Source organism: Paenibacillus sp. Marseille-Q9583, assembly GCF_976954365.1.
Map to the genome: position 1 here is coordinate 1 of NZ_CDRJTB010000028.1, position 57,671 is coordinate 57,671.

General features: G+C 45.2%; 43 protein-coding genes and 1 riboswitch (1 of these 44 running past the window's edge). Of the genes, 32 read left to right on the forward strand and 11 right to left on the reverse strand.

Features of this window, described 5'->3' with window-relative positions; all coding sequences use genetic code 11:
• Nucleotides 1-437 precede the first annotated feature (437 nt).
• The 5 genes from ACWNM1_RS14525 (at nucleotide 438) to ACWNM1_RS14545 (ending at nucleotide 6,765) form a co-directional block, all read left to right on the forward strand.
• Nucleotides 438-1,673: an argininosuccinate synthase gene (locus ACWNM1_RS14525; protein ID WP_449601479.1), complete on the forward strand. Its 1,236-nt coding sequence runs from the start codon at nucleotides 438-440 to the stop codon at nucleotides 1,671-1,673.
• A gap of 93 nt (nucleotides 1,674-1,766) precedes the next feature.
• Complete coding sequence (gene argH, locus ACWNM1_RS14530; RefSeq protein WP_449601480.1) at nucleotides 1,767-3,182, forward strand: argininosuccinate lyase; 1,416 nt, start codon at nucleotides 1,767-1,769, stop codon at nucleotides 3,180-3,182.
• A gap of 146 nt (nucleotides 3,183-3,328) precedes the next feature.
• On the forward strand, nucleotides 3,329-4,528 hold the full coding sequence (locus tag ACWNM1_RS14535) for a phosphoenolpyruvate hydrolase family protein (protein WP_449601481.1): 1,200 nt from the start codon (nucleotides 3,329-3,331) through the stop codon (nucleotides 4,526-4,528).
• A 150-nt stretch (nucleotides 4,529-4,678) separates the two neighbouring features.
• Nucleotides 4,679-5,887 carry a Tm-1-like ATP-binding domain-containing protein gene (locus tag ACWNM1_RS14540; protein ID WP_076285686.1) on the forward strand — a complete coding sequence of 403 codons (1,209 nt, stop codon included), beginning with the start codon at nucleotides 4,679-4,681 and terminating at the stop codon, nucleotides 5,885-5,887.
• Nucleotides 5,888-5,928: 41 nt separating this feature from the next.
• Nucleotides 5,929-6,765 (forward strand): phosphoenolpyruvate hydrolase family protein, encoded by an 837-nt coding sequence (locus ACWNM1_RS14545; RefSeq protein WP_042192344.1) that lies wholly within the window; start codon nucleotides 5,929-5,931, stop codon nucleotides 6,763-6,765.
• 114 nt (nucleotides 6,766-6,879) lie between these two features.
• Here the strand turns inward: ACWNM1_RS14545 and ACWNM1_RS14550 are convergent, their stop codons facing one another.
• On the reverse strand, nucleotides 6,880-7,668 hold the full coding sequence (locus tag ACWNM1_RS14550; protein WP_449601482.1) for an alpha/beta hydrolase: 789 nt from the start codon (nucleotides 7,666-7,668) through the stop codon (nucleotides 6,880-6,882).
• 188 nt (nucleotides 7,669-7,856) lie between these two features.
• On the opposite strand from ACWNM1_RS14550, the gene ACWNM1_RS14555 reads away from it, so the two are divergent.
• The 3 genes from ACWNM1_RS14555 to ACWNM1_RS14565 are packed head-to-tail and all read left to right on the forward strand — an operon-like array spanning nucleotide 7,857 to nucleotide 10,733.
• Nucleotides 7,857-8,408, forward strand: a complete 552-nt coding sequence (locus ACWNM1_RS14555; protein ID WP_449601483.1) for a type IV pilus modification PilV family protein — start codon at nucleotides 7,857-7,859, stop codon at nucleotides 8,406-8,408.
• Nucleotides 8,392-8,937 (forward strand): type II secretion system protein, encoded by a 546-nt coding sequence (locus ACWNM1_RS14560; protein ID WP_449601484.1) that lies wholly within the window; start codon nucleotides 8,392-8,394, stop codon nucleotides 8,935-8,937. Before ACWNM1_RS14555 ends, ACWNM1_RS14560 begins: the two co-directional genes overlap by 17 nt.
• A 14-nt stretch (nucleotides 8,938-8,951) precedes the next feature.
• The gene (locus ACWNM1_RS14565; protein ID WP_449601485.1) at nucleotides 8,952-10,733 is read left to right on the forward strand and encodes a hypothetical protein; all 1,782 of its coding nucleotides are present in this window, start codon (nucleotides 8,952-8,954) and stop codon (nucleotides 10,731-10,733) included.
• A 56-nt stretch (nucleotides 10,734-10,789) separates the two neighbouring features.
• On the opposite strand, the gene ACWNM1_RS14570 is transcribed toward ACWNM1_RS14565, so the two are convergent.
• Nucleotides 10,790-15,391: a DUF5057 domain-containing protein gene (locus ACWNM1_RS14570; protein WP_449601486.1), complete on the reverse strand. Its 4,602-nt coding sequence runs from the start codon at nucleotides 15,389-15,391 to the stop codon at nucleotides 10,790-10,792.
• A gap of 375 nt (nucleotides 15,392-15,766) precedes the next feature.
• Here ACWNM1_RS14570 and ACWNM1_RS14575 point away from each other — a divergent pair, with 375 nt between their 5' ends.
• The 8 genes from ACWNM1_RS14575 (at nucleotide 15,767) to ACWNM1_RS14610 (ending at nucleotide 24,286) form a co-directional block, all read left to right on the forward strand.
• A complete protein-coding gene (locus tag ACWNM1_RS14575) occupies nucleotides 15,767-17,431 on the forward strand; it encodes a GspE/PulE family protein (protein ID WP_449601487.1) in 1,665 nt (554 codons plus the stop codon).
• A gap of 43 nt (nucleotides 17,432-17,474) precedes the next feature.
• Nucleotides 17,475-18,524 carry a type IV pilus twitching motility protein PilT gene (locus tag ACWNM1_RS14580; RefSeq protein WP_449601488.1) on the forward strand — a complete coding sequence of 350 codons (1,050 nt, stop codon included), beginning with the start codon at nucleotides 17,475-17,477 and terminating at the stop codon, nucleotides 18,522-18,524.
• Entirely contained in the window at nucleotides 18,524-19,729 is a 1,206-nt protein-coding gene (locus ACWNM1_RS14585) for a type II secretion system F family protein (protein WP_449601489.1), read from the forward strand. The genes ACWNM1_RS14580 and ACWNM1_RS14585 overlap by 1 nt, the downstream gene beginning before the upstream one ends.
• A gap of 168 nt (nucleotides 19,730-19,897) precedes the next feature.
• Nucleotides 19,898-20,335 carry a type II secretion system protein gene (locus ACWNM1_RS14590; protein WP_449601490.1) on the forward strand — a complete coding sequence of 146 codons (438 nt, stop codon included), beginning with the start codon at nucleotides 19,898-19,900 and terminating at the stop codon, nucleotides 20,333-20,335.
• Between the two features lie 174 nt (nucleotides 20,336-20,509).
• Entirely contained in the window at nucleotides 20,510-21,259 is a 750-nt protein-coding gene (locus ACWNM1_RS14595; RefSeq protein WP_449601491.1) for a prepilin peptidase, read from the forward strand.
• A 14-nt stretch (nucleotides 21,260-21,273) separates the two neighbouring features.
• Nucleotides 21,274-22,899, forward strand: coding sequence for a pilus assembly protein PilM (pilM, locus tag ACWNM1_RS14600; protein ID WP_449601492.1), 1,626 nt, complete (start codon nucleotides 21,274-21,276; stop codon nucleotides 22,897-22,899).
• Complete coding sequence (gene pilO, locus ACWNM1_RS14605; RefSeq protein WP_449601493.1) at nucleotides 22,883-23,488, forward strand: type 4a pilus biogenesis protein PilO; 606 nt, start codon at nucleotides 22,883-22,885, stop codon at nucleotides 23,486-23,488. Before pilM ends, pilO begins: the two co-directional genes overlap by 17 nt.
• A 195-nt stretch (nucleotides 23,489-23,683) precedes the next feature.
• Complete coding sequence (locus ACWNM1_RS14610; protein ID WP_449601494.1) at nucleotides 23,684-24,286, forward strand: DL-endopeptidase inhibitor IseA family protein; 603 nt, start codon at nucleotides 23,684-23,686, stop codon at nucleotides 24,284-24,286.
• 44 nt (nucleotides 24,287-24,330) lie between these two features.
• Here ACWNM1_RS14610 and ACWNM1_RS14615 read toward each other — a convergent pair whose 3' ends face one another.
• Together ACWNM1_RS14615 and ACWNM1_RS14620 are read right to left on the reverse strand one after the other, a co-directional pair.
• A complete protein-coding gene (locus ACWNM1_RS14615) occupies nucleotides 24,331-24,732 on the reverse strand; it encodes a hypothetical protein (protein ID WP_449601495.1) in 402 nt (133 codons plus the stop codon).
• Between the two features lie 151 nt (nucleotides 24,733-24,883).
• Nucleotides 24,884-26,311, reverse strand: coding sequence for a VanW family protein (locus ACWNM1_RS14620; protein ID WP_449601496.1), 1,428 nt, complete (start codon nucleotides 26,309-26,311; stop codon nucleotides 24,884-24,886).
• 229 nt (nucleotides 26,312-26,540) lie between these two features.
• Between ACWNM1_RS14620 and ftsE the strand changes: the two genes are divergently transcribed.
• The 5 genes from ftsE to ACWNM1_RS14645 all read left to right on the forward strand — a co-directional run bounded on the left by ftsE (nucleotide 26,541) and on the right by ACWNM1_RS14645 (nucleotide 32,455).
• Entirely contained in the window at nucleotides 26,541-27,227 is a 687-nt protein-coding gene (ftsE, locus tag ACWNM1_RS14625) for a cell division ATP-binding protein FtsE (protein ID WP_042192319.1), read from the forward strand.
• Nucleotides 27,217-28,131 (forward strand): permease-like cell division protein FtsX, encoded by a 915-nt coding sequence (gene ftsX / locus ACWNM1_RS14630; RefSeq protein WP_341051459.1) that lies wholly within the window; start codon nucleotides 27,217-27,219, stop codon nucleotides 28,129-28,131. Before ftsE ends, ftsX begins: the two co-directional genes overlap by 11 nt.
• Before the next feature lie 30 nt (nucleotides 28,132-28,161).
• Nucleotides 28,162-29,469: a murein hydrolase activator EnvC family protein gene (locus ACWNM1_RS14635; protein ID WP_449601497.1), complete on the forward strand. Its 1,308-nt coding sequence runs from the start codon at nucleotides 28,162-28,164 to the stop codon at nucleotides 29,467-29,469.
• A gap of 125 nt (nucleotides 29,470-29,594) precedes the next feature.
• Entirely contained in the window at nucleotides 29,595-31,061 is a 1,467-nt protein-coding gene (locus ACWNM1_RS14640) for a S41 family peptidase (RefSeq protein WP_449601498.1), read from the forward strand.
• 83 nt (nucleotides 31,062-31,144) lie between these two features.
• The gene (locus ACWNM1_RS14645) at nucleotides 31,145-32,455 is read left to right on the forward strand and encodes a PDZ domain-containing protein (RefSeq protein WP_449601499.1); all 1,311 of its coding nucleotides are present in this window, start codon (nucleotides 31,145-31,147) and stop codon (nucleotides 32,453-32,455) included.
• Between the two features lie 53 nt (nucleotides 32,456-32,508).
• Here ACWNM1_RS14645 and ACWNM1_RS14650 read toward each other — a convergent pair whose 3' ends face one another.
• Nucleotides 32,509-33,162 carry a response regulator gene (locus tag ACWNM1_RS14650; RefSeq protein WP_449601500.1) on the reverse strand — a complete coding sequence of 218 codons (654 nt, stop codon included), beginning with the start codon at nucleotides 33,160-33,162 and terminating at the stop codon, nucleotides 32,509-32,511.
• A 57-nt stretch (nucleotides 33,163-33,219) separates the two neighbouring features.
• A complete protein-coding gene (locus ACWNM1_RS14655; RefSeq protein ID WP_042192307.1) occupies nucleotides 33,220-34,377 on the reverse strand; it encodes a sensor histidine kinase in 1,158 nt (385 codons plus the stop codon).
• A 166-nt stretch (nucleotides 34,378-34,543) separates the two neighbouring features.
• Here ACWNM1_RS14655 and ACWNM1_RS14660 point away from each other — a divergent pair, with 166 nt between their 5' ends.
• From ACWNM1_RS14660 to ACWNM1_RS14685, 6 genes are all read left to right on the forward strand, one after another.
• Complete coding sequence (locus tag ACWNM1_RS14660) at nucleotides 34,544-35,479, forward strand: ABC transporter ATP-binding protein (protein WP_449601501.1); 936 nt, start codon at nucleotides 34,544-34,546, stop codon at nucleotides 35,477-35,479.
• Between the two features lie 15 nt (nucleotides 35,480-35,494).
• A complete protein-coding gene (locus ACWNM1_RS14665) occupies nucleotides 35,495-36,667 on the forward strand; it encodes an ABC transporter permease (RefSeq protein ID WP_449601502.1) in 1,173 nt (390 codons plus the stop codon).
• Complete coding sequence (locus tag ACWNM1_RS14670) at nucleotides 36,660-37,820, forward strand: ABC transporter permease (RefSeq protein ID WP_449601503.1); 1,161 nt, start codon at nucleotides 36,660-36,662, stop codon at nucleotides 37,818-37,820. The genes ACWNM1_RS14665 and ACWNM1_RS14670 overlap by 8 nt, the downstream gene beginning before the upstream one ends.
• 117 nt (nucleotides 37,821-37,937) lie before the next feature.
• Complete coding sequence (locus ACWNM1_RS14675; protein ID WP_449601504.1) at nucleotides 37,938-38,261, forward strand: L-rhamnose mutarotase; 324 nt, start codon at nucleotides 37,938-37,940, stop codon at nucleotides 38,259-38,261.
• 222 nt (nucleotides 38,262-38,483) lie between these two features.
• A complete protein-coding gene (locus ACWNM1_RS14680; protein WP_449601505.1) occupies nucleotides 38,484-39,638 on the forward strand; it encodes a cation:proton antiporter in 1,155 nt (384 codons plus the stop codon).
• A gap of 249 nt (nucleotides 39,639-39,887) precedes the next feature.
• Nucleotides 39,888-42,902, forward strand: coding sequence for an efflux RND transporter permease subunit (locus ACWNM1_RS14685; protein WP_449601506.1), 3,015 nt, complete (start codon nucleotides 39,888-39,890; stop codon nucleotides 42,900-42,902).
• Between the two features lie 176 nt (nucleotides 42,903-43,078).
• Here ACWNM1_RS14685 and gcvPB read toward each other — a convergent pair whose 3' ends face one another.
• The 3 genes from gcvPB to gcvT all read right to left on the reverse strand — a co-directional run bounded on the left by gcvPB (nucleotide 43,079) and on the right by gcvT (nucleotide 47,099).
• On the reverse strand, nucleotides 43,079-44,539 hold the full coding sequence (gene gcvPB / locus ACWNM1_RS14690) for an aminomethyl-transferring glycine dehydrogenase subunit GcvPB (protein WP_449601507.1): 1,461 nt from the start codon (nucleotides 44,537-44,539) through the stop codon (nucleotides 43,079-43,081).
• Nucleotides 44,536-45,888, reverse strand: coding sequence for an aminomethyl-transferring glycine dehydrogenase subunit GcvPA (gcvPA, locus tag ACWNM1_RS14695; RefSeq protein ID WP_449601508.1), 1,353 nt, complete (start codon nucleotides 45,886-45,888; stop codon nucleotides 44,536-44,538). The genes gcvPB and gcvPA overlap by 4 nt, the downstream gene beginning before the upstream one ends.
• A gap of 98 nt (nucleotides 45,889-45,986) precedes the next feature.
• A complete protein-coding gene (gene gcvT / locus ACWNM1_RS14700) occupies nucleotides 45,987-47,099 on the reverse strand; it encodes a glycine cleavage system aminomethyltransferase GcvT (RefSeq protein ID WP_449601509.1) in 1,113 nt (370 codons plus the stop codon).
• Nucleotides 47,100-47,284: 185 nt separating this feature from the next.
• Nucleotides 47,285-47,383: riboswitch (glycine riboswitch) on the reverse strand.
• 278 nt (nucleotides 47,384-47,661) lie between these two features.
• Between gcvT and gcvH the strand changes: the two genes are divergently transcribed.
• Nucleotides 47,662-48,054 (forward strand): glycine cleavage system protein GcvH, encoded by a 393-nt coding sequence (gene gcvH, locus ACWNM1_RS14705; RefSeq protein WP_076286985.1) that lies wholly within the window; start codon nucleotides 47,662-47,664, stop codon nucleotides 48,052-48,054.
• Between the two features lie 404 nt (nucleotides 48,055-48,458).
• Here gcvH and ACWNM1_RS14710 read toward each other — a convergent pair whose 3' ends face one another.
• Both ACWNM1_RS14710 and ACWNM1_RS14715 read right to left on the reverse strand, forming a co-directional pair.
• A complete protein-coding gene (locus ACWNM1_RS14710) occupies nucleotides 48,459-49,295 on the reverse strand; it encodes a flagellar motor protein MotB (protein ID WP_449601510.1) in 837 nt (278 codons plus the stop codon).
• Nucleotides 49,292-50,074: a flagellar motor protein gene (locus ACWNM1_RS14715; RefSeq protein ID WP_449601511.1), complete on the reverse strand. Its 783-nt coding sequence runs from the start codon at nucleotides 50,072-50,074 to the stop codon at nucleotides 49,292-49,294. The genes ACWNM1_RS14710 and ACWNM1_RS14715 overlap by 4 nt, the downstream gene beginning before the upstream one ends.
• A gap of 277 nt (nucleotides 50,075-50,351) precedes the next feature.
• On the opposite strand from ACWNM1_RS14715, the gene uvrB reads away from it, so the two are divergent.
• The 4 genes from uvrB to ACWNM1_RS14735 form a co-directional block, all read left to right on the forward strand.
• On the forward strand, nucleotides 50,352-52,343 hold the full coding sequence (gene uvrB, locus ACWNM1_RS14720) for an excinuclease ABC subunit UvrB (RefSeq protein WP_449601512.1): 1,992 nt from the start codon (nucleotides 50,352-50,354) through the stop codon (nucleotides 52,341-52,343).
• 405 nt (nucleotides 52,344-52,748) lie between these two features.
• On the forward strand, nucleotides 52,749-55,622 hold the full coding sequence (gene uvrA / locus ACWNM1_RS14725) for an excinuclease ABC subunit UvrA (protein ID WP_042192277.1): 2,874 nt from the start codon (nucleotides 52,749-52,751) through the stop codon (nucleotides 55,620-55,622).
• Between the two features lie 711 nt (nucleotides 55,623-56,333).
• Entirely contained in the window at nucleotides 56,334-56,543 is a 210-nt protein-coding gene (locus tag ACWNM1_RS14730; RefSeq protein WP_042192275.1) for a hypothetical protein, read from the forward strand.
• Nucleotides 56,544-56,671: 128 nt separating this feature from the next.
• Nucleotides 56,672-57,671, forward strand: the 5' portion of a protein-coding gene (locus ACWNM1_RS14735) for a S1C family serine protease (RefSeq protein ID WP_449601513.1). The gene runs 134 nt beyond the window's last position; the window shows 1,000 of its 1,134 coding nt (coding positions 1-1,000); the start codon lies at nucleotides 56,672-56,674; its stop codon lies off the right edge, out of view.

Here is a 57,671-nt window from a genome sequence, read left to right on the forward strand (position 1 = left end):
AGATTTTCCGCATATCGCCTTGTGCCCAGCAATAAATATTCAATACAATATTTCGATATTTAGTTCTTGCTTTAGATCCAATATTTGAATTGGATGATCACAGAAGCCTAATCTAAGTTGAATTAAATAAATCACTATATAAATTGAATTAATGTTGAGCGAAGTTAGGTTTTGGACGATGGAGTAATGGAGCGGAATTTTTGGAACTGTAGGAGCGTAGCGTTCGCCTAAAAGCTTTCCGGAGGAAAGCTCACTTCGAAAGCATAAGCTATCATCAGATTTCATCCGCATAATGCGGTTTGGAATAAAAGAAATCTGATGATAACAGCGACCGGAAGTCCAAGCATTCCGCGTAGTTACGATTAATCGTTAAAAAGGCTAGCGAGAGCACGGTTATTTTAATTTATATCCCCCACACGAAAGGAAGTTGCCACACCATGGCTAAAGAAAAAATTGTACTCGCCTATTCCGGCGGACTAGATACATCCGTTATTTTGAAATGGCTTAAAGAAACCTATGACGCAGAGATCATCGCCTTCACTGCCGATATCGGCCAAAAGGAAGAACTCGACGGTTTGGAGGAAAAAGCACTAGCAACCGGCGCTTCGAAAGTATACATCGACGACCTGCGCGATGAATTCGCTAGCGACTTCATCTACCCTATGTTCCAATCCGGCGCACTTTACGAAGGCCAATACTTGCTCGGAACTAGTATTGCTCGTCCACTAATCGCTAAGCGTATGGTCGATATCGCCATCGCTGAAGGCGCTACGGCTATCGCGCACGGCGCGACAGGTAAAGGGAACGACCAAGTGCGTTTCGAGCTTGGTGTAGCTGCATTAGCTCCGAACATCAAGGTGATCGCACCTTGGCGTCTGGAAGAGTTCCGCAATCAATTCCCGGGTCGTGCGGAAATGATCGCTTATGCGGAAGCTAATGATATTCCGGTACAAGCATCTGCGGCGAAGCCGTATTCAATGGACCGTAACCTGCTGCATATCAGCTATGAGAGCGGCGTATTGGAAGATCCTTGGTTCGATCCAAGTGCACCAGAGAACAAAGGAATGTTCCTGCTGAGCAACGCTCCTGAGGATGCTCCGGATGAAGCGGAATATTTGGAACTTGATTTCGTTAAGGGAGACTGCGTAGCCCTGAATGGTGAGTCCTTAAACCCACTTCAAGTGATGGAGAGACTGAACGAGTTAGGCGGTAAACACGGTATCGGACGTGTGGATATGGTTGAGAACCGTTTTGTCGGCATGAAGAGCCGCGGCGTGTATGAGACTCCGGGTGGAACAATCCTGTTCGTCGCTCATCGCAAAATGGAGTCCATCACGATGGACCGTGAAGTGATGAACCTGCGTGACAGCCTGATCACTCGTTACAGCACTTTGGTGTATAACGGTTTCTGGTTCGCACCAGAGCGTATTGCACTGCAAGCTCTTGTAACACAGAGCCAGCAAAATGTAACAGGTACTGTTCGTCTTAAACTGTACAAAGGCAACATCATCGGGGCTGGAGTGAAGAGCCCGGTCAGCCTGTACAATCCTGAGATTGCAACGATGGAAGCTGATCCTACACAAGCTTATGATCAAGGGGATGCAACTGGTTTTATCCACTTGAACGCATTGCGCCTTAAAGTTTCTACAGGTGTAAATGGAGCTTCGAAATAGAACGATAACATAAACTTAAACGGGCATTCCGAAGGCCGTTCCTCCCGTCAGGATAGGAGCGGCCCTCTGGCGTCCAAGAGGAGGAAACAACAGGTGAGCAAGCTTTGGGGCGGACGGTTTACTAAAGGAACAAACAAGCTGGTGGAGGAATATACGGCTTCCATTGGATTTGATAAGGCTTTGGCCAAAGAAGATGTACAAGGCAGTCTGGCGCATGTAACAATGTTGGGTAAATGCGGAATCCTTCCACAAGAAGATGTGGAGACCATTAAGCAAGGTCTGAACAAAGTATTGGACAAGGTTAACGCTGGAGAGGTTGTTTTCTCCGTTGCGGATGAAGATATCCATATGAATATTGAAAAACATCTGATCGAGGAAATCGGTCCGGTTGGGGGTAAACTGCACACTGGACGCAGTCGCAACGATCAGGTGGCAACCGATATGCACCTTTACCTACGGGGCCGTGTAGTTGAGCTAGTTAGCTTGCTGCATGAATTGCAGGAAGCTTTGATCGAGCAAGCCAAAGACAATGTGGAGACGATCATCCCTGGGTATACACATTTGCAACGGGCACAACCGATCCTGTTTGCTCACCATTTGTTGGCTTACGTCTCCATGTTCCGCCGCGATGCGGAACGTCTGACAGACAGCTACAAACGGATCAACGTTCTGCCACTCGGAGCAGGTGCACTTGCGGGAACAACCTTCCCAATCGACCGCCATTTTGTGGCCGAGCAATTGGGCTTTGACAGTGTTTACGAGAACAGTCTGGATGCTGTCAGTGACCGCGATTTCATCGTGGAGTTCTTGGCGAATGCAGCGCTTGTTATGACACATCTATCCAGACTCAGTGAGGAATTGGTACTGTGGAGTAGCACAGAGTTTAGTTTTGTGGAGCTGGATGATGCTTTCTGCACAGGCAGCAGTATTATGCCGCAGAAGAAGAACCCGGACGTACCAGAACTGGTACGGGGCAAAACAGGCCGCGTTTACGGTAATCTGATTGGCTTGCTGACCGTACTGAAATCACTGCCACTCGCGTACAACAAGGATATGCAGGAAGACAAAGAAGGCATGTTCGATACCGTTACTACGCTGACTGGTGCACTGCAATTGTTCGCGCCGATGATCTCCACCATGAAGGTGAACAAGGGGCGTATGCGTGAAGCCGTGAATACGGATTTCTCGAATGCTACGGATATTGCGGACTTCTTGGTAGGCAAAGGTCTTCCTTTCCGCCAAGCACATGAAGTAATCGGAAAAACAGTGCTCTATTGCATCAACGAAAGCAAGTTCCTCTTGGATCTGACGCTGGAAGAGTTCAAGCAATTCTCACCGCTGTTCGACGAGAATATCTATGCTGTTCTCCAACCGGAAGCGGTAGTTAACGCCCGTAACGTTTATGGTGGCACAGCCACCGTTCAGGTGAAAGCTGCAATCGAACGCGCGGAGCAGGCACTGCACGAAGCTAATGAATGGGTTGTACAACACGGTGACGCTATATTGTAAACCGTATCAATACCAAATCCCGCCTCAGACTTTTATAGGTCGCAGGCGAGATTTTTTTTATCTAAAGGTACTCTAATTACAACACAACTGGATTCACTGTGCTCTTTACGGTTATCCTTAGATTAGGGATAGGAGGGTGCGTAAGTATGAGTAGAGAGCAAATCCTAGACGAGCTTAGATCGCAATTAGAACTGGGGAATCATATTATTGGAGTAGCCACAGGTGCGGGAATAACGGCAAAGTATGCGAAGCAGGGTGGAGCAGACTTCCTTCTGATGTTAAACTCGGGTAAATTCCGGCAGATGGGGAGGAGCTCTCTCGCTGGGATTTTGCCATTTTGCAATAGTAATGATATGGTGATGGACTTTGCGTCTAGGGAAATCATCCCTTTGGTAAGAGATATTCCTATTATTTTTGGACTGAATGCAACCGATCCGATAAAAGATATGGAGAGCTATATCAGTGAAATAAAGCATAAGGGGTTTTCCGGAATTAATAACTACCCCACGGTTGGATTAATAGATGGTCAATTTGGAGAAGCGCTCGAAGAAGAAGGGAATGGTTATCTACTCGAAGTGGAAGCCATAAGGATCGCCCATGAAAAAGATTTGTTTACCATTGCCTTTGTATTTGACGAAATTCAAGCCGCTCAGATGATCGAGGCAGGAGCAGATATTATTTGTGCACATTTAGGCTTAACCGAAGGGGGATTATTAGGAGCCAAGAAGGTATTCTCTCTGGAAGCTGCCAAGGCTAAGGCGGACAAGATTTTTAATACATGCAATGCGCTAAAGCCAGATTTAATTAAATTGGTGTATGGTGGTCCCGTGAAAACGCCAATTGATGTGCAGTATATGTACAGTAATAATCAAAACCTGATGGGGTATATCGGGGGCTCTGCTTTTGAAAGAATTCCCTCGGAGAAGTCCATTACTAATATAACCAAAGCCTTTAAAGTATCGGGGACGCTGGATGAAGATGATTTTATGGTCAAAATGCTAGACGGCATCACAAAGCACTATGATTATGTTGAGTTTGTAAAAGAATACGTAGCTCAAAATTATAGGAATGAGATCTTGTTTGCAGATTTAGCTAAGGTGGCGCATGTATCCCGAAGCTACTTAAGTAGCTTGTTTACCAAAAAAGTAGGCTGCAGCTTTCAAACGTATCTCGTACAATTTCGGATGGATAAGGCAGCGGAAATATTACATAGAGACCCTATCCAGTTATCTGAGCTAGCACCATTAGTTGGGTACCAAGACTATGCGCAGTTTAGCAAAATGTTTAAGAAGTATAAAGGGTTCTCTCCAAAACAATATAAATCTAACATAAACACAAAAACATAAGACATAAAAGCGTTTTCATTGATAAACCAAAGAAGTATGATTAACTCATAAGTTGATCATGCTTTTTTGAAATATAAGAAAGTATAAGTTTCACATTATACATTATCCTTATATTTCTCCTTGTAGATATTTGAAGAGGAGGTTGAAGAAATGAAGACGATTGCCATTGCCGGAACTTTTGACACCAAGGGTGAAGAATATCTCTACATTAAAAATTTGCTGGAAAGCTTGGAGCTAGGTACGTTTACGATTCATACGGGTGTGTTTGAGCCCACCTTTACACCGGATATCTCCAACCGAGAAGTAGCAGCAGCCGCGGGTGTAAGTATAGATGAGCTCGTTGCCAAGAAAGATAGAGCATTAGCTACAGAATTATTAGCCAAAGGTATGGAAAAATTAGTACCTGAATTATATAAGCAAGGCAAATTTGATGGAATTATCTCCTTTGGGGGCACTGGAGGGACTTCACTTGTAACCCCTGGTATGCGGGCATTGCCTATTGGTGTACCAAAAGTGATGGTTTCGACTGTAGCTTCAGGGAATACTGCTCCATATGTAGGCACTAGTGATATTGTCATGATGCCATCGGTTGTAGATGTTGCTGGACTGAACTCTATTTCAACAAAGATTTTTACCAATGCAGCCTTCGCCATCGCCGGTATGCTTAAATTTGAAAATAAACAAGTGATAGAGAAAAAACCATTAGTAGCTACAACCATGTTTGGGGTAACAACTCCCTGTGTGACGGCAGCCCGTAACTATCTTGAAGCTAGAGGATATGAAGTGCTTGTATTCCATGCTACAGGTGTAGGTGGTCAGTCCATGGAAGCGCTAATCGAGGCTGGTTTTATTGAAGGTGTATTGGATCTGACCACAACAGAATGGGCGGACGAAATTATTGGTGGTGTGCTAAATGCTGGACCTCATCGGTTAGAAGCTGCTGGAAAACATCATATTCCACAGGTTGTATCGGTAGGTGCGCTTGATATGTGCAACTTTGGCCCTTATGATACGGTACCCGAGAAATTTGCTGGACATAAGTTCTATAAGCATAACCCTACAGTTACTTTGATGAGAACCACGGTAGAAGAGAATGAAGCCATCGGTAAGAAGCTTGTCGAGAAATTAAATATGGCCAAAGAAAAAACGGTATTAATGTTGCCTCTTAAAGGGATATCCGGTATTGATGTTGTAGGGGAAGCTTTTTATGGCGTAGAGGAAGATCAAATGTTATTTGATACCTTGAGAAATGGTGTGAATAGAAATGTTGTCGAGGTTATCGAAATGGATTGTGCCATTAATGATGTAGAGTTTGCAGAAGCAGCAGCGCAGAAGCTGATAGATCTCATGAGCAAATAACACTAACACAGAACATTTTAATAATGATGGAGGCGTTACACATGAACAAAAATACAAGAACAGAAATCATGGCTAAGTTTAGAGAAGAAGTGGCAAATGGAAAAATTCTTTTAGGCGTTGGGGCTGGTACAGGGATTACTGCAAAAAGCAGTGAAGCTGGCGGGGCGGATATGCTGATTGTTTATAATTCAGGAAGATACAGAATGGCAGGTCGTGGATCACTCGCGGGGTTGTTATCTTATGGTGATGCCAACCAAATCGTAGTCGAAATGGGCTCTGAGGTATTACCTGTTGTGAAAAATACTCCCGTATTAGCAGGCGTATGCGGAACAGATCCTTTTAGAGTGATGGAAGTTTATTTGAAACAACTTAAGGAACAAGGTTTCAGTGGCGTGCAAAACTTCCCAACCGTTGGTTTGATCGATGGCGTATTCAGACAGAACCTTGAAGAGACAGGGATGGGGTATGGTTTAGAAGTAGATATGATTAGAGCAGCGCATGAATTGGATATGCTCACAACTCCTTACGTATTTGATCCTGAACAAGCTAAAGCTATGGCAGAAGCAGGCGCAGATATTTTGGTGGCACATATGGGCTTGACTACCAAAGGTACGATTGGAGCTAAAACAGCTCTTACATTGGATGATTGTGTAGAAAGAATTGAAGCGATTATTAAAGCAGGGAAAGCAGTAAATCCAGATATTATGGTGATTTGCCACGGTGGACCGATTGCTGAGCCAGAGGATGCGGCGTATGTAATTGAACGGACAGAAGGTATAGACGGATTCTTTGGTGCATCCAGTATTGAAAGATTTGCTGCTGAAAAAGGGATCACAGAACAGACTGGATTATTTAAAAAAATCACCAAACAAGCATAAATGCCTTCGGCATCCTTATATTTTAAAAGAACCCTCCGAAGAGGGCAATCTCATTAGAACAGATATTAAAGGTGTAGCTTATGGCTGCACCTTTTTGTTGTCTATTAGAAAAAGCTAATTATTACTCAACGGTAGCCAAGCCAATATATCACGGATTTTGGTATCCCAGTAGCCCCATTCATGGTTGCCAGGACCTTCATCGTAGGTGAAATCAAGGGAGGTTGCTCGGCAGGCATCGCGGAATTTCAAGTTATCTGTGTACAGGAAATCTTCTGTGCCACAGCATTGATACAGCGCTGGTTTCGGTCCCGTGGACCGGTTCACTTCTTCAAGCAGCCATAGAAGGTCTTCAGGCGTACCGGCGATATCTTCTGTTCCGAAGATCATCTCGTATTCTTTGGTTTTGACGGTAGGATCTTCCCAGTTCATAAAATGATGTGCCATATCGAGTGCTCCCGACAAACTCGCTGCTGCTGCAAAAGACTCGGGTTTACGCAGTCCCAGCTTGAACGCCCCGTAACCACCCATCGATAGTCCAGCTACAAAGTTCTCTTCACGTTTATCTGACAGTGGAAAAAACGAGCGCGCAAGCATCGGCAGCTCTTCACTAATAAAGGTCCAATAACGGCCGCCAACTGCCATATCCGTGTAGAAACTGCGATGTACATTCGGCATAACTACAGCTATTCCCATCTCTGCTACATATCGTTCTATAGAAGTCCGGCGAAGCCAGATCGAATCATCGTCTGACAAACCGTGCAGCAAATACAGCGTAGGGTGAAGTTCACCTCTAGTTACGTTGCTCATCCCGATTTGTGTGGTTGTTTTTTGCGGCAAAATTACAGTCATTGAGGTATTCAATCCTAGTACTTCCGAATAAAATTTGCACTCTATTAAAGCCATTTCATCCATCCCCTCTCTTTCCAAATGATAGCACAGAGCAAAAGTGAGAGATATTGTAGAAATATCTGAATTATAAGGGTTTTGAGGATTGCTGTAGCTGGATATGAGAGAATATAATGGAAGTAGAAAATTAAGGAAAAAACGTGCAAATATGAAAGCATTCTCGTAGGCGGGAGGAAGAAAGTAGGATGAAATCAGGCCTAAAGCAGGAAAAAGGATTTACTTTGATCGAAGTACTGGCCGCTATTGTGATCTTATCGATAGTTTCACTGGTACTTACGTCTTACTTTACAAACGCCATGAGTTACTCTAAATCGAACCAGAATAAGACGATCATGGTCAATCTGGCGCGGAACGCGCTGTTTTATGTGGAGAAGCAGGATTTTAAGAAGATGTGGGATTACTTAACAGAGAACGATTCGCTAGAAGCAACTAAATGTCAAAAGGATAAGGATGATTCCGTGAAATGCGATGCTTACATGCAGCTTGTTGAAGATACTACCATCTTAAATCAGGTCTTAAACCCTGCAATCAATGGTGTGAAATATCAGATCGATATTGAGTATCAGCGTGAATTGCATAACCCAAGCTCAAGTCCAAGCCCAAGTGATTCAGATGAACAGAAGATGGCAGCCTATTTGTTGCCAGTGCTGGTCAAAGTCAGTAGAGTGGATTCTTCTAGTGGACCTCAGACCCAATCTGTTGTGGAGGGATATATTACCGATGAGAAAATTCGTTAAGCTTCTCCGCAGGGAGGGTGGATTCACTTTAGTGGAGCTAATTGTTGCCCTATCGTTGTTTACAGTTGCTGCAGGAATTATTTCAGGGATCACGATGTTAGGCTTACGCAGTTATCATAAAATATCGATTGAAAACTCTTTGCGGGATGAAGGGGATTTGTTAATGTCCGCAATAATTACAGAGCTGTATACCTTTGCGCCTGATAAGGTTACCCCAACGATGATCCAAAATGCTGATAAGACCCAGATTATTGATAGCTTCATTACGTTAGAACGCCAGGACGGCACCAAATCGCAGATTCGTATAGCAAACGGCATTCTTACGATAGCTCCACCAGATGTGATAGATCCTCAAGCGGACACAAGAACAAAGATAGCTTCTAGGCTGGCACAGGGCTCTGCAATTACTTTAGAGTGTCAGAACGGCATTCCTTGTGATAGTGGTCTGATATCGATAGATTTATCGCTGGTTCAGAGCTACAACGGAAGAGATTACCCATTGGAGTTGAAAAGTAAATTCGGATTCTAGGAGGAGTAAGGGGGATGAGGAATAACGAAAAAGGATCAGCCCTAGTACTAGTTATGTTTGTTGCTCTTCTACTTACGATACTCGGACTAGCTGTGCTCGGGGCGACGGTGGGCGGGGCACAACGTACGGAGACCAGAGAGAACGATGTGCAAAGTCTACACCTTGCACAGAAGGGGCTGGATGAAGCGGTCGCTTACATACAAACGAAGCTGGATGGACGAAAGGATATTGATCCTGATCATATGGAGGATGAGATTAATAGTATTATTAACGAGGTTTCCGCTAAAATCGTTGGCGTTGCTGATGGAGTAAGTACAGGGTTATCAGGAGCTGGCGGAATGATCAAGAATATTGCTTATGAGAAAAAGGATGGGCAAAAATATTATATTAATATAGCTGCCGAAGCCACGGTGAATGGTGTGAAAAGACAACTGAAACAACGGCTTGTTATTGATACTTATCCGGATTTTCTGAAGTATGCCTTTGGCTCGGAGGGAACTTTGACGCTAAACGGAGCACCCGCGATTCATGGGAATATCTATGCGGGCAAAAAGCTAGTGATTAGTGATACGGCTAGTTATAAATATAAGGGACTAGAATGGTTTAATAAAAAGACTCAGTACCCCAGAGTAGAGAAAGATCCCACTAATGCGGCATCTGCGGAACCTCTGCCTGAAGTGCATGTACAGTCGCTAGAAAGCATAGAGTATTCGGGCAACGGAGTAGTACATGCGGCAGTTAATAAAACTAATGCTTCAACAATCCTTCCGAATATCCTGGGAATTACTAAAGACCAAGTGCTTATTAAACCGCAAAAAAAGTTCATTCAGATTAATGTGCAGGAATCATTCTCAGATAAAGTAGTGGAAGCAACGGGGTTGGTAGGAGCGAAGGCTGAAATTAAGAAGGATATTGAAAACGGCAGACTGGGTAACTTCTTAAGAACAATAGCATTGGAAAGATTACCGGATGCTAATCCACCGTTTATTAAACCTACACTAGAAAGCAATCCAACAAAAGAACAAACTGATGCTTACAATCTTGCAATAGCTGATTACGAGAGAAAGGTAAGGGAGCATCAGAATAAACTATTGCTTAATCGGACGGAGTCTGCAATCTATAATAGTGATTTGCTCATTGATGGAATCAACTACAAGCAATTGACGTTTAGTGATGAAGCCAAAATGGGTATTTCAGCTGGCAAACCGAAATGGCTCATTGTGAATGGCAATCTGGAGATAAATAACTATAGCTCAGAGCGTTCTAACTTTCTGAATATTCAAGCTAATATTCTGGTTACAGGTAATGTTACGATTAGAGGTCAAGTAAAATTCAATTCCACTATATTTGTGTTAGGGACAACTACAGTAGAGGATGCTGTAATTCAAGGTCTTGGTGCCAAGGAATTGGTTCTAGTTTCTCAAGGGGATGTACTCATTAACCGAATAAACGCTTTTAGTAATCCGCCTGAGGCATCTAAACAGGATGAGTTTTATATGAAAGCTTTTTTTTACACGGATAGTAATGCTGATCTTTATGGGGTTGGTTCAATCTTTTGGTTGAATGGAGGCTTCTTCGCTAAAAAGGACCTAACAGTAAATGCTGCGCTGGGAGAAGTCAAGGAACCTTTAACCCCTGAGGAGGGCTTCGAGGATCAAGGTTTAGAACGACATCAATTGGGTAATCGCTTTCAAATCCAATATAACAAGGATGTTTTTATGCATCAGCAGTCCAGTCTACCGCGTGTACAGCAGGTCAATGTAACGGTTGGACCTTTGGAGCTTGTAAATCATTAAGCTGTGCTGATAAGAAAATAGGGAACCCTTAAGCACTCGCTTAAGGGTCCCCTATTTTAGTATCGATCACCGCTATTAGTAGAGTTCGTTACTTTGACTATAATTGTAGCGGTTACTGCGGCTTTACCGGGAATTCCAGAATCATAGGTCACTGTAATGGTGGTTGATCCTTTTTTGACACCTAAAACAGTTCCTCCGCTATTGACACTGGCGATTGCAGAATTATTGCTCTCCCATTTCAATTTATCCTTGATCTGTTCGATCGAGATGGAGGTAGGGATTGCCCATAAAATATCGATTAACGGGGATGTATGACCTACCTCAATGGAAATGGACTCATCCCTAAATCTTAATCCCGTCAGCTCAACAATGTTAATGGTATGTGTTTCTCTAATCGTTTTAATAACTCCATCGGATAAGACCTCGGTTGAGACCTCAATCTGCACATTTGCTGGGGTATTACCAGCCTTTATCCTAGCTTTGAAGCCATCCTCAGAAGGTGTAAGAGTAGCAAAACCATCGGTACCGTTAATGAAATTCCAGGTCAGTTTTGATAGATCCGCATTAGCTGGTTTCATGCCTGCCTCTAAAACAATTTCTTCTCCTACTATTACCGTGTTAGGGCCATCAATTGACAAACTGATAAGTGGGTTAGTAATTAATATCTCTTTTGTTGCAGTGATTGAATCTCGATTAGTAGAGTGAACTGTAACGCTCACAAGATATTTACCTGACTGATCTACGCTGAAGTTCTGATATCTATCATCATTGGAATTGTCCGGATTCGGTGACAATGTGTTAGTGATAACGGTACCTGTTTTAAGATTAGTGACGGTCCAGATAAAAGAAGTTTGAGCATTGTCTGATGTCTTATAATCAGCATAATATGGTATTGACTGATTAACGGTTCCTTTATCGACCCCAATAATTGCTAACGAGTGATCACTTCGTTTGTCTTTTACAGTTATAGTTGCTGTAGCTGAAGCACTGCTGTTGCCCTCAGCCCTCACAGTAATTTTAGCAGTTCCAACGGCTAAGCCCACAATATCACCGCTGCTAGGATCTACAGACACAGTAGATGTGTTATCTGTTGTCCAAGAGAATGCAGAATTACTTAAATCAGAAGGCGTAACGATTGGGATTAGACGGTGGCTCTCATCTAAATAAATTGTTTTGTCATGCAATTCCAGAGACGTAATCCAATAGTCAGCTGTAAAGGTTAAGTTCTCAAATGAAAGCGTAGTACGCGCAACAGTAGGTGGTGATGGGACTGTTGGGACTGGAACAGCTAATGGATAGATTTCCGCTGGTAAATTGCCCGCAAACGGAAAATGGAATAAAGTCGCACTTCTCATAGTCATTGATGCGCTTATGATTGTCCCATATACTTGTCCTCCATCAAAGTTTATAGCAGATCTTGGTGCTAGAATGGTTCCGTATACATTGGCTTGTGAAATCCGTATAGGTTTAGAGCCTTGGAAATTAAATATTACACGAGTTCCGTCACTTCCAAGAGGGAAACGAAGGAATGGCTTTTCTGTACCGTCATCTATAACATTAACAATTATAGTTGATCCTGGCGGAACAGTGAGGTTTGAACTCGTAAGCTTACTTAACTTTGATGCAGTGATTTTAACAATATTGATTGGTGAGTTCCCTGACACAGTGAATGTTCCTGAATTTTCATCTGCATTTGATGAAGTATTAGGAACTAGTTTAGCGATGGCATCAGAGAGTGCATGGAGATAACTCTCCTGCTTACTGAAATCCAGAAGTTCTCCATAAGAGATGGTACCATTTTGAATAGAGCCATTTCTTTGATCTCTGACTGCGCCCTTAACTAGTACGTTTCCATACACCGTACCTTCTGGGAGATGAATATCTCCGCCGGTGACTACACCATAGGGTACTGCGTTTTTATATTGGCTATTTACATCAATACCAGCGTTGTTAAAGTTGATTGTCCCCCCTGAAGCAATTGGTCCCATGATACTTCCTCCGTTAAGTGAAGTGCCCTGAAGGGCAAAGGAGTTATATTGGTTTGTAATTGCTAGTGGTGATATCGCGTGGATATCGACATAACTAAGTTTGGAATTATTTAAGATGTAGGTTTGGGTCCTGATCGGTTTAACTGTGATTTGGAACGTTATAGGTTGCTCAGGCTCTGGTTTATAGACCTTAGCTCCGTTCTCTGTTTTTAATGAATAAGTAATATTATTTAGATTATGTGTCAGTGTATACCCGCTCGTAACATTCCCTGTGACAACCATGCCGGCAGGGAGTTCTTCTTTAACGATCTCTAGGTTAGGTGGAAGCGTCTCGGCAAATACAATATCTGATATAACCTGTGTGGTGGAGCTTTGGTTGGCCGTGCTTATTTTATCAAAAGGTATTCTCTTTGGAGTAATAGAGTAGCTTATCTTGAGCGGTTCTCCTTTTTTCACGATCCCAGTTGCATGGTCCCCTGTTGCATCATTTTTGGGAAGAGATCGTGTTACGCTCAAGTTAGGTTCCACTTTTTGGACATTTACTCTGATTGTTTTGCTTGAGAGCGTACCACTTGGGTCCCAAGCTTTAATTTCGATGTCGAGTATGCCCCCTTCTGGAAGCGGGTTGTTAACCTCTCTATACATTTTTTGTCCAGATTTGATGTTTGTTCTGCTTATTTCAATATTGGAGATGTAATTGCCTCCCGATTTGAATCGGACTTCGGTTGTCAGGTCACGATCATTAAAGTCCAAGTCAGTAACGGAATAGTCTACAAGTATTGTATTTTGATAAGAAGGAATGATTGATTCATTAGTTGGCGTATGCACAGTAATCTCAGGAGCATGATTGGCACCGATAAAAGCTCGATACATAGTATTAACGAATAGCTTTTGCTCCCATTCAGGGAATTTCTTTAGATTGCTCGGGATATCCGAAACTCCAAAAAAGTGACCGGTACCTGAGTACGTTATATTACCCTTGGAGTATGTGTAATATTGATTCCAGCTATCTTCGATATCACGTTGGTATTGATTGTATTCTCCATTCGGCTTAATTTTGGTGCCTTCAGGCATGCTCTCAATGTTATACCAGGAGACTACCTCAGAGTCTTCTAGATTAAGAGTAAAGTACTGGTTATGTGTGGGTGCAATTTGTGGTTGAATGATATCGATTTGCTTGTTATTTTCATCTCTCTTACTCAGATAAAAAGGGTATTGCATCAGAAGTCCGTCATTCACTGGTTTTACCTTGGTAGATAGGTTGATAGCATTATGACCTAAGTTGGTTTCAGGATCCATTTGGTCTGTGATGCTTTTGAAATTATTGACCCAATCCTTTTTCCCAGAATCTAGATTGATTACAGTATCATGTGTGAACAGAACGCTCTGTTTGAAGGTATCAGTAAATTGTTTTATGGCGTTGATCGCATTAGTGTTTAAATTAGATTTCTTGTAGTATTCGTCAACAAAACCAAAGATGAGCATGTCGTAGGTACCGTTAAGTCCGTAGCTTTGTTTGTTTGATGAATTATATTGAGCATTTACATATTCGTTGAATTCCTTCATTGTTTTGTACTTAATATCGAGCTTGTAATCAGGCTTATCCAAAAATGACTGATCCATATTGTTAGCATATGTGAGATTGCTTTCCGTTAAAGTATCAGGCATGACTTGAAGAATATTTACGATGGTCTTCTCGCCACGGTAACGAATGACGCCGCTGTCGAAGTCTTTTAGTTGCGTATTGTGATAATCATTGACCTCTAGCTTCCAGTACAGTAATCCAGAGTACGTTTTTGGCAAAGTATATTCTATACTCCCACTGGAGGCACTAATCTCAGTTTCAGCAACGAGCTGTTTGTCTCCCATTTTGATAGATTTATCGAGGCCAATATACAGCTTGACGGACAGCGGAGCGCTTTGTTGTGGAGTGGCTGTGAGATTAAAGTTAAAAGAAAGCTTTTCTCCAGGAACATAGATATGGCTATTAGCTGTATTAGAATCGTAGTTAGGAATTCTGTTTGTAATTTGCAGACGGGGGCGTTTTTTGAAGTCGTTTATGTAAGTAGAATTTTGTTTTTTTAAGTCGGCGAAAATATTCGAAAGTCCAGTATCATCAACGAATTTAACCTTTTGGTTAGAGGAGGAAGTACGGTAACTGTTAAAAGCTTGGTACAGAATGCCTTGTTCTGGCTGTGGTCTATTGCTCTTGTCTATAAAGGGCTGGCTATGAAAAATTACATAAAGACCTTTATTGATAAACTCCTTCGTAATTTCATCCGCTTTAAGCTGAGTGATATCATTCTTGACGCTCTTGGTATCCAGTGCCCTTGCTCGATTTTCTTCTGAGGCGGGTTGCTGATTACTCACTTGTGTTGGGCTATAGGTCCCCTTCCCAATATAAATCGCATCATATCTTCCATCCAAATCATCCCGCAGCGCCACAAAGCGCTTCATACTCATGGTATCCACTGTGAAGTTAGATAATCCTGCTTTTAGAGATGTTAACTCGCTGCTTCCACTATCCGTAACCTCCAGCATCCGAATTTGGTAATCATTTGAACTAGCTTCTACATTCGTGAAGTGGTTTTTGAGTGGCAGAACAAGCAGAAGGAGAAGCAAGATCGTTACTGTAAAAAGATAGATCCGTTTGTTACTGGCAAATTTCATGGTCATCTCTCCCTGATTGTTAACTATTGGTAGATATGGTCGAATTGTATGTTGTATATGCTAGATTCCGACAGCTTTCTCAGCTGAATTTGTTGTAAAATTATCCAATCTATGTTATATACATTCTAGGACATTTAGCATTGATAGACAACATAAATCTATTGAAATATACCTATAAATTTATTACTAAAGTCCCAATTCTATTGAAAAATACGCTAGTTTGACAAAATTGATGAATCCGTAATTATGGAAAAAATAATTTTCATATTTTGCAGAAATAGAACTGGTAATTTATCTTTGGTTATTCCTAGTATTATCCATTATTGAGGTCGGTGTAAAAGTATAACCAATAACGGCATACGGAGCTGAACGGACATGGCCATCGCCAAAAAGAGACTTGGAGATTTGCTGGTAGAAAATAATATTATTTCGCAGGAACAGCTGCTTGAAGCACTTGCGGAACAGCGTAAAAGCAAGCGTAAGCTTGGCGATCTGCTAATCTCTCAAGGCTATATTACGGAGCAGCAGCTGATTGAAGTGCTTGAATTCCAGCTCGGCATTCCACATGTCAGTTTATTTAAATACCAGATTGATCCTGCGATCACGCAGATTATTCCCGAAAGTATGGCTAAGCGTTATCAGGTGCTTCCCTTCTTAAAAGAAGGCGGTAAGCTGATGGTTGCGATGGCCGATCCGCTGGATTATTTTGCGATAGAAGATTTACGAATGAGTACAGGGTTCCGGATCGAACCTGCCATTTCGACTAGGGATGAGCTGCAGCGGGCGATTGCACGTCATTATGGGATGCGTGATTCTATGAATCAGATGCTAGTAGAGCTCCCGACACAAGAAGAAATAGAAGAAACGGAGATTACTGACGAGGACTCTCCAATTGTTCGTTTGGTCAACCAGATGATTCAGCAGGCTGTTGCTCTGCGGGCGTCTGATATACATATGGATCCAGGTGAGAATAATCTAACGATCCGCTACCGCATTGATGGAACTTTACGGACAGAACGGATTATTCCTAAGCAAATGCAGGGCTTTATCACCGCTCGTCTGAAAATAATGGCCCGACTGAATATCGCAGAACGGCGTTTGCCACAAGACGGCCGAATCAAAATGCAGTTTGATTACAAAATGGTAGATATTCGTGTGTCCTCATTACCTACGATGCACGGAGAGAAGATTGTACTGCGGTTGCTAGATTTAAGCACAGGTGTCAAATCTGTAGATGCTTTGGGATTCAGTGAGGGGAATGCGGAAGTTTTTAAGGAAATGATTGCTCGTCCTTATGGAATTTTGCTAATCACTGGACCTACAGGTAGTGGAAAAACAACGACTTTATATTCAGCGCTGAATCAACTCAATGTAGAAAGTGCAAATATTATCACAGTTGAAGATCCAGTGGAATACCAGCTTGAGGGTGTAAACCAGGTGCACGTAAACTCGGCTATCGGGTTAACCTTTGCGGCGGGATTACGTTCGATTCTCCGACAAGATCCGAATATTGTAATGGTCGGTGAGATACGAGATGCGGAAACTGCTGAAATTGCGGTTCGCGCCTCATTAACAGGTCATCTAGTGTTGTCTACTTTACATACAAACGATGCGATTAGCTCCGTCTCTCGATTGCGAGATATGGGAGTAGAGCCTTATTTAATTGCCTCCTCACTAATTGGTGTGGTAGCTCAGCGGCTCGTTCGTAAAATCTGTACTGATTGCAAAGAAACCTACAAACCGTCTGAGCAGGAAGCGATTATGCTACGTAGCTTGGGGTTGCCAGCAGATGAATTACATCGCGGCCGAGGCTGCGGTAGCTGTAGCAGTTCTGGTTATCGAGGCCGAATAGCGATTCATGAGGTACTCAGCATTGACGATCATTTGCGGCAGCTTATTACGAACACTGCTTCGGTAGAAGAACTGCGTGTCGCAGGTAAAGCGCGTGGACTTGTACAACTGATGGATGACGGACTACTCAAAGTTAGTCAGGGAATCACGACGTTACAAGAGGTCATGCGCGAGACGGTCTCACATTAGGATATATAAGGTGTATTGCATTTTAATCTAGGGGGAGCAGCGGATGCCAACGTATACGCGGGATATTAGACAGCTTTTGCAGACGGCTTACTCCTCCAAAGCTTCCGACTTACATATCTCTGTAGGCTCGCCTCCGGTGATACGTATGGATGGAACGCTTCACCCACTTGAGGGAACACCAGTAACAGCTGATGAAGCTGCAGAAATGGCAGAAGCGCTGCTTGGCAGTGAACGTAACGAAGTGTTTCAGAATGCAGGTGAGGTGGATTTCTCTTATCCGCTGGATGGCGGCGTAAGATTTCGGGTGAATGTTTATCGTCAACGGGGTGAGATTAGTATCGCTGCCCGGGCAATTCCAGCAGAGATTCCGAGTCTAGAACAGCTGTCGATGCCTCCAATTTTGTCCACTTTGTCACTCAAACCACAAGGTTTGATTCTAGTTACAGGGCCTACGGGCAGCGGTAAATCCTCTACGTTAGCAGCTATGCTGAATTACATTAACAAGTCCGAAAGCAAGCATATTGTGACACTTGAAGATCCTATAGAATTTCTGCATAGTCATGGAACCTGTCTAGTGGATCAACGTGAAGTGGGCAACGACACAGCTAGCTTTGCGAGCGGACTACGTGCCGCGTTACGTCAGGATCCGGACGTTATTCTCGTTGGAGAGATGCGGGATCTGGAGACCATTACAGCAGCAGTTACTGCCGCGGAGACAGGTCATCTTGTGATGGCAACCTTACATACAACAGATGCACCACAGACAATTGATCGAATTATTGATGCTTTTCCGGGTCATCAGCAGGGACAAATTCGTTCACAGCTAGCCTCAGTATTACTAGCAGTTATCAGTCAGCGGTTGTTTCCAAGGGCAGGGGGACGCGGGCGGATATGTGCAACAGAGATCTTAGTGAATACACCTGCAGTAGCTAACCTCATTCGTACCGAAAAGACACATCAGATTAAAAATGTGATGCAAACCGGACGCTCGCAAGGTATGCATACGTTGGATATGAGTATCCGCGACTATTTATCCCAGGGGTTCATTGAACCAGTAGCAGCTAAGTCGTTTATGGCGGAGGTGAGTAGCTGATGCCTCTTTTTGAATATCAAGTAAAGACAACCGCAGGCAAATCCATTAAAGGAAAGCTGACCGCAACAGATAAGCCTACGGCAATGGAGGAGTTACGCAAGCGGGGCCTTACGGTATTCTCGCTGATCGAACGCAAAACAACGATTCTATCGATGGATATTTATATCGGTAATCCAGTTAAGCCACTTCATTTCATCATTTATTGCAGGCAGTTTGCCACGCTAATGCGTGCTGGGGTGTCGATTGTGGATGCAACACGTATTTTGGCCGAGCAGACTGAGAGCAAACCGCTCCGTAAAGCACTTGTGGAAGTGAATTCAAGCCTGATGCGAGGGATCTCGTTCTCACAAGCTGTTCAGGATCATAAAAAAATCTTCCCGCAGCTATTCGTCAGCATGATCCGTGCAGGAGAGGAATCCGGTGATATTGAGGGGACGCTCGACAGACTGGCGATGTTTTTTGAGAAGCAGCATTCCACAACGGAGAAAATCAAATCTGCGCTCACTTACCCGATTACCGTCGGGGTTATGGCTATTGGAGCGGTTGTATATCTTCTCTGGGCGATAGTTCCGCAATTTGTAACGATGTTCGAATCGATGAATGCAGAGCTTCCGGCGATTACAAAGATGGTATTGGCACTTAGTAAAAGCATTCAAGGTCAATGGTATTTCTGGATACTCGGAGTTCTTCTCCTAGTGATAGCTTTTCAGATTACAAAACGAACAGAAAAGGGGGCCTACGCACTCGATTATGCCAAGCTGAAGATTCCGGTGTTTGGCAAGCTAAATCAAAAAGGCTCGATTGCTCAGTTTACGCGTACTTTTTCATCTCTATATGCCAGCTCAGTTCCGATTCTGCAATCCTTGGTGATTGTAGAAGAGGTAGCAGGAAATAAGGTCATTGGGGGATTTATCCGAAGTGCAGGTGATTCGCTGAGACAAGGAAATCCACTATCTGAACCGTTGAAAAAAGCATGGGTCTTCCCGCCGCTAGTAACACAGATGATTGCGATTGGTGAAGAGACGGGGGCGCTCGACACGATGTTGTCTAAGGTAGCTGATTTCTATGAGATGGACGTAGAAAATACCGTTGATCGTCTGAAGTCACTGCTTGAACCATTGCTGATTGCTTTTCTAGCAGGTGTTGTAGGTGTGATTGTGGCCGCTATTATGCTGCCGATGTTTAGTTTGTATGGCAATATGTGAACCTTGCGGTTCCTTGTAAATATTGAGAGGGGTGACGCCCAAGGGATCGGGGCAGGGTCGCAGATCTTTTGCTAGCGCTAGACAAGGAAGGACGAGCATTGTAGCGGGATTCACGGAAATAAAAGATATAGGCTGTACCATCACACACCACTTAGAGGGGGAAATAAAATGTTAGCACAAGCCATTAAGAGAAGATTGAGCAAAGAGGAAAATCAAAAGGGGTTCACGCTGATTGAGTTACTGGCGGTTATCGTTATTTTGGGGATTATTGCAGTTATTGCGATACCGATGATTGGTAAGATAATTACCAATGCAAAGGAGGATTCTGACCTTGCTACAGCCCGTCAAGTCTATGATGCAGCGAGATTATACGTAATAGGTGAAAAAGGTGGCGATTATACTGCAGGAGCAGTTGGTGTTGCAGATATTATTAATGATGGTTATTTAGATAAAATTTATCTTCCAAGTACAAAAGAAGTGATTACTACTGGGTCTGTTAACTTTGATTCAAGTGGTCAACTAAAGGACACCACTGCTACTAATGATGCTGTTACTTTAAATACGACCAAGTTTAGCGCTGAAAGTGTGTTAAAAGCTGAGAAGTAGATCTGAATTTACTGAATAAAGAATTTATTGCCGAAAATTATCGAAGATTAACTATTCCCGAAATATAGTTTTTTTAGATAATAGAATTGCTTCAATAATTAAGCAAGAATGCACCTAAGGAATCGGACTTCCCGATTCCTTTTTTAAAATCCAGAGAGCCAACAGAGGACATCCATGACAATACTCATCGCAAGTTACATCACAATACTAGGCCTGATTCTAGGCTCCTTTTATAACGTAGTGGCACTGCGGGTGCCAGCTAAGGAATCATTGCTTAATCCACCGTCACATTGCCCGAACTGCAACACGCGGCTAAAGGCGCGGGATTTGTTTCCGGTGATAAGCTATCTGCTATCAGGAGGCAAGTGTCGTTATTGCGGCACAATGGTGTCGCCTTTATACCCGCTAGGAGAAGCGGCAACGGGTTTGCTTTTTCTATGGGTGTACTTACAATTTGGCCTGACGGGGAAGGGAATCCTCGGGTTTGTGTTTGTGAGTTTAGCGGTTATTGTGACGGTTGCGGATTTAAAGTACATGCTGATTCCGAACAAGGTATTGCTATTCTTTTTGCCAATACTGCTCATTCTTGTATTTCTCTTTCCAGAGGGGCCGTTATGGCATCACTTGCTGGGAGCTGTGCTTGGGGGAGGGGTTCTTATCCCCTTTGTTCTGTTAGGTGGGATGGGAGCTGGAGATGTGAAGTTATTTGCTCTGCTGGGCTTGGTGATTGGATTTCCGAATGTGATTTTGGCTTTTCTAATGGCTTGTCTGCTTGGAAGTATAGTCGGAGGACTGCTGATGCTGCTCGGAATCATCAAACGCAAACAACCGGTTCCTTTTGGTCCTTGGTTAGCAATAGGTGCATTAATTAGTTACGGGTATGGCTCACACATCATTGGCGCGTATCTCTCGCTCATCGGATAGGAGGACATCGACATATGCTTGGATTAGGCTCTAAAGTGGCCGGGCTTTCAATTGAAGCTACCGGAATTCGTTATATTAGTTTTAAGAATAAACAGTCATGGGAAGTCCGCAAAAAACGGTATCTCCCGCTCCTTCCAGGCATGATCATTGAGAATCAGGTGGCAGATAGCGAGGCGCTTTATGATCGTGTTAGGCAATGGGTGAAGAAGGAAGGGCTAAGGGGCAGCAAGGTTTCTTTGTCGATTCCACCTTCGCAGATCATCATCCGCAAAATGAGCATTCCAAGTACCAACGACAAACAGGTAGAGCAGCTCGTAAAGCTCGAAGTGGAGACGGGGCTGCATTTGCCATTTGAAAATCCTGTTTATGATTATGTGACGCTCGAGGTAGATGAGGAGCACAGCCATTTGCTCGTATTTGCCGCTCCGCGGAAATCGATACAGGATTATGTAGAAATTCTGGAGCGTGCGGGTCTTCGAATTAGCAGTGTTGAAATTTCGGCAACCGCCTTGGCGCGAAGTATAGTAACTGGACATGGGGAAAGCTTTGCGGAAACGATGTTGATTAATCTAGAGCCATCCGTCATGGACGTTTATATGTTTAGAAACGGGAATCCGGTATTCATTCGTACGATTAACTTGCTTGATCTGCATAAAGGCAGAAATGTTGCGGCTTTGGAATTTATGGCAGACAGTGAAGTTTTGGCAGAAACAGCAGTTGCTGTGGAAGAGCAATTATCACCGGAACAAATGGTGGAGATCACTGCGGAAATCTCGCGGATGCTCAGCTTCTACCAATACAGCTTGCACGATGGCTCGACTCGTATCAAAAACTTAGTCATAACAGGTGTCCCATCCATTCGTAAACAGCTAGATCTAGAGCTTCAGCAGTCGCTGGCAGAACTCGACATTACACCGATAAGCCTAGACCAGATGGGTAACGATGCTGTATCTGATCTCGAGCTAAATGATTATCGAGTAGCAGCCGGGACAGCTCTAAAAAGCATCATCAGCGTGGACACGATTGACCTACTGCCGAGAGAAGACCGGGAGACGTTATTATTCCCCTATGTGACCATGGGTCTTGTGGCGATCTGGCTGGTGGGTACGATTGGCACAGGAATTTATTTTTCGGCTAATAAGGGTCAAATCTCTAATGGTAAAGAGGAGCTGCAAGGCTTGCAGGATCGCAGTTTAATGCTACAGGTAGAGCTTGGTAAACTTAAGAACAGCGGACCTGGGCAGTTAGATCGGAAGACGGCAATCGCAGAGATTCAGAAGTACAAGCTTAATGCAGTTGCTGTGCTAAACGAGTTAGCCGAAGGGTTACCACCGGGTTCTCTGCTCCGTGACATTAACTACACCTACCGGACATCGATTGACCTGACTGTTAATGTACCTACTATGGTAGATGCCTCTAACTATTTAAGACAACTGCGTCAGATGTCCTTTACAGTGGATGCTTCTATTTCGAAGCTGACCGAAGGAACTGTGGATCAGAGTGCGGGGCCAACGAATGCAGCCACTTCCTTAAATATGTACACAGCCATCTATAAAGTAAACTTATTAGCAAATAATCAACAGACAAATGGAACGGATGCAAGCCAAGAGGAGGTGAACAGCGATGGAACAGTTCAATAAGTATCGCTCTCCAATCGTACTGGGTGTATTGATTCTGTTCTTGATGCTGTTTGCCTTTTATATGCTGGGTGTTCAACCGACAAATAAGGAAATATCTGCACAGAACGCAGAGATCAGCCAGCTGGAGAAAGAAGCAGAGATTCTTCAAACTAAAATTAATGAACTAAAAAGTAGCGCTACTTCTTTAGATTCCGAACAACAGGAACTTCTGGCAGCACTACCGAAAGGCGATGACAGCGAAGGATTGATTGATGATTTACGAGAGGTTGGGATGTCCTCACAGGCACGCTTAAAGGATGTCAGCTTTATTTTGGATGAGGCAAATCCGATTCAGCAAATGACTGGTTCGGCTGAAGTGCTGTTCCCGACGGTCAAACAAATCAAAATGACTGCTGTAGTAGAGGGCACCTATACAGGCATACGGCAGTGGATGGATGAGCTGCAAATGCTGGCGCGTATCGTGAATGTAGACTCGTTTAATTTCCAACAATCCTATGAAGAGCGATCTAAGGATAGTCCTGAAAGTATCTTGACAGCTAATGTAGCTTTCACAGCTTATTATGAGGCTGTTACTCCATCACCGAATTAGATCTCTAATCATTGCTATCACAAAATAATACGACTCCACTTTTCCTGTAAATCAGGAGGGTGGATTTTTTTCGTTACTATAAAATAAAAATGCGTTTTCATTCCTCTGTTTATTGGGTATTTTAGCTTGCGGGGTGCATAAGCTGGAACAGTGGCTATCGCCTGTGTTTTTCAAATGACAAAGGAGGAATTCCGAATGAACAAAAAGTGGATGATTGGTTCGTTGGCCCTTTCCATAGGCCTTATCTCAGCAAGTGGGGGAGCTATGGCGGCTTCGCCGTCAGCAGGAAGTACGGCAATCAAGAAGGTGGCTGTGTCTGCGCCTGGGAAAGAGGGCCCTGCTACCATCAATAATTTGACGGTGAGAAGCATTATTCCGCTGGTAGTCCATGCAAGAGCTCTTTATTTCTATAGTAATCGAGGCGGAAACATCTTCCCGATAGAAACCTTCACGTATAAAGCGCAGGAGTACCGTTATCTTTCCAGTGACATTGGCACAAAGACGAAGCTGATGAATTACATAAAAAAAGCCTACACTCACAATGCAGCGGCATATTATGTGCAGACTCAATTTTTGGAGTATAACGGAAGAATGTCGCAGGTTAATGCAGATGTAGGCAATTTATTAATGTATGAAAAAGCCACCGCCCGCATGCTCTCCAAAACTGCGACAACCGCTGAATTTGAACTGACTGTTCCTTATCCAGATGCGCAGCAAAGTAGTGAGTCGGTGTATGTGAAGCTGAAGAAAGTGGAGGGATACTGGAGAATCGACACGTCGCCGGATATTCTTTTTTGAGGAAAGGGGTAGGCAGGAGAGAAATGAAAGGGGAAGGGCTACAACTAACAGCGCTTCAGGTCAGAGATATAAACAACACCTGCGAATTTGCCTTTACGGGTAATAATGACACAGTCATTCTTCATAGGTTCTGGGCGATTCATTGCAGCAGCTAATACGGTCTCAAGTGGAGTGGAGATGTCATGGACCAGTGGTGTCTTGTTCATAAGCTTCATGGCAGGTTCTTTGTAGAACAAATCTACTCCTGATCTTCCTGTGGCTTTTAAAAAGAAACGTTCGCTCATTAACAATCCAAGCGGCTCATTCGTGGCATTACAGACGACGATGCATTTAGATTCTGGATGCTGGAACATTACGCGAAGGGCTTCTCTGCAAGTACGTGAGGCAAAAATAGCAGGTGCACTGCGGACAATATTAGAGAGATCATTTACAAGAGCTGTTGACATGGTGTTCATCCTTTCTGATTATAGGTCTATTTCTAATGTACCCCCGAATCGTAAATTTTAAAGGCGAGAAAGGTTATCAGCAGGTAAAATAGATGCACAAGCAAAAACGGTCAGAACCTCACGAGGTCTGACCGTTTTTTTTGTAGGTAATCTATTCACTTCGAACGCCATCCTCTACCAACTGCTTTCTAGGTGCTTCTGGAATAACAGATTTGCTTGCGCTCCCGCGATTTATGGCGATTAATCGTTTTTGTGCGTAATACACGTCACGGGATAATTTCCTTACCTCAGTGGATTTACCGTCAACAAACCGGGTGCTGTAAGTCTCAACAACATATCCGGTCTTCCCATTTTGTATAACGCGTGAGCCTCCACGGGGGAGGGAAGGGTCGTTTACGTACTTGTCGACTGGAGGCAGCACCTCTACGATTTGTGAATGGACCTTATATGTAACATTTTTCGGAAAAGTACCGAAGAGCTTGATCGTTAGTGATCGGCCTTGCACAGCCGCTTTAATAACTAGATATTTGCCAGTCGTATTGCGAAAACGGAAGTTGATATAGCCTTCAGCGAAGGTAGCATCCTGGCCTTTGGGTAGATAGTTGACCGGCAAGGAGTGATTGCGGCGCTCCACAATCTCTAGTCCGGTGCGCAAAGCGGCATTGTATAGTGTACTGGAAACTTGGCAGATTCCACCGCCGACGCCGGCTTGTAGCTTACCGTTCACAATGACTGGCGCTTCGCGGAAGCCGTAATCTATTTTTGCTTTTTCAATAGCTTTGCCATAGTCAAAAACGGCTCCAGGTGGGAGCACGGTTCCGTTCACAGCTTTGGCTGCTGATTCAACGTTGTAGATTCGTCCAGGTCCACTTGCTCCGAGAGAAGTACTGAATTGCATGATTTTTCGCTCAATGCCTTGCTCCTTTAAAGCGTTTAGGGTGATGTCTGGCTGTAATATGGTTAAAGGAACTTCCAGAGTAATCCCCTTTTCTTGCAGCGTGATCAGACGATTAAACCGTGTGGGGGCAGCAGCCCATAGTGAGGTCACCATTCCTGTCCAGTCTACCTCAAGGGAAGTCTTTTCGGACGTATACACTACACGATCATCCCCGGTAATTCGCCGCGTAGCATCTACTGGATCACCGAAGGATTCTCTCTCCCAAGCGGGACTTAGGGTGGTCTGCAATTGAGCAATATCCAGATGGGCTTCAAGACTCCAATTCTGGGGGAAGCTGTAGCGGGCTTTTACACGATCCCATAGCCTCCCTTCCGTAAGATCCTGTAGACCTTGCTCAAAAGCAGCGGCTTCATAGGTCATTCCAGCTTGTTTAAGCTTGAGCGTAAGCTCAGAATTCCCTTCGACCTGCAACACAAGGGGGATAGATTCAAGGGCCTGTAGCTTTTTCTCCAGTTCGGAACGTACCTCTGAGATATTCAGCCCGCCCACCTCCCATCCGGCAAGGGTTGTACCTTTTGGAAGCGTGTTTTTATGGCCATATAGTTGAAGGCCCCCATAGATTAATGAGCCGATAAGAATGAGTGCAATGACTATTATGAGGGTAAGATGGATTTTTTTCATGAATAATCTCCTTCCTGGATGGCTTCTGCGAGCGGCACAGTAGGTTCTTTATATATATATATGTACAGACATTACAAAACTTTCGAATAGTGGGGCAGTTACGGGGTACTCAATCGGTTACAGATTTGTTACAATAGATACATTGCGGAAATATTGAAGTTTATGGAAACTTAAGCTATACCCTGTCGATTCACACAAGTGGAAAATGTCATAATTGGGAAGTGAGAAAATGATTGAAATGCAAGATGTATGGAAGACGTACCCTAACGGAACTCACGCACTGCAAGGAGTTTCAGTAAAAATTGACCGCAATGAATTTGTGTATGTTGTCGGTCCATCCGGCGCGGGTAAATCTACTTTTATGAAATTGATTTATAGAGAAGAAGTGCCAACTAAAGGTCAAATTTCTGTGGGAGGCTTTAACATAGGGAAGCTTAAACAACGTAAAATCCCATATGTACGCCGTAATATCGGCGTTGTGTTTCAAGACTTTCGGTTATTACCAAGGATGACAGCGTATGAGAATATTGCTTTTGCCATGGAAGTTATTGAAGCCCCGAAGAAGGTTATCAAGAAACGTGTGAATGAAGTTCTCGATCTGGTTGGACTCAAAAATAAAGCAAATCGTGAGCCCTCACAGCTCTCAGGTGGAGAACAGCAGCGTATTGCAATTGCTCGGGCTATTGTTAATAACCCATCTGTTATTATTGCGGACGAGCCTACAGGTAACTTGGACCCTGAGACTTCATGGGGCATTATGCAGCTGCTGGACGAAATTAATTTTCGTGGAACAACAATTGTAATGGCTACCCATAATAGAGATATCGTGAATAAAATGCGCAAGCGGGTGCTTGCGATTGAGAACGGAAACATTGTGAGAGACCAGGCGAGAGGGGAATATGGCTATGAGTTTTAAGACCTTCTTGCGACACTTGCGGGAAGGCTTCAAAAGCGTATTCCGTAATGGCTGGATGTCGATTGCTTCGATCACTTCCATCGTCGTCTCTCTTTTTGTCCTAGGTGTATTTATTCTTCTTGTTCTTAATGTGAATGCTGTAGCGGATGAGGCAGACAGCCAGGTACAGATTAATGTTCATTTGGCACTAAATGTAGATCAGAAGTTGCGTGAGACTTTGCAGACTGAAATTGGCAATATGCCGGAGGTCAGCAAGATTACGTTCATCTCCAAGGATCAAGGACTTAAAGATCTCCGTGCAGATATGGGTGAGGACGCGGCTGAGCTTCTGGAAGGGTTCGATGAAGACAATAACCCTCTCCCGGATACGCTTAAGGTAGAAGTTGTCGAACCTACTACGGTAGCATTTGTGGCTGAGAAGATTGAAGCACTCAACAAGACACATACTGATCAGCCCATTTACAAAGTGAAATATGGCAAGGGCTCGATAGAAACCTTGTTCAAAATAACACGCGCTGTACGAAACATTGGTTTTATTTTTGTAGCAGGTCTGGGGCTCATGTCTATGTTCCTCATCTCTAATACGATTCGGGTTACGATACTTGCCCGTCGTAAGGAGATTGGCATTATGAAGCTCGTAGGCGCGACAAATTATTTTATTCGCTGGCCTTTCTTTATAGAAGGGGCATTGATCGGTCTGATCGGATCGCTCATTACCTCCGTCGTCTTGTATGTGGGTTACAGTACGTTGGAATCGACTGTACAGGGAGATCCTATGCTCCAATTGCAGCTAATTCCGTTCGATAGTATTTGGATGCTGGTCGTTGGTGTACTAGTTGGACTTGGCGTGCTGATCGGCGTCTGGGGAAGTACGGTTTCTATTCGTAGGTTCTTGAAAGTTTAATCTTAAAAAGTGAAGGATGGGGAGTGCAAGTTGAAGAAGATTGCCGCCGGATTAGCCGTAATGTTACTAGCTGTCACTATATTCCAGCCCTCTGACGGATATGCAAAAAAAACAAGTGTTGCCGAAATCGACAAGCAGCTAAAGCAGCTGCAAAAAGAGGTGCAGGACGCTAAGGCGCAGCAGGAGAAAGCGGCGTCCCAAACGCAGGAAGCACAGCATTATAAGAATAAAACGAATCTCAATCTGCAGTATGTCTTACAGCAAGTGGATCAAGTTAAGGGCAAAATGACCGAAATCTCTACAAAAATTTCCGATACAGAACAATCTCTGAATGTTACGGCAACGGAATTGGATAAAGCAGAAGCACGGGTCGCCTCCAGAGAGGAAGTCTTAGGGTCCCGTGTTCGGTTAATGTATACGGATGGAGCGGTTTCTTACTTGGATGTTTTGCTCTCATCGACAAGCTTTGCTGATTTTCTGGATCGCGCGGATTCACTTAAGATGATTGTGGATCAGGATCAGGAGCTGCTAGTGCAACATAAGCTGGACAAGCAGACGGTGATAGAGAAGAAACAAGAGCTTGAAGGGCAATATGCCCAGGCCAAGCAGCTGTACACTTCTTTGGAACAACAGAGAAGTCTGCTGAAGGAGAAAGAATCTGAGAAACAGGAGCTTATTGCATTCTATGATAAGCAAATTCAAGAAAGTGATGATTTAAGTGAAGAGCAGAATGAAAAGCTAGTCAAACTGGCAAGCGAACGCTCTGCGCTGGAAACGCAAAAGGATAAGATTAAGGCAGAGGAAGCGGCTCGCAGAGCAGCAGCGGCTAAGGCGGAAGCGGCTCGTAGAGCTGCGGCGGCTGCCAAGAAGGCTGCAGCTGCCAAAGCAAGCAGCAGTTCAAGCTCAAGCTCCAGCTCTAGTGATACGGGATACTCAGGTGGAGATGGGCCGTTTCTACTTCCTGTAGGATCGGCAAGAATCTCATCCCCATATGGACCACGGACACATCCAATTACGGGTGAGAAGGGGAAAGTACACACCGGCGTCGATTTTGCGGTTCCACAAGGAACCAATATTCATGCGGCGGATTCCGGAACGGTTATCTTGGCTGAATGGTGGAGCGGTTACGGGTATTGTGTAATTATTGATCATGGAGGCGGAGTTTGGACGCTCTATGGCCATATACGTAAAGGCGGTCTTAGAGTTAGTGCCGGGGATAAAGTCAATCGCGGAGATGTGGTTGCTGAATCTGGTTCCACAGGTAATTCAACGGGTCCCCACCTTCACTTCGAAGTACGGATTGACGGTAAGATTGTAAATCCTATGCCTTATCTCTAATTTTTAACGAACTTATAACTCATATTATTTGATTGTACGGCATATACTGGAAGAGATACCGTACCTTTCAGGACGGACTTAGGATGTTGTTTACAAGATGGACAAGAAGGGACGGTGGGAACATCATGTTAAAAAAAAGCACCGCGGCGTTTATGATTATCGCCGCCCTGCTATGCGGTAGTTTAGTAACCTTGGGCGTGACGGGTTATACTCATGTCTTTGGACAAGCTGCAGGACAAGGATTAGCCTCTGCGTTGCAGGTTGCAGGTCTACAGCAGAAGGAATCCCAGAAGCTTGGGACTGCGCTTAGTTTGATTGAGAGCAATTACTACGAGACGGTAGACCGGGAGAAGCTGATAGATGGTGCTGTCAACGGTATGATGGAAGCGCTAGGCGATCCCTATTCCAACTATATGGGTAAAGAAACAGCTGAGAAATTCGAAGAAAGCATTGAAGGTTCCTTTTCAGGTATCGGTGCGGAGGTCTCTTCGGATAATGGTAAGGTAGTCGTGGTCTCCCCGATTAAGGGCTCGCCTGCTGAGAAAGCTGGGATTCAGGCTAAGGATGTCATTTTGTCCGTTAACGGAGAATCGCTAGAAGGCATGGATCTGAATGCTGCTGTTGCGAAGATACGCGGACCTAAAGGCAGTAAGGCTACTTTGAAAATACAACGTTCTGGCTCTGTAGAGCCTCTGGAGTTCGCACTTACTCGGGATGATGTGAAGCTTGAGACGGTATACTCTAAGATGGAAAAAGACGGAGTAGGCGTTATCGAGGTTACTCAATTCTCCCTAAATACCGCAGAACGATTCAAGGAAGAGCTTGGGAAGCTAGAGAAGCAAGGCATGAAGGGATTGGTCATTGATGTCCGTAATGATCCAGGCGGTGTCCTCCCGATTGTTATTGAGATGGCTGAAGAGTTCATTCCAGCTGGTAAAAACATAGTTCAAATAGAATACAAAGATAAAAAACGCGAAGTTAGCACCTCCAAGGGATCGAGCAAGGCTTATCCAGTGGTAGTGCTAATGAATAAAGGTAGCGCGAGCGCCTCGGAAATATTGGCGGGTGCCCTGCAGCAGTCAGCGGGAGCCAAGCTAATTGGTGATAATTCATTTGGTAAAGGCACGGTGCAGACAAGCTTTGATAAACAGCTTGGAGATGGCAGTTTGCTGAAGGTTACCATTGCTAAATGGCTTACACCGGACGGCACATGGATCCACGGCAAGGGAATTAAACCGGATATCGCGGTAGCGCAGCCGGATTACTTCTCAGTGGCTCCTATTAACAAGAGCGTGACGCTGCAATATAACATGAACAACGGTGATGTAAAGAGTGCACAGACAATGCTGGATGGCTTAGGCTACAAGCCTGGTCGCAAAGATGGCTATTTCGATACTGGCACCAAGAATGCAGTGAAGAAATTCCAGAGTGAAGCGAAACTTCAAGTCACAGGCATGATTGATGCCAAGACTGCTGAGGCGCTCGAGGTAGCACTGATCAAAGTGATCCAAGACCCTGCCAACGACAACCAACGGAATAGAGGGATTGCTGAGATTCAGAAGGAAATTAAGGCGGCAGCGTCGAAAAAGTAAGAAGGCTGAATTCAGCCTTCTTTTTTTCTGTTAAAACGAGCAAGGGCTAATATTCAGGGAAGAAAAGGAGTGTGACGAACAGTTTGAATGTGATTCAGGAATTATTAGGAAGCTTGGGCACTGCGTTCTTACACTTATTGATCCAGCCATATTACTATATTGCTATTATATTTATTGCGTTGTATTACCGTCGGCAGGTGGCATTAGAACGTAAGCTAATTCATGTGAAGTTACATAGCTGGGGTCAAGAAACGTGGCGAACGGTGTGGAGCGGGCTGGTGATGGGACTAGTGGTTTCTATTGCAGCCATATTGTTAGGTGTATCCTTATCAGGTACAGCTGTGGCCTGCATTTGGGTAGTTAGTATTCTGTTATCGCTATTGCGTGTGCGGTATTTGTGCTTCGCTTATTCTATAGGTCTGCTAGGCGTGATTCAATTTGTACTGTCTTTCTTTCCAGATGCCTTACATAGCGGAACGGTCGGGAATATTACAACAGCCATACGGGAGATGGATATTCCCGCATTGCTAGTGCTAGCTGCGCTACTGCACATGGCGGAGGCGCTGCTTGCCCGCTGGCAAGGGGCGAAGCTTGCGACGCCCCTCTTCTTGAAGGGCAAGCGCGGCATGGTTGTCGGCGGCTATCAGCTGCAGGCTTTCTGGCCGCTGCCGCTGTTCCTGCTGATCCCTTCGGGGGCAGGAACGGATCTGCCATGGCAGCCGCTGCTGGGCGGCGGGCTTGGCATGGTCTCTTTGCCCGTCATCATCGGCTTCAGCGAGATGACGCAGGGCATGCTGCCCGGGCGCAAGGCGGCCCGCACTTCAGGACGGCTGCTGATGTACAGCATCGTCCTGCTCGGCTTAAGCCTGCTTGCCGCTTGGTGGAGCCCGCTGACCCTGCTCGCGGCGCTCGCAGCGATGGTGCTGCACGAAGGGTTAAGCTGGTACAGCGCTCTGGAAGAGCGCAGCATCAGCCCCATCTTCGTGCATCCACCGCGCGGCCGCAAGGTGCTGGCCGTGCTGCCGGGCAGTCCCGGACAGGAGCTGGGCATTCTGCCCGGCGAGATTTTACTGAAGGTCAACGGGGTCCTGTTGACCGATGCCGCGCAGCTACATGAGGCGCTGCGCATGAATCCAGCGTTCTGCAAGCTGGAGGTGCAGAACCGTGAAGGGGAGAGCAAATACCTTCAGAGCCCGATCTACGACGGGGACCATCATCAGCTCGGCATCATTCTGGTACCGGAGACAGATGGAGCGGTTACTGCGGAGGCGAAGCCATCCAGCATCTTCAGCATCATCGCAATGAAGACAGGTACTCGCAGCCGGCATCTTCCGAACGGCCGACTCAAACGGAACAAAGCCGCTGAAGCCAACAAGGAATCGGCGGAAGGATAGCTAAAGTTAAGCCCGGACTCTGGAAATAGAGTCCGGGCTTTTTTGTAGAACTTCTATCCACGCCCACCCTTCAAATAAAAAATAGCAATTTGCGTACGATCTCGCAGCTCTAATTTACTTAGAATATCCGTTATGTAATTTTTGACCGTACCCTCGCTAAGAAACAGCTGTCCGGCGATTTCTTTGTTGGTATGCCCCTCAGCGATGGAGGCGACAACGGCTAGTTCCATTTTGGTCAGTCCCAAAGATTCCAGTGGCTGTGCCTGTGGAGATTCAGGACGGGCCGCGGGCTGTAGAAAGGTGGCTAGCTTGCGCGCGATATCAGGGTGGATTAGCATGTTGCCTTCATTAACTGTTTTGACACCTTGTATGATACGGTCAGGCGGTATGTTTTTGAGCAAATATCCACTGGCTCCATTGCGCAGCGCTTCAATGATATATTCATCGTCATCGAAGGTAGTTAGCATCAGTATCGAAACCTGAGGAAAAGCCTGCTTAATTTTCTCTGTCCCTTCAACACCACCGCAGCCCGGCATCCGAATATCCATCAGAATCACATCCGCCATATCTCCCGCTTGAAGCAAATTCAAGGCCTCGTTTCCGTCACTTGCTGCTCCGATCACTTCAATATCGGGATCCATTCCTATCAGTACCTGCAGACTTTGACGAATAAAAGGATCGTCATCTACAATCATCACCTTAATCATTAGCGTGGCTCCTTCTTCATAATATAGAGTTCTTCTTTGCTTCAAGTCCTACGTTCCCTATACAATCTCTCCCTGCTTATAAATGGGCAACCGCGTAACAATGGTGAATTGAGGCTCCTGCCGCCATTCCAAGGTTCCGCCGATCAGATGTGTTCGTTCGAACATTCCTTTCATCCCGACCCCTCCACTTTCCGGCAGTTTGGTTAGTTTATTGCCTTCGGGAAGCGTCCCGTTGTTGCTGACCTCCATTGTAACTCCAGTATCACTAAAGTCGACTTTAATCGAAATCGCAGTTGCATTTCCGTGACGTAGGGCATTGGTTATGGCTTCTCGGGCGTTCTTATACAAGATTACCTGAATACTAGGGTATAGCGGGTAAGGTATCCCATGCACTTGGTATGAGGTCTCGATTCCCGTATCGCGGCCGATCTCTTCTAGCAGACGGTCTAACGCATAAGCTCCCTCTAATTGTGGCGTATAGTTGATACGCTTCACTGCAGAGCGCATATCGTCCATGCTGGCTGACAATTGATCTCGAATGAGCTCCATCATCTGCATTCCGCTTTCAGGGGAGGTGGGTAAGGTGAGTAGCGCGGCTTCCATCATCATTTTAATGCGGATGAGGCGGTGGCCGATATCATCATGGAGCTGGCGGGAGATGCGAACCCGTTCTTTGGACTGGGCTGCATCTTCTATTTGGGCGTTAAACTCCAGCAGTCGGTTGCGGGCTTCATCCAGCTCGAAATGCTTTTTTCGCAGCTCATCGTAAAGATTGAGGGTGTTCTCACGGCCCCGCCCCGCCCTCTGTAACAATTCGTTGAGATAGGCGATAAGTAGAAAAGTAATGTTGATGAATGTGATTATAAGCTTTGGAGAATCCCAGAGCGCTATGTTCAAGGTAATCAGATGCACAACCGTAAACACGAGAGGTACTGCTTGGGGCTGAAGTCTAGAATAATAAAGTAATGCTGAAATGGCCGGGAAAATCATTATGCTGCCGTACTGGTAACATAACCAGGCAGTGAACAGTATTTCCACAATGCTTATTAAGGCATGAAAGGAACGGGGTAGCTTTGGCACCATGACCACAAGGAATAGAAGCATCAGAATATGCAACGTGAAGATTCCATAGTCAGCATATGGATAGATGTAAATGCTAATACAAGCAGGAATTATGATGAGTAGGTATCGCAATAGGGTCAGTTCTCTAGTCACGCCTAAGACATCCTTTATAGAGTTTCTTCTAATCTTAGCATATTCGCCTACTTCTTCAGGAGATGACTTAAGTCACCTTCAAAAGATGACTTTTCGTACCTCCGTGGTCAATCCCTTTAAGCTAAAATTGTAATTATAGAAGTGCAAAGACAGGAGCGATGAAAAGATGGCAATCGCCGTATTAACCGATGTGGTGAAACGATATGAAGGTAAATTAACAGTAGATCATGTGAACATGACGATAGAAGAAGGAGAAATCTTTGGCTTGCTAGGCCCGAACGGAGCGGGTAAAAGTACAACGATCAGTATGATCTGCGGCTTGCTTAAGATTGACGGGGGAGACATTGTTATCGACGGTCTGCCCGTATCCTCGAAATCACTTGAGGTGAAGAAAAGAATTGGTTTGGTTCCACAGGAATTAGCCTTATACGACACGATGACAGCCGCGGATAACGTTACCTTTTTCGGAAGATTGTATGGTTTGCGTGGCAAGCTTTTGAAGGAAAGGGTAGAAGAGGCTCTTGCGTTCACAGGCCTTAGCGATCGTGCCAAAGAGAAACCCTCGACCTTCTCCGGAGGGATGAAAAGACGTCTGAATATTGCCTGCGCTATTATGCATCGTCCGAAGCTGATTATTATGGATGAACCTACCGTGGGGATTGATCCACAATCTCGTAATCATATCCTTGAATCGGTTAAAGAGCTCAATCGACTCGGCTCAACGATTATCTATACCAGTCACTATATGGAGGAGGTTGCGGCCATTTGCGATCGGGTAGCCATTATGGATAAAGGGCACATCATTGCTTGCGGCACGGAAAAAGAACTACGAGAACGGGTTGCCAAGGAAGAAAAAATCATCATTAAAGCTGCTAATATCACACCGGAGCTTGTTCAGGAGCTGACCCTTCACCCTAGAATCAGACGCGTAGAAGCAAAGGATGAAGTAGTCGAGCTGTATCTGCCTTCTTCACAAGGGGAGCTACAGGATATCCTTTTTATTTTTGCCAAGCATAAGGGGATTATCGGCTCGCTAAATATTGAAGAACCTGATCTGGAGACGTTGTTTCTAAACTTGACCGGAAGGACCTTAAGAGATTAAAGGGGGATTATTCTGATGAATACTTGGACGATTATGATCTATGAGCTGCGAAGACTATTTAGCTCACGTTCTATGATATTAAATATGTTTTTGCTGCCCCTGTTATTGATCTTTCTCTTAGGTGCTTCGCTCTCCGGTGTCGTTGGTGACAAAGGCTCCACTACTATTGATGTTGTGCGAGTGGCTGTTGTTAATCTTTCTGGTGAGGGCTATGAGAGCTCGGCAATGATGGATAGCTTTTTGAAGTCAACAGAGCTTAAGGATATCATTACTCCAGTTATGGCGGGTAGTCGAGAGGCGGCAGAAAGCGGTCTGCGAACAGGAAAATATGGTTATGCGGTTGTTGTTCCTCCAGGCTTTGATAGTAAGGTACAGAGCGGTGAAGCTGCACAGCTGGAATTTATACTGGGCCAAAAAAGTACAGATAACAGGGTGGCAGGGACGGTCTTCGATAATTTTCTGAGGAATCTTAATTATAAGCAGTCTGTGGCGATGACACTGGGTCCAGAAGCTCTGAATGTTATGGCACCTAGTTCTACCAGTGATCAGCCTACCGTAAAGCTTGGAGAACTGAGCGAGGGCGGGTATACCTATACATCATCCCAGTTTTATGCGGTGTCTATGATGCTGATGTTTCTGCTATATAGCGGCTTAACGGTATGTACTTCTCTTTTTAATGAAAAAGAAAATCATACCCTCTTCCGGATCAACGCAATGCCCGTTAAAGGATCTGAGCTATTCATTGGTAAAATGCTTGGCGTAGGTGTTGTAAGTATAGTGCAGTGTGCAGCGATTATTTTTTTAACGAATGTACTCTTCGGCGTAAATTGGGGAAATCGGCCGGGCTTGTTACTCCTATTTTGCCTGCTGATGATTATAGCTTCGATGACATTATCTATCGTTATTTCTATGTTCAGCAAGACTGGAGCAAGCGCAAGAAGTGTCGTTACACTACTCACTGTGAGTATGACCTTCATTAGTGGTGGGATGGCACCTCTTCCTGAATCGTGGGTGAATTCTATAGGGGCGTTTACGATAAACCATTGGGCAATGCAGGCTATCTTGAAAATGATGCTACATGCCGATGTATCGCAAATCATGCCGAATTTGGGAGTATTATCGCTGATCTGTCTTGTGTTGTTCAGTGCAGCGGCTATATCGTACCGGAAGGTGGGTTATCATGGATAAAATCTTAACGATTGCCTGGAACATGGTGAAACGAACCATTGGTACTAGGAAAGGTGTGCTCATCTATATTCTGCTTCCTTGTATTGTACTCGCAGGTATTGTTTCCGTTACGGGAACGATGGGGGAGAACCCAACTGTTGTGCTATATTCCAATATGGATAACGGGGCTGCTGGTAAGCACTTGCTTACTGAACTAAAGAATTCCGGAGAATATAAATTTGTAGAAAAGACTGACGAGACTGCTTTAAGAAAAGGCGTAGTCGATCAGAATGGAGAAGCGGGGATTCTAATTCCAGCAGGCTTCACTTCGGCACTACTTGCTGGAGAAGAACCACAAATTAGTGTATATGAGCTGAAGACGAATGAAACTTCCGTTATGATAAAATTAAAAGCAAGTGCAATTGCTGATGAGATGCGGAGTACAGCCGCGACTATTGGAGCAGCAAATGAAGGGTCTAATGACGTTGACGCACAGTTCACTACGGTTATGCAAAGAGCAGAACAGCACAGTATAGGCAGCATTCGAACTGATTATAATCTATATCCTCGGGAGGGACTGGGAGTCGTTACGGGCTTAACGCTAATGTTTCTCATGAGCCTGGTCACTAGCTCTGTGTCTCTGATTATGGATGATCGGAAAGGCCGGACCATGATGCGAATGTTTAGCGCTCCGGTTCGTTCTTACGAGATTGCTATCGGGAATTTTCTGGGTAGCTTCATGGTCGGACTGATTCAGATCGTCGTAGTACTCGCCTTAGGTCGCTGGGTGCTGCACTATGATTATGAAGTTCCAATCTATCTATATTTCCTTGTTCTTGCGGCATTTATGCTGGTGTCTATGGGGATCGCGAGTACAGTGGCAGGATTAATTCGTAATCCTAATAATGCGGGCATGCTGAATTCACTTATTATCACACCGACTTGTATGCTTGGAGGCTGCTTCTGGCCTTTATCCATTATGCCGGAATATATGCAGAAGGCGGCTAACTTTGTTCCGCAAAAATGGGCCATCCAAGCGGTCGACATCGCTGCTACCGGTGGGGGCTGGAATGAGTTATGGTTACCTTTTGCGATCTTAGGCCTTATGGCGGCTGTGCTGCTGGCGATAGGTTCTGCCATTCTCCGCCCAAGTGAAGCTGGAATCAACGCTTAGGAAGCATAAGGGTAAGTATTCTTCGCTTGGGCTGTTACCTTCAGGTACAATAATAGGTATCAAATGTATTTGATTCTTATTATGTACAACAGAGGACATTTCTAGGAGGATGAACAGATGAGCAGCAATAAATTGGCTTGGACATGGCGGGTGAAGGAAGAATGTCTGGAAGAGTATGTAGCGATGCATTTAAATCCTTGGCCAGAAGTTTTGGAGGAGCACAGTAAGGCTGGTATTTCTAACTATTCTATCTTTCAGAATGGCAATCAGTTTTTTTATTGCTTTGAATGTGAGGACACGGAAGCAGCTTTCGATTATATTGCCAAAAGCGACGCCTGCAACCGATGGAATGCCATTACCTCAAAGATGGTTGAAGGCTCATTTGATTTCAATGATGAGGTGCCAATGTTGCCTTTACGTGAAGTGTTCCATTTAAAATAATGAAGCTGATTCTTTATTAACTAAAATTTGCATAATGTAAAATATCGGCGTATCTTGTTTACAGTCTTTTATATTACGGTTATAATATATTTAATATTGTTTAATTGAATAATTTTTTGTTTTTTGGAGGAGCCTGTCAACAAGGGCTCCTCTTTGTCTTTTTTTGGCTTGGAGATGTCCCTGGTTGGCAGTTCTTATATACAACAAGGGAGTGGATAAAACATGGAGTTTGTTCTATATCTTATGCTGATTATACTATTCACCAAGCTAGCTGGTGATTTATCTGTACGATTGGGACAACCGTCGGTACTGGGTAAGCTAATTGTCGGTATTATACTGGGTCCTGCGGTACTGGGTTGGATTCAAAATGGAGAATTTATTCATTATTTTTCGGAGATCGGTGTTCTATTGTTAATGTTTATAGCAGGGCTTGAGACAGATCTGGATCAACTGCGCAAGAACTGGAAGTCAGCTTTCGCAGTAGCTGTTGGGGGTATTATTTTACCTTTTATTGGCGGGTTCGCCATCGGTGAGATGTTTGGATTTGCTTCTCACAACGCGATGTTTATGGGGGTTATTCTTAGTGCGACCTCGGTCAGCATATCGGTGCAGGTGCTGAAGGATATGAATAAGTTGAATACACGTGAAGGTTCTACCATTCTGGGAGCCGCTGTAGTTGATGATATTCTAGTTGTTATTTTGCTCGCTGTATTAATGAGCTTTTTCGGCACAGGAGAATCAGTATCCATTGGTCTTTTGATTACGAAAAAGGTGTTGTTCTTCGCTGTAGCGCTTGTTGTGGGTTGGTTCGTTGTGCCGCGGGTTATGAAATGGATGGCACCGCTAAAGGTGACAGAGGCTGTTATCGCAGCGGCGCTAATGATTTGCTTTGCGTTCGCGTATTTTGCTGAAATTATGGGGATGGCAGGCATCATCGGTGCTTTTGCAGCTGGGATTGCTATTTCACAAACCTCCTTTAAGCACACTGTGGAATCTAAGCTTGAACCTATTGCCTATTCGATTTTTGTTCCGGTCTTCTTTGTCAGTATCGGACTTAATGTTTCCTTTGAAGGGGTTGGCAGTCAACTAGGATTCGTCCTCTTGTTGACGGTGATTGCTATTCTGACCAAGTTGTTTGGTGGCGGTCTGGGGGCGCGTCTTACAGGATTTAATAACCATTCGTCGCTTATTATAGGTTCAGGGATGATTTCTAGGGGTGAGGTTGCATTGATCATCGCGGCAACAGGTTTGCAAAGCGGATTGTTGCAGCAGCAGTACTTTACTTCGGTCATTATCGTTGTCATTGTAACTACACTTGTAACACCGCCGCTCTTAAAATATATGTTCCGTGATCCAGTACGCGCGGGAGAAAAATAGAAATCATAGCAAAAGGGTGTCCTGAAGCCATTAACGTGGCTCATAGGGCGCCCTTTTTTTGCTACTATGATTCCCTGTACTTCAGAAGGAGAAGGTTCCCCGCCTCAAGACTGAGTATAAAACCAGCCGTAGGGCTGTTTTGACTTCGGCCAAAAATGTCTAAACTAAATCTCGGGATGGAAAATAATACATAATGGGGCAGTCATAAGAGGAGTACCAGAAATATACGGGGTGGAAGGGGAAACGAAAATGAAATGGTTAACCAAATGGTCGTTCGGTAATAAGGCGGCGGTAGGGCTTTTAGTGGTCATGGCGCTTGTAGTGGGTGGGATGAGCTACACTTCGCTACCGATGGAATTTATGCCAGAGGCAGATAATCCTCAAGTGACTGTAACGGTGCTCGGTCCGGGTCAAGATGCCCATGCGATGGAGACGAAAGTTACAAAGCCGATTGAGGCTGGGGCCGCTTTTGTTAAGGGGAAGAAAGAAATACTGTCCACTTCCGGAGACGGATACGCACAGGTGAATATTTTTTATGACTCAAAGACGAATATGAAGGATGCTGCTGGGGAGGTGCAAAAGGTTGTAGATTCGTTGCAGTTCCCTGAAGGGGTAATGGCTCCTTTTGTACTTCAACTGAATACTTCCATGATTCCCGTGTCGCAGGTCACCCTTTCGTTTGACGAAGGTCTGACTAAAGAAAACCTTAAGCTTGCGGAAGAAACGATTATTCCAGAGATGCAACAAGCAGAAGGTGTAGCCAACGTCGCTTTATATGGGAAAGTTACTCCGCAAGTGCGAGTGAAGCTAGATCCAAAATTAATGGCTGAGAAGGGAATCACAACACCTCAAGTACTAGGGTTACTTCAAGGACGTAATGTATCGGCATCTCTTGGGGAGCAGACGATTGGCGGCCAGACAGGCAACATTAATGTGGTTTCTATGATAGATAGTATAGATACGCTGAAGAAGCTCCCTGTTTCCGCGGGCGTTAAGCTGCAGGATATTGCTGCCGTCGAATTGAAGCAGGATCAAGAGAGCGTTAGCCGCTCGAATGGGAAAGATGTTCTTTTCGCCATAGTAACCAAAGAGGCTAATGCGAATGCAGTAAGTGTCGGAGATCATATTCAGGATACCGTAGCACATATTAACAAAACCATTCCAAATGCAGAAGCAGCGGTCGTATTCAGCACCTCGGATATGGTGGTTACCTCGGTGAACAGTATGATGCGTGAGGTATTGCTGGGCGCATTGTTTGCGACGATCGTCATTCTGCTGTTCCTACGCAACCTGCGGGCAACCCTGATTACGGCGGTTTCTATCCCGCTTTCACTAGCAGTTACCTTATATCTGCTTGATATATCCGGCATAAGTTTGAATATTATTACGCTCGGAGGTGTGGCCGTTGCGGTCGGCCGCTTGGTGGATGATAGTATCGTAGTAATCGAGAACATTTACCGCAGGCTGCAAAAAGAACCCTTCTCCCGTGAAATGATTATAAGCGCAACCGGGGAAGTGGCTAGAGCGATTACTTCATCCACGATTGCAACGGTAGCGGTATTTCTGCCGATGGGTCTTCTGCGTGGTAGTTTACAGGCGTTCCTACTTCCGTTTGCCTTAACAGTCACGTATTCATTGCTTACTTCACTCGTTGTAGCTTTGACGGTAGTGCCGCTGTTAAGCTCATGGCTGCTGAGAAGAACTTCAATGAAAGAACACGAGCCGTCTAAATGGTTCACCCGATTCCTCGATTGGAATCTGCGCCGGAAATGGATTACTTTATCGCTAGGTCTTCTCCTTCTGATTGGCTCTATCGCTGCTTATGTGACTATGCCAAAAGGCGCGCTTGATGCTTCAGATGCCAGCTATGTCTCTGTTCAGTTGAATTATCCGAAGGATGTTCCTGTTAAAGAGATTTTAGAAAAAGGAAAGCAATTAGAGCAAGATTTGATGAAACAGCCTGAAGCGGAAACGGTGATCATGCAATCAGGGAACAGTGCAGATGCGGCCCAGTGGGGGTCCGTTAGCTCTGAGACCTTAGTGGACTATACCGTTGTGATGAAAAAAGGTGCAGATGCTGAGGCGTTCATTGATTATGTTCGTGATGTGAAGGATTCCTACGCTGGGGCAACACTTGTTGCTAATCAAATGAGTATGATGGGTTCAAGCTCCACTAGCGAATATATTGATATCGTGGGTGATAATCTTACAGATATTACTGCTGTTGCAGCAGAAGTTACGAATAAGTTGAAGACTGTGGAGGGTATTCAAAAGGTCAGTAGCAATATGGAGGATACCAAACCTGTCTTTACATTTAAGGTAGATCCAGCACAGACGAATGCACAAGAAATTACCATGCAATTGTCAGCTATGCTGAATCCTATCCCTATGGGGCAAATCGAACTGGACGGTACTCCTGCTGGAGTAGTGTTAGATCCTATGGCTGAGCCGAAGTCGGAGCAAGATTTAAAAGCAATGACGCTCATGACTGCTGAAGGTCCAAAGCCGTTGTCACAACTAGCAACCTATGAGGTTCGGAATGAACCAGCACTATTGTTCCATAAAGATGGGAAGCCATATGCGAGAATTACAGCGGAAGTGGATCCGAAGAAGGTGTCTGAAATCGGAGCGGATATTAAAAAGCAAACCGATAGTCTTACCCTTCCAAAGGGTGTGACTCTATTTGCAGGCGGAGCCTCGGTTGATCAGTCAGAGGATTTCGCGGACCTTGGTATGACGGCGCTGATCTCCATCGGTTTGGTGTATCTGATCATGGTCCTCACCTTCAAAACCCTTCGTGCTCCGCTGGCAATCATGTTCTCCTTGCCATTGGCTGCGATTGGGGCGATTGTTGGACTGATCGTATCCGGGGTAACACCTGATTTTACTGCCCTGTTTGGGGCTCTGATGCTAATTGGTATCGTCGTCACGAATGCGATTGTGCTTATCGACCGTATTAAGCAGAATGAAACGCATATGGGTATTCGCGAAGCCATTCTGGAAGCGGCCGGAACACGGATGCGCCCGATTCTGATGACGGCTATTGCTACCATTTGCGCCATGACTCCACTGCTGTTCGGCCATGCCGAGATGGGCAGCATCGTCTCGCAAAGCTTGGCGATTGTAGTCATCGGCGGTTTAACTGCGGCAACACTGCTTACGCTGGTTGTAGTTCCAGCGATTTACGAGCTATTCTACTTCCGTAAATCGGCTAAGGAGCGCAAGGGCGCGGTGAAAGTAGAAACTCCGACGCATGGTGCTTAATATCAAAAAGTTATAGTGATAAACAACTGAAACAGGCCCTTCACAGACATCTTTATGATGCTGGGAAGGGCCTGATGATTTAGAGGATGGGAACTTTTCGTGTAATTGGACAGTGTGAAAAGCAGACCGACGATAACCGATATCGTGGCCTGCTTTTAATATTGCTTATTATCTATTTAGCCGCAAGAACAATTCAATACCGGCTTACGCGCAGCCTGTGTCTCATCCAATCGGCTAATTTCTGTGGTATGAGGTGCGTTGATTACAATCTCAGGTGTCTCTTGCGCTTCTTTCACGATTTGAATCATCGTATCGATGAAGCCGTCGAGCGTTTCTTTACTTTCGGTTTCCGTCGGTTCGATCATCATACATTCCTCAACAGTCAGAGGGAAGTACACGGTTGGCGGATGGTAGCCGAAGTCGAGTAATCGTTTAGCAACGTCTAAGGTGCGTACACCATACTGCTTGAGGTTTTTGCCGGACATTACGAATTCATGCTTACATACGCCCGGATATGGGATTTCAAAATACGGCGCCAGCCGGTGCATCATATAGTTCGCATTCAGCACGGCATTTTCGGATACCTCACGCAGTCCGTCTGGACCATAGGTGCGGATATAGGCGTAGGCACGAACGAGAATACCAAAGTTGCCGTAAAAAGCTTTCACACGTCCAATCGATTCAGGTCCGCCGAAGTCGAGTGAGAAGCTGCTATCTTCGTTTTTCATCACAGTTGGTTGTGGTAGGAACGGAATCAAGATTGATTTTACGCCGACAGGTCCGGCTCCAGGGCCACCACCGCCGTGCGGGGTGCTCATTGTCTTGTGCAAGTTCAGATGCACAACGTCAAAGCCCATGTCGCCAGGGCGGGTAATGCCCATAATGGCATTGGAGTTGGCTCCATCGTAATAGAGTAAGCCACCTGCTTCATGCACGATCTCAGCAATCTCGACGATTTGGGTCTCGAACAAGCCGAGTGTGCTTGGGTTAGTCAGCATCAGTGCGGCTGTGTCACTGCCAACAGCTGTTTTGAGTGCTTCAAGATCAACCATTCCTTTATCTGTGGAAGGGATCGTGATCGTTTCAAGTCCTGCTGCTGAAGCACTAGCAGGATTGGTGCCGTGTGAGGAATCCGGCACGATAACCTTCGTGCGGGTCTCACCGCGGCTTTCATGGTAGGCGCGGATCATCATGAGGCCGGTCCATTCACCATGAGCACCTGCGGCAGGCTGTAAAGATACAGCATCCATGCCAGTTAGTGCAGACAAGTCATTTTGCAGGGTATACATTAATTCCAGTGCGCCTTGAATGCTTTCTTCTGGCTGGTAAGGGTGGATCTTAGCTAGGCCTACGATGCGGGCAACATCTTCATTAATTTTCGGATTGTATTTCATCGTACATGAACCGAGTGGATAGAACCCGTTATCTACACCAAAGTTGCGGCGTGACAAGGAAGTGTAGTGGCGAATGACGTCCACTTCCGATACTTCTGGAAGCACGACGGGGTCGCTACGGAGTAAACCTGATGGAATCAGAGATTCCAAGGTTTCTTCCTGCGGCACATCGCACAGTGGCAAAGAATAGGCCGAACGGCCGGGACGGCTTAATTCAAAAATTAGACTTTGCTCCGGTTTCATAAACAGCCCTCCAGTGCGCTAGCGAATTGGTCAATTTCGTTTTTGCTTCTTTTTTCCGTAACGGCTACCAGCATATGTCCAGCAAGTTCAGGATAATCACGGCCCAGATCATAACCGCCTAGATAACCTTCCTTCAGCAGCTTCGAATTAATTGCACTTACGCTGCTTCCTTCCGGAAGCTTCACGACAAACTCGTTAAAGAATGGGGAGGAAAAGGTAAGTTCAGCCCCTGTTAGTTCGCTTAGTTTATTAGCGGCGTAATGGCTTTTACGAATGTTCAGCTCGCCTACTTCACGCATCCCTTCTTTACCCATTACGGACAGGTAGACGGATGCGCAGAGTGCGAGTAGCGCCTGATTGGAGCAAATATTCGATGTCGCTTTTTCACGACGGATATGCTGTTCACGAGCTTGGAGTGTCAGAACGAAGCCACGTTTACCGTTACGGTCAACCGTTTGGCCGACGATACGGCCCGGCATCTTACGCATCAAGTGCTCAGCTACCGCGAAGAATCCACAAGTTGGCCCACCTAGAGAAGCTGGAATACCGAGTGGCTGAGCGTCACCGACTACGATGTCGGCTCCGAGCTTACCTGGTGTTTCTAGTACGCCAAGAGCGATCGGATTTGCACTGACGACGAACAACCCTTTAACAGCATGGATCAGCGGCTCAACGGTGCTAAGATCTTCGATGCTGCCAAAGAAGTTAGGTGATTGCATCAGTACTGCAGCCGTATCACTATCAATGGCCTCAGCAAGCTTAGCCTGATCGGTAACACCGTCTCTATAGTCAATCTCCACTACTTCAAGACCCCAAGCATTAGCCGATGTGCGTAACACTTGGCGCGCTTCTGGATGAACGGTGCGTGAGACAATTAATTTTTTGCGTTTGGTAGCACCAGCTGCGAGGACGGCTGCTTCGGATAATGCGGTTGCGCCATCATACATGCTGGCATTGGCTACTTTCATACCGGTTAGTTCGCAAATGTAGGATTGGAATTCGAAGATCGCTTGCAGTTCGCCTTGGCTGATCTCCGGTTGATAAGGGGTGTAAGCAGTATAGAATTCTGAACGGGAAATGACATGGTTGATCACCACAGGGATGTGATGGTCGTATAATCCGGCGCCGAGGAAGCTGGCGTGCGAATCGAAGTCAGCATTTCGGTCAGCGAGACCTTTCATATGACGTAGCAGGGCGTACTCATCGAGTGGTTCAGACATCGGCATAGTGCCTTGATAACGGACGGCTTCAGGAATATCGGAGAACAGCTCATCTATGGACTGAATCCCGACGGCTTCCATCATCTCTACGCGGTCCTGTGCTGTCATGGGCAGATAACGGTGCTTCATTAAGGTCTCACTCCTTGGCTTTTTTTAGAAAGTACAATTTTCACGCTATACTTTATCCTTCTATTTCTCGCTTAAAGCTAACCGTCCTAATATGGATGCTAAAGGCGTTTATACTTGTAAAAAGGGGCCTTAATCACGACAGCCTTAAGCTGCTTGCCGCGTATCTCTACGAATACCTCTGTGCCAATTTCACTGTAAGCTGTATCAAGCAAAGCTAATCCCAGGTTGCGTTTGAGCGTTGGTGATTGAGTTCCAGTTGTGACCTCTCCGATTTTGATGCCGTCCGCATAGACTGGATAATGGGAGCGTGGAATGCCTCGATCAATCATTTCTAGACCAACAAGGCGGCGGGGAAGACCGGCTTCTTTTTGCTGCACTAACGCATCACGACCGATGAAGTCTGCTTTGTCCAGCTTTACGAAAAACTGAATCCCTGCTTCAAGAGGCGTGATGTCAGCCGACAGCTCCTGACCGTACAGTGGCAGTTTTGCCTCAAAACGCAGCGTATCACGAGCGCCCAGTCCAGCAGGTGTTAATCCGTGAGGAGCGCCAACTGCGAGAAGGCCGTTCCATAACGTTGCTGCCCCATCCAGTGGAGCGTAAATTTCGAAGCCATCTTCACCGGTATAACCCGTACGGGAGATCAGTACTTCTACACCGCAGACGGTTGCGAGTTCGATGAAGTGGAAAGGCTTGAGCGTTGAGATCGGTGCATCAGTAACTTCTGCGAGTATGGTCTCTGCCAGCGGACCTTGCAAGGCGAGCAAAAGCGTCTCGTCAGAGACATTAGTGAGTGTGACTTCATCGAATTCAGAGGTCAGATGCTCTTGCAGCCACTGGAAGTCCTTATCGATGTTGGAGGCATTTACGACAAGCATATAACGGCCTTCACTTAGTCGATACACGAGCAAATCGTCGACCACACCGCCGTTTGGATAACAGAGCAGCGTATATTGTGCCGCACCATCGGTAAGGCGGCTGACATCGTTGGTCGTCATTTTTTGTAAAAAGGCTTCAGCGCCGCTTCCGATCACCATGAATTCACCCATATGCGATACATCGAACAGTCCAGCCTGCTGGCGAACAGCCTCATGCTCCTTCACGATACCTGTAAACTGTACTGGCAGCTCCCAACCGCCAAAATCAATGCACCTGGACTCCGCATAGGCGGAATAGAGATCATAAAAAGGCGTTCTTTTCAAAGCATCCATGTCGTCACTCCCCTAGTCTGATTACATACGAAAAAAAGGACAGGCAGAAGCAATCATGCATAAATGCACTAATCGCTTTCTGCTCTGTCCTTTGTACCTGAGAGTTACCCTGCGTAACTAACCTGCAAGTTTCCCCGTTGGTGACCTGACGCACTCAGCCTCGCGTCTGATGCTCTCCAGAGGTACGTCCGACAAAGGTCCTTTTGCCTGAGAGATTCACCCCTGTTAGGGCTTACTCCTTCGGCGCCGTCTTCAAGTGAGACAGTCTCTCCCTATGCCATCATCCGCAACTGTATTTGTTTCAAATATAAGAAAGTATATGTTTCACATTATACATTATCCTTATATTTCTTCGAGAAACGGTTATCGTCTATAAAAAAGACGACATCGTCGTTTCTTCTTGTATGTCTCCATTAAACGGGTATAGGAGGGCGCTGTCAACAAGAAAAAGTCAAAAAAACGACAAATTTATTTTACTGTTAGTAACATTGACATTATGCTCCGGGATCACTTAGGCTATAACTAAATTTAGAATTCCAATTTGGAAATGAGGCGGCTTGAAATGAGTGAAGTTTTAGATAACCTTCTTTACAGCGAAGAGCATGAGTGGGCACAGCAAGTGGAAGGACGCGTAGTACGTGTTGGGATTACGGATCATGCTCAGCATTTGTTAGGCGATATCGTGTTTGTGGAATTTCCAGAAGTGGGTTCGGCCATTTCAGCTGGCGACAGCGTAGGTAGTATCGAATCCGTTAAGACCGTATCGGAACTCTATTCACCCGTTTCTGGGAAGGTTACCAAGATTAATGATGGTTTAGAAGCTAGTCCAGAGCTAATTAATGATAAGCCGTATGGTGAAGGTTGGATTTTTGAAATTGAAGTGGACGGAGAGTATGCTGATGCTGTAAAAGGACTGCTAGATGCAGCCGGATATCGTGCATTGGTAGGAGAGTAATTGGGTTTTTTCAGTGTATATTAATTTCATTGCATGTGATATTTGAAGCAGCAAGTTTCCGTTTTTGGGGACTTGCTGTTTGGTGTTTTTATATAGATAGTGGTGGTGATTTTTGCGTTAAATACTGGTATTATTTGGAATTATGGGGTTTTATTTAAAAGCGAATCTACTGGTTGTGGAATTAGGGGAAACCTCCCTTATTTTAGACGAATATAGGGTGACACTAAGGGTTTTAGGGAATTCTTCCCTAAAATTTCAGTGAAAAGGCTATTTCTGACTAAATAGGGTATTAATCAGGGAGTATTTCCGTAATAAATAGTGGCGAGCCCATTTTGGTATGTTGATAAGCAGATTCGCTCCCGCACAGAGCTAGCTACTGTAACTAGCTCTGAGTAAAACATTTTTTATGCACCCTCTTGAAGCTGTCGAAGCACAATGATCTCTACACGGCGGTTCTTTTGTTGACCTGCTGCCGTTGTATTATCCGCGGTGGGCTGGGTATCAGCATAACCTGCGTATTGAAAATTGTCGGGATTCAATCCCTCCCGATCTAAGAAAAAGCGAAGCACTGACAGCGCACGAGCACCAGATAGCTCCCAGTTGTCGTTATAGTGAGAAGTCGAAGATACTGGAGTATTGTCGGTATGTCCTTCAATGCTGATCTTTGCGCCGATATCGCTGAATAAGCCAGATAACTGCTGAAGAGCAGGGAGGGCTGGAGACTTCAGGTCTGCCTTACCTATATCGAAGAGAAACCGGTCACTGAGTGTGATTTCTATCCCCTGCGGTTTGTCGGCAACAAAAATTTGTTCTCCGAGATTATTTTCCTCTACATAGTTCGTGATCACACCCATTAATTCAGCAAGTTTAGCCTCTTGTTCTCGAAAAGCAAGTTCACGTGCCGAAGGTGTTTCGTTCTCCGTTTGTTCAGCAGATCCATCATTCGGTCTCGCAGTTGCAGCTGCATTCCCATTCCCGTCTGTACTTTCCGGTTTGTTCTCAGTTGATTTCCCAGCATCTAAAATGCCGTTCCCACCCTCAAGGACAGTGCTGCCAGACTTGAAGGTCTCGGATAACGAGCCTGTCACGATGTTATATTTGTCAGTATCCAGGCTGCTCATCGCATACAATATAACGAAAAAAATAAGTAAAAGTGTAATTAGATCAGCATAAGTAATCATCCAACGGTCGCGGCTTTCCCGAGTCTCTACACGCCGTTTGCGCCGGTCTCTTTGTCTCATAAAAGACCTCTAGTTTCTGAACGGTCATTCGTGTCCGTGTCTGAGATGAATGAGTTCAGTTTTTTACGCACCAGCAAGGGGTGATCCCCGTTCTGCAAAGAAAGAATGCCGACGAGCAGCATTTCCATACTATGTAGCTGGCTTTGACTGCGGGATTTGATTTTGGAAGCGATGGGTAAAAATATTAAATTAGCGATGGCAACACCGTACAGTGTTGCGGTAAATGCCACTGCGATAGATGTGCCCAGATTTGACGGATCTGTAAGGTTGCCAAGTACACGGATGAGCCCCATCACCGTCCCGATAATTCCCATCGTTGGTGCATATCCACCTGCAGCTTCAAAAATCTTAGCATAGTTCTCATGCTTCAATTCTTTAGCATCCATTTCTAATTCAAGAATCTGTCTTACCTGCTCAGGATCAGTACCGTCTACAATAAGAAGTAGACCTTCACGTGTAAAAGGGTCCGGATGTTCTTCAGCTTGTTTTTCTAACATTAAAACGCCGCCGCGCCGGGCCAAGGTTGCCATTGCAATGAGTTCTTCTGCTTTTTCTACATCACGATCAGGGTTGCTACCGAAAGCCATGCGTAGTGCTGCTGGAATGGAGCGCAGCTTAGATGCCGGGAAGCTGATCATAACGGCGGCAAACGTACCCCCGAACACAATCAAAGCTGCATTAAGCTGCAGCAGTCCTGAGAGGCTTCCGCCTTCCCAAAGATAGCCGCCGATTAACGCAGCCAGTCCAGCCAATAGACCGATTATTGAGGTAATATCCATGCTTCAAGCTCCTAACATTTCTATGTATTATGGTTTGCAACGATCTAGTCAACACTGTATAATGAACGGGAACACATATTCTTATCTTCCATATTTTTTAATTATAAGAAAGTATAAGTTTCACGTTATACTTTAATCCTTATAATTCTCGCACAAACGCTTAACGTCTTTTAGAGACACCAAAGGCGATTTAGCTTGCCATCGTATGGAGAGAGAACATTCAGACAACAATTATAATATATTAATCTAGTTTAGACGATAGAGGGGAGACGGGCAAATGAGTGATATTGTCGTCAGTACAAAGACTTTTGAATTGGAGTCCGAGTATACACCCCAGGGCGATCAGCCTCATGCCATAGAGGAATTACTACAAGGCATCCGGCAGGGCAAGAAGCACCAGACGCTGCTGGGCGCGACGGGTACGGGTAAGACGTTTACCGTTGCACAAGTTATTTCCAAATTAAACCGCCCGACGTTAGTTATTGCGCACAACAAGACTTTGGCTGCCCAATTGGCCAGTGAGTTTAAGGAGTTTTTTCCGCATAATTCGGTAGACTATTTCGTCAGCTACTACGACTATTACCAACCAGAGGCGTATATTCCCTCCTCCGATACTTATATCGAGAAAGACTCCAGTATTAATGAAGAGATTGATAAACTGCGCCACTCCGCAACGAGTTCCTTGTTCGAACGGCGTGACGTTATTATTGTGGCGAGTGTGTCTTGTATTTACGGCCTCGGTTCGCCGATGGAATACGGAAGCTTGCTTTTGTCATTGCGGGTAGGGATGGAGAAGCCTCGAAATGAGATTTTGAGCAGGCTAGTGGATATCCAGTACCAGCGTAATGATATCAATTTTGTACGCGGAACCTTCCGTGTACGTGGTGATGTGGTTGAGATTTTCCCGGCATCTCAGGGCGAACATGCCATTCGGGTCGAATTGTTCGGTGATGAAATTGAGCGAATCACTGAGATTGATGTACTGACGGGTGAACTGATCGGGGAGCGCGATCATGTTGCTATTTTCCCGGCGTCTCACTTTGTTACCAAGGAAGAAACAATGCGTGTAGCACTGATCAACATTGAAAAGGAGCTGGAAGATCGCTTAACTGTGCTTCGTGATGCAGGGAAGCTTCTTGAAGCTCAGCGTCTGGAACAACGGACACGTTATGATATTGAGATGATGAAAGAAGTGGGCTTCTGCTCTGGGATTGAGAACTATTCCGGACCGCTCACCTTCCGTGAACCAGGGGCAACTCCGTATACATTAATGGATTATTTTCCGGATGATATGCTGATCATTATTGATGAGTCCCATGTAACGCTTCCGCAGATTCGGGCGATGTATAACGGTGACCGGGCGCGTAAGACGGTACTGGTAGAGCATGGTTTCCGTTTGCCGTCTGCGCTGGATAACCGTCCACTCCAGTTCGAGGAATTCGAAGAAAAGGTGAAGCAGATCGTATATGTTTCAGCGACACCAGGCCCATATGAAATGGAGCACTGCGACACCATGGTGCAGCAGATTATCCGGCCTACAGGTCTTTTGGATCCGATCATTGAGGTTCGTCCTACAGAGGGACAAATTGATGACTTGATTAGTGAAATTCGTGATCGGGTGGAACGAGACGAACGTGTACTCGTCACAACGTTGACGAAGAAGATGTCGGAGGATCTGACGGATTACTTTAAGGAAATCGGGATTAAGGTTCGTTACATGCACTCTGACATCAAAACGCTGGAGCGGATGGCGATCTTACGTGATCTACGGCTTGGTACATTCCATGTTCTAGTAGGGATTAACCTGCTAAGAGAAGGTCTCGACCTCCCGGAAGTATCGCTGGTCGCTATTCTCGATGCGGATAAAGAGGGCTTCCTTCGTTCCGAACGCTCCCTAATTCAGACGATTGGTCGTGCGGCCCGTAACTCCGAGGGTCGTGTAATCATGTACGGTGATCGAATCACTGATTCGATGGAGAAGGCGATGAGCGAAACGTCGCGTCGTCGCGCCATTCAGATCGCCCATAATGAGAAGCACGGCATTACCCCAACCACCATTAATAAAAAGGTGCGTGACATCATTGAGGCAACGAAGGTTGCCGAGTCCAAAGCGGATTACCTCACGGGTGTTGGTGGCAAGATGAATAAGAAAGAGAAACAAAGCCTGATTCAGCGTCTGGAATCCGAGATGAAGGACGCTGCGAAGAACCTGCAATTCGAACGCGCGGCAGAGCTGCGTGACGCATTGTTGGAGCTTCGGGCCGAGTAATAAACCTTAAATGCATCACCGATATTTAAAATAAGTAATTGAACGGTGCTGTCCCAGGCCGTTCTTTTTGAATAAATAGATGGACGCGCATCCCGCAGGGAGAGCGTAACGTAATGTATTGGCACTTGTGCGTATCCCGCAGGGACAGCATCACGCAACGTCTATGACAGTTGCGTGTTCCTACTCTAAACGTCCAAGCGGTCCCGTAGGGATAAGCGATCCGAACGCCGTCGTCACTAAGTCCGGTCCCCCAACCTCCTTCGCCAAAAAAATGCAGGTGTCCAGAGGGTGCAACCCTTGGGGCCCTCCCTTGGAAGGGAGGGTTTGGGAGGGATCGGAAACGCTTTTAATAAAGCTCTGAAATCGTTAAAGTTTTGATATTTGATTCATTAAGGAGAGGTTCCGTTGGCGAACGATAATATTGTAATTAAAGGCGCGAGAGCGCACAATCTCAAAAACATCGATGTGACGATTCCACGTGACCGTTTCGTCGTGCTGACGGGGCTGAGCGGCTCGGGTAAGTCTTCGCTTGCATTTGACACGATTTATGCTGAAGGACAGCGGCGTTATGTTGAATCTTTGTCAGCTTATGCTCGTCAGTTCTTGGGGCAAATGGAGAAGCCGGATGTGGATTCGATAGACGGATTATCCCCGGCAATCTCTATTGATCAGAAGACAACAAGCCGCAACCCGCGCTCCACAGTTGGTACGGTAACTGAAATTTATGACTATCTGCGGTTGCTTTTCGCACGGATCGGTCACCCACATTGTCCAGAGCATGGAATTGAGATTACCTCCCAGACTGTAGAACAGATGGTAGACCGGATTATGCAGTATCCAGAGAAGACTCGTTTGCAGATCCTGGCACCTATCATTTCAGGGCGTAAAGGGGAACATAAAGGACTTTTCACAGACATTTCTAAGCAAGGGTTCGTACGTGTGCGTGTGGACGGTGAGCTAAGAGATCTGTCTGAGGATATTGAACTTGAGAAGAATAAAAAACACACCATAGAAGTTGTTGTAGACCGGATCGTCGTTAAAGACGATGTGGAGACCCGGCTGACGGATTCACTGGAGACGGCACTTAAACTTTCTGGCGGTAAAATCCTTGTGGATATCATCGGTCAGGAAGAGCTGCTGTTCAGCTCTAACTTTGCTTGTCCAATTTGTGGTTTCAGTATTGAAGAGCTGGCACCACGTATGTTCTCCTTCAACAGTCCGTTTGGAGCCTGCACAGAGTGCGATGGACTTGGAATGAAGATGGTGGTCGATCCAGATCTGCTTATTCCTGATGCTGAGAAATCGATTGAAGAAGGTGCTTTTTTAGCTTGGACCGGAAGTACTTCTAATTACTATCCGCAATTTCTGAAGTCCGTGTGTGAGCATTTTAATATTCCACAGAACGTTCCAGTGAGCAGTTTAACACCTGATCATATGAATAAACTACTGCATGGTACAGGTAGCGAGAAGGTTCGCTTCAAATATGAGAATGATTTTGGACAAAAGAAAGATGCGATGGTTGCTTTTGAAGGGATTATTCCGAATCTGGAGCGTCGTTACCGGGAGACCGCATCTGACGGTATTCGTGAATTTATCGAAGGATTTATGAGTGCTAAGCCTTGTCATGTCTGTAAGGGCAAACGTCTGAAGAAAGAAATTTTGGCGGTGACGATCAACGAACAAAATATTTCGGATATTACCGATCTCTCGATTGGTGATTGTCAGCATTGGTTTGAAGAAATAAAGTTAAGTGAGAAAGAGACAGCTATCGCGAATCTCATTCTTAAGGAAATCTGCAATCGTCTGGGGTTCCTGGTGAATGTCGGATTGGACTATTTGACACTTAGCCGCGCAGCAGGCTCGCTATCTGGTGGTGAAGCACAGCGTATCCGGTTGGCCACTCAGATCGGTTCCAGTTTGATGGGTGTACTGTACATTCTGGATGAGCCAAGTATTGGTCTGCATCAACGGGATAATGATCGCCTGATCTCTACGCTTGCTCATATGCGTGACCTAGGCAATACGTTGATTGTTGTAGAGCATGACGAAGATACGATGATGGCAGCGGACTATATTATTGATATCGGACCGGGTGCGGGTATTCATGGTGGACAAGTTATGGCGCAAGGAACACCAGAAGAGATTATGAAAGATCCGAATTCTTTAACCGGTGAATATTTGAGCGGTCGTAAGTTTATTCCGGTAACCGCTAAGCGTCGTGCTACCGATGATCGTTGGATAGAAATCCGTGGCGCTAAAGAGAATAACCTGAAAAATGTGAATGTGAAGATTCCATTGGGTGTATTTACGGCGGTGACTGGTGTATCGGGCTCCGGTAAATCTTCACTTATTAACGAAATTCTGTACAAGAGCTTGGCACGGCAGCTGAATAAGGCTGTGAAGGTGCGTCCGGGTCAGCACAAAGAAATTCGCGGCTTGGAAAATCTCGATAAGGTTATTGAAATCGACCAATCACCAATCGGGCGTACACCACGCTCTAACCCAGCAACCTATACTGGCGTATTTGACGATATTCGTGATCTGTTCTCGAAGACGAATGAGGCAAAGGTACGGGGGTTCCAAAAGGGACGCTTTAGCTTTAACGTAAAAGGCGGACGCTGTGAAGCTTGCCGTGGGGATGGAATTATCAAGATTGAGATGCACTTCTTGCCTGACGTATACGTTCCTTGCGAGGTATGTAAAGGTAAACGTTATAACCGGGAAACACTAGAAGTGAAATATAAAGGGAAAAACATTTCCGACGTGCTGGAGATGACAGTAGAGGATGCTACAGAGTTCTTCGTGAATATCCCTCGTATTCATCGTAAAATGCAAACGCTGATGGATGTGGGTCTTGGCTACATTAAGATTGGTCAGCCAGGTACAACATTATCCGGTGGTGAAGCGCAGCGTGTGAAGTTGGCTTCTGAGCTATACCGTCGTAGTACAGGCAAGACACTCTATATTTTGGATGAGCCTACAACAGGTCTGCATGTGGACGACATTGGTCGTTTACTAGAAGTATTGCACCGCTTGGTGGATTCCGGAGAATCGGTTCTTGTCATTGAGCATAATCTGGACGTTATTAAGACTGCGGATTATATCATCGATATGGGACCAGAAGGCGGCAGTGGCGGCGGAACCGTACTGGCAACAGGAACACCAGAGAAGATCATTACTGTTACGGAGTCTTACACAGGTAAGTATCTGAAGCCAGTTCTGATTCGTGATACGGAGCGTACTGAAGCACTTATGCTTGAGACGGCGGAAACTACCTAAGTTATAAATAGCTGGATAGTATAACTACTAAATAATAAAGGTCGCGGCAATTTGCCGTGGCCTTTATTGTTTATTGTCCAAAATTATTATTTTGGGAAAACAATTGATCGGTACAATTGCTGGTAGTCACCTGTAAATTAGAGCCTTTAACCGTTCTGATGTGAGTTTTCTAGTAAACGTTATATGACTCCTATAAAAAGAATACTAAATAATAGACGGGATAGGCATATGTAGGGCATGTCCGTCGTAAGATTTAATGAGGAACATGCTGTTGCTGTAAGTATACTTAATGGGTAATAGAATAACTGTAGGCTCTATGGTTCCTTGAAAAATAAATAACTAATTGTAATATACATTTTGTTCTATTAAAAGCTTCAGCTACTAGATTGGGGAAGCAGCCTTAGAACTAAAATCAAACCGATAATCGGCTAATTTGAGGGGGCTTAATCCATAACTGATACTTCATTTCATCACCTTCAAAAAATTAGAGCATTACTCGTTAGGTTTGTATCGCTTTCGCCGGAAAACACCAAACGTCAATGAACAAAATCAATAATTTATCCGATTTTGCAGTAATAAAATATTTTTTTTGCGACAAATACATAATTTTTCTACAAAACCTATTGCATCGCCCAAATGGTAGCGATAACATAGAAGAGGATATGGGGAATACTGGATCTTGCTTGACAACATTTTTGAGGAGGTAAGGTAATGCTACTTGCAGAAGTTGCCGCGCAAGGACCGTCTAAATTTCATACCTTTGATGTTTTTATGATTTTATTCACTATCCTAATTTTGGTTGGAGTCGTTCGGTTACTGAGAGCTCCCCAGAAGAACAAGTTCGCCATTGCTTTTGGAGCGGTTAGTTTGTTGGTTTTTATAATCTCTGACTATGCTATGGTGATGCATTGGTTAAGTTAACGTAAGAATTAAATTGAACAGCTTTGCACCAAAAGACTCCTTTAACGCCGCGAGCGCATTGAAGGTGTCTTTTTTCAAATTATATAATGTAAAATTTATCCATGTGCAGAGAGAGGGTCTGGTGAAGGTTGATGAGGATTGGGGAGAAGCTGGTGAAGAAAGGATTGGGCCTGCTGTTATGTGGTGTGTTGCTGTCAGGAGTATGGAGTGAGTCGGTTTATGCGTTTGGTAGTACGACTAAGAAGGTTAGCACGGCGACGACTACCCAGAAAAACAAAATCAAAAATTCTACAGCAGCTGAAGACCCTGTCCCAGGGATTATTAAAAGTATCACCCCCTCCGTAGTGGGCATTATCGGCAAAGACGATAGTGGGGAGACTAGCGGACCGGATGATCGATACAATCTAACGCATGGTTCTGGCATTATTGTGAAATCGAATGGATGGATTGTAACCAATGCACATGTCATCAAAGATCTGCAGAATGCCTTGGTAGTGACGTCGGACTCCAAAACCTACAGCATTAAAGAAACATATCTAGATGAAGTTAGTGATCTGGCCCTGATCAAAATCAATGCAACCTCCCTTAAACCTGCAAAGTTTATTCCATCGACCGGCAAAACCGTTGTTGGTGAGAAGGTAGTGGCTGTCGGAACACCGATTAGCTTTTCTCTAAGGAATTCAGCGACCGTAGGGGTTATAAGTGGCCTTAACCGTGAAGTAGCTGCGGCTTATCGTCTGATCCAAAGTGACACAGCGATTAACCCCGGGAATAGCGGGGGGCCGCTAGTGAATATGAAGGGCGAAGTGCTTGGAATAAACAGCCTGAAATACTCAGCGGTGGGCGTGGAGAATATGGGCTTCTCAATACCGTCGGATACCGTGCAGTATATTATGAACCAGCTTTTTAAGTACGGTGAAGTAAAACACCCGAGTCTTGGATTGGAGTTAGAGCCGAGTTGGTCCTCGATTGTGGGCTTGCCAACGCTTGATCCCCTGACTGTAACCAAAGTGATTTCTGCTGAAGCACGCAAGGCGGGTGTTGCCGAAGACGACGTCTTGTACAGCATTGACGGCCACCGTGTGGTCTCACTAGTTGATATTAACGAATTGTTTAAAAGCTATTCTC

Coding starts and splice junctions, on each gene's coding strand:
- ACWNM1_RS14525 (WP_449601479.1), top strand. CDS start 438: ATGGCTAAAGAAAAAATTGTACTCGCCTATTCCGGCGGACTAGATACA.
- ACWNM1_RS14535 (WP_449601481.1), top strand. CDS start 3,329: ATGAGTAGAGAGCAAATCCTAGACGAGCTTAGATCGCAATTAGAACTG.
- ACWNM1_RS14540 (WP_076285686.1), top strand. CDS start 4,679: ATGAAGACGATTGCCATTGCCGGAACTTTTGACACCAAGGGTGAAGAA.
- ACWNM1_RS14545 (WP_042192344.1), top strand. CDS start 5,929: ATGAACAAAAATACAAGAACAGAAATCATGGCTAAGTTTAGAGAAGAA.
- ACWNM1_RS14550 (WP_449601482.1), bottom strand. CDS start 7,668: ATGGCTTTAATAGAGTGCAAATTTTATTCGGAAGTACTAGGATTGAAT.
- ACWNM1_RS14555 (WP_449601483.1), top strand. CDS start 7,857: ATGAAATCAGGCCTAAAGCAGGAAAAAGGATTTACTTTGATCGAAGTA.
- ACWNM1_RS14560 (WP_449601484.1), top strand. CDS start 8,392: ATGAGAAAATTCGTTAAGCTTCTCCGCAGGGAGGGTGGATTCACTTTA.
- ACWNM1_RS14565 (WP_449601485.1), top strand. CDS start 8,952: ATGAGGAATAACGAAAAAGGATCAGCCCTAGTACTAGTTATGTTTGTT.
- ACWNM1_RS14570 (WP_449601486.1), bottom strand. CDS start 15,391: ATGAAATTTGCCAGTAACAAACGGATCTATCTTTTTACAGTAACGATC.
- ACWNM1_RS14575 (WP_449601487.1), top strand. CDS start 15,767: ATGGCCATCGCCAAAAAGAGACTTGGAGATTTGCTGGTAGAAAATAAT.
- ACWNM1_RS14580 (WP_449601488.1), top strand. CDS start 17,475: ATGCCAACGTATACGCGGGATATTAGACAGCTTTTGCAGACGGCTTAC.
- ACWNM1_RS14585 (WP_449601489.1), top strand. CDS start 18,524: ATGCCTCTTTTTGAATATCAAGTAAAGACAACCGCAGGCAAATCCATT.
- ACWNM1_RS14590 (WP_449601490.1), top strand. CDS start 19,898: ATGTTAGCACAAGCCATTAAGAGAAGATTGAGCAAAGAGGAAAATCAA.
- ACWNM1_RS14595 (WP_449601491.1), top strand. CDS start 20,510: ATGACAATACTCATCGCAAGTTACATCACAATACTAGGCCTGATTCTA.
- pilM (WP_449601492.1), top strand. CDS start 21,274: ATGCTTGGATTAGGCTCTAAAGTGGCCGGGCTTTCAATTGAAGCTACC.
- pilO (WP_449601493.1), top strand. CDS start 22,883: ATGGAACAGTTCAATAAGTATCGCTCTCCAATCGTACTGGGTGTATTG.
- ACWNM1_RS14610 (WP_449601494.1), top strand. CDS start 23,684: ATGAACAAAAAGTGGATGATTGGTTCGTTGGCCCTTTCCATAGGCCTT.
- ACWNM1_RS14615 (WP_449601495.1), bottom strand. CDS start 24,732: ATGTCAACAGCTCTTGTAAATGATCTCTCTAATATTGTCCGCAGTGCA.
- ACWNM1_RS14620 (WP_449601496.1), bottom strand. CDS start 26,311: ATGAAAAAAATCCATCTTACCCTCATAATAGTCATTGCACTCATTCTT.
- ftsE (WP_042192319.1), top strand. CDS start 26,541: ATGATTGAAATGCAAGATGTATGGAAGACGTACCCTAACGGAACTCAC.
- ftsX (WP_341051459.1), top strand. CDS start 27,217: ATGAGTTTTAAGACCTTCTTGCGACACTTGCGGGAAGGCTTCAAAAGC.
- ACWNM1_RS14640 (WP_449601498.1), top strand. CDS start 29,595: ATGTTAAAAAAAAGCACCGCGGCGTTTATGATTATCGCCGCCCTGCTA.
- ACWNM1_RS14650 (WP_449601500.1), bottom strand. CDS start 33,162: ATGATTAAGGTGATGATTGTAGATGACGATCCTTTTATTCGTCAAAGT.
- ACWNM1_RS14660 (WP_449601501.1), top strand. CDS start 34,544: ATGGCAATCGCCGTATTAACCGATGTGGTGAAACGATATGAAGGTAAA.
- ACWNM1_RS14665 (WP_449601502.1), top strand. CDS start 35,495: ATGAATACTTGGACGATTATGATCTATGAGCTGCGAAGACTATTTAGC.
- ACWNM1_RS14670 (WP_449601503.1), top strand. CDS start 36,660: ATGGATAAAATCTTAACGATTGCCTGGAACATGGTGAAACGAACCATT.
- ACWNM1_RS14675 (WP_449601504.1), top strand. CDS start 37,938: ATGAGCAGCAATAAATTGGCTTGGACATGGCGGGTGAAGGAAGAATGT.
- ACWNM1_RS14680 (WP_449601505.1), top strand. CDS start 38,484: ATGGAGTTTGTTCTATATCTTATGCTGATTATACTATTCACCAAGCTA.
- ACWNM1_RS14685 (WP_449601506.1), top strand. CDS start 39,888: ATGAAATGGTTAACCAAATGGTCGTTCGGTAATAAGGCGGCGGTAGGG.
- gcvPB (WP_449601507.1), bottom strand. CDS start 44,539: ATGAAACCGGAGCAAAGTCTAATTTTTGAATTAAGCCGTCCCGGCCGT.
- gcvPA (WP_449601508.1), bottom strand. CDS start 45,888: ATGAAGCACCGTTATCTGCCCATGACAGCACAGGACCGCGTAGAGATG.
- gcvT (WP_449601509.1), bottom strand. CDS start 47,099: ATGGATGCTTTGAAAAGAACGCCTTTTTATGATCTCTATTCCGCCTAT.
- gcvH (WP_076286985.1), top strand. CDS start 47,662: ATGAGTGAAGTTTTAGATAACCTTCTTTACAGCGAAGAGCATGAGTGG.
- ACWNM1_RS14710 (WP_449601510.1), bottom strand. CDS start 49,295: ATGAGACAAAGAGACCGGCGCAAACGGCGTGTAGAGACTCGGGAAAGC.
- ACWNM1_RS14715 (WP_449601511.1), bottom strand. CDS start 50,074: ATGGATATTACCTCAATAATCGGTCTATTGGCTGGACTGGCTGCGTTA.
- uvrB (WP_449601512.1), top strand. CDS start 50,352: ATGAGTGATATTGTCGTCAGTACAAAGACTTTTGAATTGGAGTCCGAG.
- ACWNM1_RS14730 (WP_042192275.1), top strand. CDS start 56,334: ATGCTACTTGCAGAAGTTGCCGCGCAAGGACCGTCTAAATTTCATACC.